This window comes from Tissierellales bacterium (assembly GCA_035301805.1).
In the GTDB taxonomy this organism is placed as follows: domain Bacteria; phylum Bacillota; class Clostridia; order Tissierellales; family DATGTQ01; genus DATGTQ01.
Genome location: DATGTQ010000130.1, coordinates 1 through 57671, shown reverse-complemented (window position 1 = coordinate 57671; position 57671 = coordinate 1). Strand labels below are relative to the sequence as shown.

General features: G+C 30.3%; 53 protein-coding genes and 1 riboswitch (1 of these 54 running past the window's edge). Of the genes, 8 read left to right on the top strand and 45 right to left on the bottom strand.

Features of this window, described 5'->3' with window-relative positions; genetic code table 11:
* The 23 genes from VK071_06355 to whiA all read right to left on the bottom strand — a co-directional run.
* Positions 1 to 223, bottom strand: partial view of a hypothetical protein gene (locus tag VK071_06355; GenBank protein ID HLR34938.1) — the beginning only. 320 nt of this gene lie to the left of the window's left edge; 223 of the gene's 543 nt are visible here — the first part of the coding sequence; the start codon lies at positions 221 to 223; its stop codon lies off the left edge, out of view.
* Positions 224 to 284: 61 nt separating this feature from the next.
* Positions 285 to 527: a hypothetical protein gene (locus tag VK071_06350; protein HLR34937.1), complete on the bottom strand. Its 243-nt coding sequence runs from the start codon at positions 525 to 527 to the stop codon at positions 285 to 287.
* 176 nt (positions 528 to 703) lie between these two features.
* A riboswitch (TPP riboswitch) is annotated at positions 704 to 813 on the bottom strand.
* A 27-nt stretch (positions 814 to 840) separates the two neighbouring features.
* Positions 841 to 1437, bottom strand: coding sequence for a DUF5105 domain-containing protein (locus VK071_06345; protein HLR34936.1), 597 nt, complete (start codon positions 1435 to 1437; stop codon positions 841 to 843).
* Positions 1438 to 2273: 836 nt separating this feature from the next.
* Positions 2274 to 2861, bottom strand: a complete 588-nt coding sequence (locus VK071_06340; protein HLR34935.1) for a CDP-alcohol phosphatidyltransferase family protein — start codon at positions 2859 to 2861, stop codon at positions 2274 to 2276.
* Between the two features lie 65 nt (positions 2862 to 2926).
* Positions 2927 to 3940, bottom strand: coding sequence for a phosphotransferase (locus VK071_06335; protein ID HLR34934.1), 1014 nt, complete (start codon positions 3938 to 3940; stop codon positions 2927 to 2929).
* On the bottom strand, positions 3933 to 4616 hold the full coding sequence (locus tag VK071_06330; GenBank protein HLR34933.1) for a TIGR04282 family arsenosugar biosynthesis glycosyltransferase: 684 nt from the start codon (positions 4614 to 4616) through the stop codon (positions 3933 to 3935). The genes VK071_06335 and VK071_06330 overlap by 8 nt, the downstream gene beginning before the upstream one ends.
* Positions 4617 to 5291: a TIGR04283 family arsenosugar biosynthesis glycosyltransferase gene (locus VK071_06325; GenBank protein HLR34932.1), complete on the bottom strand. Its 675-nt coding sequence runs from the start codon at positions 5289 to 5291 to the stop codon at positions 4617 to 4619.
* Positions 5292 to 5308: 17 nt separating this feature from the next.
* Positions 5309 to 6325: an ABC transporter ATP-binding protein gene (locus tag VK071_06320; protein HLR34931.1), complete on the bottom strand. Its 1017-nt coding sequence runs from the start codon at positions 6323 to 6325 to the stop codon at positions 5309 to 5311.
* A gap of 32 nt (positions 6326 to 6357) precedes the next feature.
* Positions 6358 to 7167, bottom strand: a complete 810-nt coding sequence (locus tag VK071_06315) for an ABC transporter permease subunit (protein ID HLR34930.1) — start codon at positions 7165 to 7167, stop codon at positions 6358 to 6360.
* A 4-nt stretch (positions 7168 to 7171) separates the two neighbouring features.
* A complete protein-coding gene (locus VK071_06310; protein ID HLR34929.1) occupies positions 7172 to 8035 on the bottom strand; it encodes an ABC transporter permease subunit in 864 nt (287 codons plus the stop codon).
* 2 nt (positions 8036 to 8037) lie between these two features.
* Complete coding sequence (locus tag VK071_06305) at positions 8038 to 9288, bottom strand: ABC transporter substrate-binding protein (GenBank protein HLR34928.1); 1251 nt, start codon at positions 9286 to 9288, stop codon at positions 8038 to 8040.
* Complete coding sequence (locus tag VK071_06300; GenBank protein HLR34927.1) at positions 9263 to 9955, bottom strand: TVP38/TMEM64 family protein; 693 nt, start codon at positions 9953 to 9955, stop codon at positions 9263 to 9265. The genes VK071_06305 and VK071_06300 overlap by 26 nt, the downstream gene beginning before the upstream one ends.
* Complete coding sequence (locus VK071_06295; GenBank protein ID HLR34926.1) at positions 9928 to 11079, bottom strand: (Fe-S)-binding protein; 1152 nt, start codon at positions 11077 to 11079, stop codon at positions 9928 to 9930. The genes VK071_06300 and VK071_06295 overlap by 28 nt, the downstream gene beginning before the upstream one ends.
* Before the next feature lie 61 nt (positions 11080 to 11140).
* Positions 11141 to 11863, bottom strand: a complete 723-nt coding sequence (locus tag VK071_06290) for a TVP38/TMEM64 family protein (protein HLR34925.1) — start codon at positions 11861 to 11863, stop codon at positions 11141 to 11143.
* A gap of 30 nt (positions 11864 to 11893) precedes the next feature.
* On the bottom strand, positions 11894 to 12337 hold the full coding sequence (locus VK071_06285) for a rhodanese-like domain-containing protein (protein ID HLR34924.1): 444 nt from the start codon (positions 12335 to 12337) through the stop codon (positions 11894 to 11896).
* A gap of 21 nt (positions 12338 to 12358) precedes the next feature.
* The gene (locus VK071_06280) at positions 12359 to 13324 is read right to left on the bottom strand and encodes a sulfurtransferase (GenBank protein HLR34923.1); all 966 of its coding nucleotides are present in this window, start codon (positions 13322 to 13324) and stop codon (positions 12359 to 12361) included.
* A 432-nt stretch (positions 13325 to 13756) separates the two neighbouring features.
* Complete coding sequence (locus tag VK071_06275) at positions 13757 to 14152, bottom strand: FxsA family protein (GenBank protein ID HLR34922.1); 396 nt, start codon at positions 14150 to 14152, stop codon at positions 13757 to 13759.
* A 79-nt stretch (positions 14153 to 14231) separates the two neighbouring features.
* Positions 14232 to 14645, bottom strand: coding sequence for a thioesterase family protein (locus tag VK071_06270; protein ID HLR34921.1), 414 nt, complete (start codon positions 14643 to 14645; stop codon positions 14232 to 14234).
* A gap of 12 nt (positions 14646 to 14657) precedes the next feature.
* Positions 14658 to 16430: a pyruvate kinase gene (pyk, locus tag VK071_06265; GenBank protein HLR34920.1), complete on the bottom strand. Its 1773-nt coding sequence runs from the start codon at positions 16428 to 16430 to the stop codon at positions 14658 to 14660.
* Positions 16431 to 16433: 3 nt separating this feature from the next.
* Positions 16434 to 17393, bottom strand: coding sequence for a 6-phosphofructokinase (gene pfkA / locus VK071_06260; GenBank protein HLR34919.1), 960 nt, complete (start codon positions 17391 to 17393; stop codon positions 16434 to 16436).
* A 40-nt stretch (positions 17394 to 17433) separates the two neighbouring features.
* Positions 17434 to 17628: a hypothetical protein gene (locus tag VK071_06255; protein HLR34918.1), complete on the bottom strand. Its 195-nt coding sequence runs from the start codon at positions 17626 to 17628 to the stop codon at positions 17434 to 17436.
* A 49-nt stretch (positions 17629 to 17677) separates the two neighbouring features.
* The gene (locus VK071_06250; protein HLR34917.1) at positions 17678 to 21160 is read right to left on the bottom strand and encodes a DNA polymerase III subunit alpha; all 3483 of its coding nucleotides are present in this window, start codon (positions 21158 to 21160) and stop codon (positions 17678 to 17680) included.
* Between the two features lie 35 nt (positions 21161 to 21195).
* Positions 21196 to 22164 (bottom strand): DNA-binding protein WhiA, encoded by a 969-nt coding sequence (whiA, locus tag VK071_06245; GenBank protein HLR34916.1) that lies wholly within the window; start codon positions 22162 to 22164, stop codon positions 21196 to 21198.
* Positions 22165 to 22311: 147 nt separating this feature from the next.
* Between whiA and VK071_06240 the strand changes: the two genes are divergently transcribed.
* Positions 22312 to 23349, top strand: a complete 1038-nt coding sequence (locus VK071_06240; protein HLR34915.1) for a M42 family metallopeptidase — start codon at positions 22312 to 22314, stop codon at positions 23347 to 23349.
* Between the two features lie 75 nt (positions 23350 to 23424).
* On the top strand, positions 23425 to 23913 hold the full coding sequence (locus VK071_06235) for a hypothetical protein (GenBank protein HLR34914.1): 489 nt from the start codon (positions 23425 to 23427) through the stop codon (positions 23911 to 23913).
* 9 nt (positions 23914 to 23922) lie between these two features.
* Here the strand turns inward: VK071_06235 and yvcK are convergent, their stop codons facing one another.
* From yvcK to uvrC, 9 genes are all read right to left on the bottom strand, one after another.
* Positions 23923 to 24945, bottom strand: coding sequence for a uridine diphosphate-N-acetylglucosamine-binding protein YvcK (yvcK, locus tag VK071_06230; protein HLR34913.1), 1023 nt, complete (start codon positions 24943 to 24945; stop codon positions 23923 to 23925).
* A 16-nt stretch (positions 24946 to 24961) separates the two neighbouring features.
* A complete protein-coding gene (gene rapZ / locus VK071_06225) occupies positions 24962 to 25816 on the bottom strand; it encodes an RNase adapter RapZ (GenBank protein HLR34912.1) in 855 nt (284 codons plus the stop codon).
* A 23-nt stretch (positions 25817 to 25839) separates the two neighbouring features.
* Positions 25840 to 26577 (bottom strand): PHP domain-containing protein, encoded by a 738-nt coding sequence (locus VK071_06220; protein HLR34911.1) that lies wholly within the window; start codon positions 26575 to 26577, stop codon positions 25840 to 25842.
* 11 nt (positions 26578 to 26588) lie between these two features.
* Positions 26589 to 27482, bottom strand: coding sequence for a UDP-N-acetylmuramate dehydrogenase (gene murB / locus VK071_06215; protein HLR34910.1), 894 nt, complete (start codon positions 27480 to 27482; stop codon positions 26589 to 26591).
* Between the two features lie 31 nt (positions 27483 to 27513).
* Positions 27514 to 28830: an extracellular solute-binding protein gene (locus VK071_06210; GenBank protein ID HLR34909.1), complete on the bottom strand. Its 1317-nt coding sequence runs from the start codon at positions 28828 to 28830 to the stop codon at positions 27514 to 27516.
* 145 nt (positions 28831 to 28975) lie between these two features.
* Complete coding sequence (gene nifJ, locus VK071_06205; protein HLR34908.1) at positions 28976 to 32509, bottom strand: pyruvate:ferredoxin (flavodoxin) oxidoreductase; 3534 nt, start codon at positions 32507 to 32509, stop codon at positions 28976 to 28978.
* 205 nt (positions 32510 to 32714) lie between these two features.
* Positions 32715 to 33650, bottom strand: a complete 936-nt coding sequence (gene hprK / locus VK071_06200; protein ID HLR34907.1) for an HPr(Ser) kinase/phosphatase — start codon at positions 33648 to 33650, stop codon at positions 32715 to 32717.
* 10 nt (positions 33651 to 33660) lie between these two features.
* Positions 33661 to 33849: a PspC domain-containing protein gene (locus VK071_06195; protein ID HLR34906.1), complete on the bottom strand. Its 189-nt coding sequence runs from the start codon at positions 33847 to 33849 to the stop codon at positions 33661 to 33663.
* Position 33850: 1 nt separating this feature from the next.
* On the bottom strand, positions 33851 to 35716 hold the full coding sequence (uvrC, locus tag VK071_06190) for an excinuclease ABC subunit UvrC (protein ID HLR34905.1): 1866 nt from the start codon (positions 35714 to 35716) through the stop codon (positions 33851 to 33853).
* Positions 35717 to 35922: 206 nt separating this feature from the next.
* Between uvrC and VK071_06185 the strand changes: the two genes are divergently transcribed.
* A complete protein-coding gene (locus VK071_06185) occupies positions 35923 to 36189 on the top strand; it encodes a hypothetical protein (GenBank protein ID HLR34904.1) in 267 nt (88 codons plus the stop codon).
* Positions 36189 to 36800 (top strand): RecX family transcriptional regulator, encoded by a 612-nt coding sequence (locus tag VK071_06180; protein HLR34903.1) that lies wholly within the window; start codon positions 36189 to 36191, stop codon positions 36798 to 36800. The genes VK071_06185 and VK071_06180 overlap by 1 nt, the downstream gene beginning before the upstream one ends.
* Before the next feature lie 63 nt (positions 36801 to 36863).
* On the opposite strand, the gene VK071_06175 is transcribed toward VK071_06180, so the two are convergent.
* The 3 genes from VK071_06175 to eutH all read right to left on the bottom strand — a co-directional run bounded on the left by VK071_06175 (position 36864) and on the right by eutH (position 40959).
* A complete protein-coding gene (locus VK071_06175; GenBank protein HLR34902.1) occupies positions 36864 to 37334 on the bottom strand; it encodes a DNA starvation/stationary phase protection protein in 471 nt (156 codons plus the stop codon).
* Between the two features lie 658 nt (positions 37335 to 37992).
* Positions 37993 to 39771 (bottom strand): aminopeptidase P family protein, encoded by a 1779-nt coding sequence (locus tag VK071_06170; GenBank protein HLR34901.1) that lies wholly within the window; start codon positions 39769 to 39771, stop codon positions 37993 to 37995.
* Between the two features lie 105 nt (positions 39772 to 39876).
* Positions 39877 to 40959: an ethanolamine utilization protein EutH gene (eutH, locus tag VK071_06165; protein ID HLR34900.1), complete on the bottom strand. Its 1083-nt coding sequence runs from the start codon at positions 40957 to 40959 to the stop codon at positions 39877 to 39879.
* A 200-nt stretch (positions 40960 to 41159) separates the two neighbouring features.
* On the opposite strand from eutH, the gene fabG reads away from it, so the two are divergent.
* Positions 41160 to 41933, top strand: a complete 774-nt coding sequence (gene fabG / locus VK071_06160) for a 3-oxoacyl-ACP reductase FabG (protein HLR34899.1) — start codon at positions 41160 to 41162, stop codon at positions 41931 to 41933.
* A gap of 66 nt (positions 41934 to 41999) precedes the next feature.
* Here fabG and VK071_06155 read toward each other — a convergent pair whose 3' ends face one another.
* From VK071_06155 to uvrB, 3 genes are all read right to left on the bottom strand, one after another.
* Positions 42000 to 42443 (bottom strand): OsmC family protein, encoded by a 444-nt coding sequence (locus tag VK071_06155; protein HLR34898.1) that lies wholly within the window; start codon positions 42441 to 42443, stop codon positions 42000 to 42002.
* Positions 42444 to 42516: 73 nt separating this feature from the next.
* The gene (gene uvrA, locus VK071_06150; protein HLR34897.1) at positions 42517 to 45342 is read right to left on the bottom strand and encodes an excinuclease ABC subunit UvrA; all 2826 of its coding nucleotides are present in this window, start codon (positions 45340 to 45342) and stop codon (positions 42517 to 42519) included.
* A 13-nt stretch (positions 45343 to 45355) separates the two neighbouring features.
* A complete protein-coding gene (uvrB, locus tag VK071_06145; protein ID HLR34896.1) occupies positions 45356 to 47323 on the bottom strand; it encodes an excinuclease ABC subunit UvrB in 1968 nt (655 codons plus the stop codon).
* A gap of 163 nt (positions 47324 to 47486) precedes the next feature.
* Here uvrB and VK071_06140 point away from each other — a divergent pair, with 163 nt between their 5' ends.
* The gene (locus VK071_06140) at positions 47487 to 49082 is read left to right on the top strand and encodes a hypothetical protein (GenBank protein HLR34895.1); all 1596 of its coding nucleotides are present in this window, start codon (positions 47487 to 47489) and stop codon (positions 49080 to 49082) included.
* Positions 49083 to 49106: 24 nt separating this feature from the next.
* Here the strand turns inward: VK071_06140 and VK071_06135 are convergent, their stop codons facing one another.
* The 4 genes from VK071_06135 to ftsE form a co-directional block, all read right to left on the bottom strand.
* The gene (locus VK071_06135; protein HLR34894.1) at positions 49107 to 50333 is read right to left on the bottom strand and encodes a S41 family peptidase; all 1227 of its coding nucleotides are present in this window, start codon (positions 50331 to 50333) and stop codon (positions 49107 to 49109) included.
* 156 nt (positions 50334 to 50489) lie between these two features.
* On the bottom strand, positions 50490 to 51716 hold the full coding sequence (locus VK071_06130; protein HLR34893.1) for a peptidoglycan DD-metalloendopeptidase family protein: 1227 nt from the start codon (positions 51714 to 51716) through the stop codon (positions 50490 to 50492).
* Positions 51717 to 51748: 32 nt separating this feature from the next.
* Complete coding sequence (ftsX, locus tag VK071_06125) at positions 51749 to 52639, bottom strand: permease-like cell division protein FtsX (protein ID HLR34892.1); 891 nt, start codon at positions 52637 to 52639, stop codon at positions 51749 to 51751.
* Positions 52620 to 53315, bottom strand: a complete 696-nt coding sequence (gene ftsE / locus VK071_06120) for a cell division ATP-binding protein FtsE (protein HLR34891.1) — start codon at positions 53313 to 53315, stop codon at positions 52620 to 52622. Before ftsE ends, ftsX begins: the two co-directional genes overlap by 20 nt.
* Before the next feature lie 235 nt (positions 53316 to 53550).
* On the opposite strand from ftsE, the gene VK071_06115 reads away from it, so the two are divergent.
* Both VK071_06115 and VK071_06110 read left to right on the top strand, forming a co-directional pair.
* Positions 53551 to 54135 carry a 5-formyltetrahydrofolate cyclo-ligase gene (locus VK071_06115; GenBank protein HLR34890.1) on the top strand — a complete coding sequence of 195 codons (585 nt, stop codon included), beginning with the start codon at positions 53551 to 53553 and terminating at the stop codon, positions 54133 to 54135.
* Positions 54136 to 54168: 33 nt separating this feature from the next.
* A complete protein-coding gene (locus VK071_06110; protein ID HLR34889.1) occupies positions 54169 to 55359 on the top strand; it encodes a coenzyme F420-0:L-glutamate ligase in 1191 nt (396 codons plus the stop codon).
* A gap of 49 nt (positions 55360 to 55408) precedes the next feature.
* Here VK071_06110 and VK071_06105 read toward each other — a convergent pair whose 3' ends face one another.
* The 3 genes from VK071_06105 to VK071_06095 all read right to left on the bottom strand — a co-directional run.
* Complete coding sequence (locus tag VK071_06105) at positions 55409 to 56455, bottom strand: AI-2E family transporter (protein ID HLR34888.1); 1047 nt, start codon at positions 56453 to 56455, stop codon at positions 55409 to 55411.
* Between the two features lie 126 nt (positions 56456 to 56581).
* A complete protein-coding gene (locus VK071_06100; GenBank protein ID HLR34887.1) occupies positions 56582 to 57022 on the bottom strand; it encodes a protease complex subunit PrcB family protein in 441 nt (146 codons plus the stop codon).
* Between the two features lie 170 nt (positions 57023 to 57192).
* On the bottom strand, positions 57193 to 57671 hold a 479-nt coding region (locus VK071_06095; protein ID HLR34886.1), incomplete at its 5' end, for a transketolase C-terminal domain-containing protein.

The following is a 57671-nucleotide window of genomic DNA, read 5'->3' as shown; positions in this document are numbered from 1 at the left end:
CCTTACGAGATTTACTGTTTAAAGGCTCACTATTAGATATACAACTTAATACTTTTCTTGCTTCTTCTTCATTAAATTCTTCATCATAAATGTACTTCATTTCTAATCTGTTTGCTACATCTATTATATAAGCCTCTCCTACTTTACCTCTTTCACTAGTCACTTGCCAGTAGTAATATAGCATTTCAACCATGTCAAATTTCTTCTTTATTGTCTTTATCATAGGTTCTCCTCCTTTTATATCTTCAGTATATAACATTGTTAATTATATCATAAAATCAGAGTTAATCTACAACTTTTATAACTGCTTTAATTATTTCTATTTCATCTTTTTCAATATCTATGGATGTCCATTCTCCAAATAAAATATTATTTTCAATCTTTAGATATTTAAGAAGGTCTTTTTCACTAATATCAATATTTTTATTTACCAAAATCTTTATATTATTTACCCTCCTTAAACTATTTTTCTCTGCTAACCTTAAAAGGGCGGAATAAATATTTTCATATAAAATAGAATTATTCATTTTAATGCCTCCATATGTAATTTAATATAATCGTTCTATTTTATATAGGTATTCATTTAATAATAAAATATTCTTAGCATAGATAAATTTTATTCATTTATAAATCAGCTTAATTTAATCTTTATTTGTACCTAAAAAGCTATGCACCCAACAAAGGTACATAGCTTTTTATCATCACTATATAAATTAATATATCCCTCCATTGGAATTACCCAAATCAGGTTCACAGAGTCAGAAATAACATTTCTATCTCAGCCTATCAATATAAGCACCCCTAAATTTATATTCATTTATAAATAAGTCCTAACTTGTCCTACTGACTTAAAAGGTCTATAGTATTAAATAAATTACCTGATAATGCATTTAATAAATCATCATCCATCACTATTAACCATTCATTTTCTTTTTTCTCCAAATTAATTTTAACATTCTGCGTAACTGTTTCTAAATCCTCTTTATTTAATATATTTTTAAATTTATCCATTATTCGTTTTTCAAGCTCTTCTTCGTTTATTTCCCCTTCTTCATCCATAAACTCCATTAAAGTCATCATAAAGGAATCTCCAAAAACCTCATAAATTACTTTCTCAAGATCTGGAGCTGTTATTTTTGCTTCAACTTCTGCCTTATCACCATCAACTTCTGAATCAGACAATTCATATTCTACTTTACTAAAGATATTATTAGTAATTTCATCTAATAATTCTTCACTTTCTTCATCTAAATCATTGTCTTTATCAATATCTGAACTACCATCTACCAGATACTTCTCTGATTCTTCAAGCTCCCCTTTTTTTACTGTTTCTAAATAAGCCTCTACTGTTTCTTTTGGATCAGGACCACTACATCCAGTAATACTAATTAATAAAATTGCAATTAAAATAATTGATAACGTTTTTTTATTCCTCAACGAGACCCCTCCTCTTTTTTTGACACTTATGGATTGATTATAACATAAATATGTAAAAGCACCTAATCTTAGAATTAAATTAATATCATCTAAAAAAATATTCTATCTCCTCTTTGGTTCCAGTTGTTCTAGTTGTCCCGGTTCTTGTGGTTCTTTTGAGTCCTTTAATTTTTCAATGCTTTCAGCATACATCTCCATGTGTTGGAAGTAACCCCTGAAAGTTTGTTGACGTGATGGATTAATGAAATAATGGGGAAACCCTGGTTCTTCTGGTTTTCCTCTTTTAAAGCTTTTATAGCTTTATTAATTGCTTCCTCTACTTCATTTACTTCTTCTATGGAAAAAATCATCATAAACGCGAGAAAACATGATAAAAATTTATTTATATTCTTTCCATATTTACTATTAACTCTATTTATTTAAGTCATTCTACTTAATAAATTGTTATGATAAATCATCCTAAACACATTGCCTTTAGTATCATCTTCTGATTATATATAATAGATTCTAAAATATTATATATTAGTTGATATATGTAAAAGGTTGAAATCAGAAAGTCGTCCACTAAAATTCATACCTAGTAGAGACCAATTGAAATCCTAATATAAACCAAGTTTACAAAATATGGACTACAAAAATCCCCACTTTTAAATAGATCTCAAAAAAACCAATTACTTATACAGTTGTATTGACATTGTAATACAATTTAATTACATAATTAAATTCATTTTATTTATGAATATGAAAACCTTATAGATATACTTGATAAACTTTTGTCATTTAAAAGTTCAAATATAATTTAATAATACAAGAAAAGTCTTACAAAGCACCTAATATTAATCTTCAAGTATATCCTTTGCCTCTGCTAATCTTTGCATAGCTGTTATAAACACCAATACTGCGTATATTACCGTAAATAGACTTAATTTACCACTAAATAGTATCATTAATGTAAACATAATAAACCCTTCTGTTCTTTCCATAATACCAGCCTGATAATAGAAAGACTTACTACTCTTTTTTTCAGAAAGAGCACCTACAGTTAAAAAAATAGTCATTGAAATAATTATTGAACATGATAAAAATAACAAATGGATTCTTGAATCTGTATATCTTAATCCTAATCCTATTATTACAGAAATTTCTACTATCCTATCAAAAGTTATATCCATAACTGTTCCCCAATCTGTAGTATCTTTTTGTCGTCGAGCAATTTCTCCATCTACTGCATCTAAGAGCCCAGATACCCAAAGAACTACTACAGCCATTACAGCTTTGTCAAAATAGACAAATACTCCTGAGAATATACCAATAATAAAGGCTAATTTAGTAATTTGATTTGCTGTAAAGTTTAATTTGATAAAAAAGTCTGCAACATTTTTAATTAGAGCGCTTATATATTTTCTCCCATAAGTATCTAACATTTATAATCTCCTTTTATATCCACTTTTTATATGTTTCAAGGTCATAAAAATTAGTTGTAGTATCATTAAACCAAATAATCTTTTAAAAGATCATCCATAAAATCTATTTGCAAATATTCTTTTACTTTATTAAAAGTATCCATATTCTTAATTTCTTTGTTTGGATCATGATATTCTATATATGCATATGCACACCAAGACAATGCTCTTAAATATAAATATGGATTATACATATAGACTCTATCCCTAATATTTCTATCTTCTCCTCCCAAGCCATCTATATATTCTTTAAAAAAACTTTCTTCCTCTTCCTTACTTAATAAGTAATCAGCCCTCCATAAAGTAGTAGTAGGCGCTAAAAATTGAGTTAAATCTTGACAAGGATCACTAATAACCGGTTTCTCCCAGTCTATTAGATAATTTCCATTATCGCCTATAATAAAATTATGAGAATTAACCTCTGTATTATTTATTACATGCCATTTATTTTCAATAAAATATTTTTCCTTTGCTTTATTCTTTATAGCCCAATTAAGAAATCTATCAAAATATCTTTTTAATTCTATATTTACAATAGATGAATCCCAAAATTTATCTAATAGTCTTTCTGCTTCTTTAACTCTCTCTGTAAAAATATTTGACTCTACAATAAAGTTATCATTATTTATTTTATTTAAGTCAATAGAGTGTATTTTAGAAAATATTTTTCCTGCCTTTTTAAGGTCTTTATTATACTCTAATGGTCTTCCTTCTAAAAATTCCATTATTAGAATTCCATAATCAAAATAATTCTTAGTATCATCTACGTAATATACTTTTGGCGTAACACCGGATACCTCTAATGATTTTAATGCACAATATTCATATTTTATTTGATTTTTTAATTCTAATTGACTCCCAGTATTAACTCTAAAAACATTTTTATTTAAATTAGATTCTAGAATAAAATTTATATTATACTCTCCTTGAGCTAAAAATGAAACATTATAATCTTCTCCAACATTAATATTTAAAACATTTTTATTCCTATATTTATTAATATATTCATTAATTTTATTTATTAGATTCTCTTTAAGCATAATGAATCCACTCCATATTCTGAATATATTCCAAGGTATTTTGTGGAATAATCATATTTTTATTATTCTTTTCCATTTCTTCAGAAAACTTTAATAAGTCTTCTTTTGTATCAATATCCATATGCTTGATAGCTAAACCTACTGAAAGCCCCTCCCTATTTGCTATATCAACAGTCCTTTCAAGAACAGATTTTTTACCCCATTTTAAATCATTATCAAATATTACAGAGTATAATCTTTTCATACCAATCAAATAATATCCTCCATCAAAACTCGGTCCTAAACAAATATCATTCTCTTCTAATAAATCAAAAGCCTTATATATGTCATCTGGTTGAATATTAGGTATATCGGAGCCTATTAATATTACCGAGTCATATCCTTTGTCTAAAACTTCTTCCATAGCATTTCTCATTTTTTCACCTAAGTCTCCACCTTTTTGGGGAAAGGTTTTAATATAGTTTGGAATCATATCTCCGAAAATGTGAAAAGAATCTTCTGGTGTATAGGTAAGGTATATATCTACATCATCTTTCAAATAATTGAATAGATTAAATAGATCTAATAAAAAAGCCTTATGAATTTCTGCACATTCAATTCCTGTTAATATATCCATTAGTCTAGTTTTTGTCTTGCCGGGTATCGGTATCCTAGTCATAAGAATTAAAGCATTCACTTATCTCACCTCTCTATACATCTGATTTAGTTTTGAAGGTGGTGTTCCTAATATATACAATAATTGTATCTTTTTCATAAGGAAAAAAGTCTTTAGTTGACCACCAGAGTTGAACCTTCTAGCCGATGTGCCAATTTTAGATTCTGTCATTTTAGTCTTTCCTAGTTTATGAAATCTTCTAGAAAAGTCAAAGTCTTCCATAAGCTCTATATCCTTATATCCATTCATATATTCAAATACATCTTTTCTTACAAATATACCTTGATCTCCAAAAAACAAATGAAAATATTTAGCTCTTATATTTGATGTCTTAGCAATGAATTTCATAAATAAGGTATCTAAATCATAGAAATATAACTGAAATCCTCCACCGATATATCCATCATCAATAGTATTTTTTATGCTGTTTAAAGAATCTACAGATGCTTTAGAATCAGAATGGAAAAACCATAATATATTTCCCTTTGCTATTTGGGCACCACAATTCATCTGTCTTGCCCTTCCCTTAGGACTATTTATTACAGTACAATACTTATTTGCAATTTCAACTGTATTATCGGTACTACCACCGTCTACAACTATAATTTCTTTATCTCCTTCTAGCTTGCTCAGCTGATCTAAAGTCTTTTCTATTGTTCCTTCTTCATTTAAAATTGGTATAATTATAGAAATCATATTAATGGCTCCTTATTTTAAAAAAATATCATCTTGTCATAATCTATTAAAATAGAAACTTCATCTCCTGGTTCAAATATTGTATTGGAGTCAGATATTGACTTCAATTCAACATTTCCTATTTTAACTGTATAATATATTCTATCTCCTGCATATCTCTTTACTATTACCTTACCTTTTATATTTGTCCCACTCAGGGGTAATAATTTTATTTCTTCAGGTTTTATCATAGCCTTTACATTCTTTTCATTAGGAACATCAGTTTTAATTTTAAAAATATTACTTATAAAATACCCATCTATTATATTACCTTTAATGTAGTTTTTTTCACCAAGAAAATTTGCTACTTCTGGACAATATGGCTTTTCATATAATTCTAAAGGTGTACCAGATTGTTTTATTTTCCCATCTAACATAACTGCTATTTTATCTGAAGTCATCAAAGCCTCCTCTTTATCATGAGTGACTAATACAGTTGTAATATTAAGCCTTCTTTGTAAGTTTAATATAAAATCTCTCATATCTTCTCTAAGCTTCCTATCCAAATTAGAAAATGGTTCATCAAGAAGAAGTACTTTTGGCTCTATGGCTAATGCTCTAGCTAAAGCAACTCTTTGTTTCTGACCTCCAGACAATTCATGGGGCATTCTTTTTTCATATCCTTCTAATTGGACTAATCTTAACATTTTTTGAACTTGTTTTCTTATTATTTCTTTATCTACCTTTGCCATTTTAAGACCAAAACCAATATTATCTCCCACATTTAAATGAGGAAATAATAGATAATCTTGAAACACTATTACAGCTCCCCTTTTCTCTACTGGAACCTTTAATACGGAACTACCTTCAAGCAATATATCTCCTTCATCTGGATTTAACAAACCAGCAATAATTTTTAAAGTTGTCGTTTTCCCACATCCAGAGGGTCCAAGTAAGGATATTAACTTCCCTTCTGGAACTACAAGATTAATATTATCTAATACCCTCTTTTTGTCAAAGCTTTTAGATATATTTTGCAAATCAATTCTAGACATATAAATACTCCTTTAACTTAAATTCATTTAAACTAGCTAAAAAAGAAGTTTCCACTTTTATAAAAATGTTTAATAGCCTTTTCCATTATACCTAAACATATAAGAGTGGCTAAAATAAATACAATACTATAAACAGCCCCCATCATTCTATCTCCACTTTGAATAAAGGGAAACATAATCATAGAAAATGTTACAATTTTTCCTCCACCAATTAAAAGCGTTAAAAAATATTGACTAAAAGACACTATAAAAACCATACTACCTGCTGAAACTATTCCCGGTGCTATTAAGGGTAGAGTTACATGAATAAAGACTTGTAATGGACTAGCCCCTAATACCTTAGCTTGCATATCTAATGAATCTCCTACTATTTCAAAGACATTTTGTAGTATTCTTACGCTATAGGGAATACAAGGAATTAGATGAATTAGAACAACACCTTGGAAAGTATTTGCAAGACCTACTTTTAAAAAGGAAAGATGTATCCCCATAGCTATTGCAACAGTAGGAACCATTACTGGTGCAAATATTAAAAGTTCTACTACCTTTTTACCTTTAAAATCATATATTCCTAAAGCCTTTCCAGCTGGAATGCTTATTATTAAAGCAATAATAGTTACGACTAAAGACAACCAAATGCTACTTAAAAGTGTTTCTAATGACCTACTAGAAGGATTAAAAAAATGCTTCCATCCTCTTAGTCCAAATTCTTTTGGCATTAAATTTGGCCAAGGCCAATTTTTAGTGAAACTCCAGATAACAATGACTATAAGGGGCAACACTAAAAATATTAGGAAAATATAAGTTATTATTTTAAATATAAATGAATTTTTGTTATCCAAATAATCACCCCTTATATTCAGAAATTAACTCAAAAGTCTTTTGATAGAACCCTACTAAAATAAAAGATAAAAAGGTCAGTATCATATTTATAACCATAGCATAAGGTCTATTAGTTAAATCAGGATTACTATATTCTATAAAAGCTTTAACAGATAATGCTTTTGGAGATGTAGCTCCCAAAAGAAAGGGCACCTCATAAGCTCCAAAAGAAAATGCAAATATTATTATAAAAGCTGACAATACTGATGGCATTATTAATGGAAGAAATACGTGAAAAAACACCTGTCTATTAGTAGCCCCAAGATTCAGGGCTACTTCAGAAAGATTATAACTTAAATTGCCTAAAATTGTATAAGTAACCATAGCCACAAAAGGTACCTCCTTCCACAGGTAAGCTATGATTATTCCAACTCCATTCTTCTCATATAGAAGGGATGGAAATTGAAAGGGCTCCTTTATTAAACCAATAAAATATAAAATTCTAGGAAGTATTCCATTTTGAACCAATATATTATATACAAGTAATACAGCCACAATATGAGGTACTATGATGGGAAACTTATACATAAAGTCTATAGTTTTTCTCTTACTATCAATCCTGAATATAGAATAAGATAAAAGTATTCCTAATACTATAGCAATTACTGAAGAAACTATTGATATATAAAAACTAAAGCCTAAAGAAGATAAAAAATCTTTACTTGTTAACACTTCTTTATAGTACTTCAGTGTAAATCCATTAAGTCCTATAGCTTTGAAATGACCTAAGCTTTGAATAAATCCCATAATTAAACCTGTAACAAATATTCCTAATATAATAATCATAATAGGAGTTATTAAAATATAAGGTTTTATTTTGCCCTTCAACACTAATCACTCTCGCCTGGAATAGTTTCCATCCAAATTTTTTCTATAATAGGTACTAAATCAGCTGGTATTTCTGGTATCCTATGTTCTGCTAATACATCTTGAGGAAGAGTTGCTTTACCTAGATCTACTGATTCTAAAATTTCTTTTTCTTCAGCACTTAATTTATTATTGTCCACAACTGGTAAATCCCCCCAGTTTCCAGGCACATACTTTGATGCTTGAACTTCAACATTTAATATATAATCTATAGCTGCCATAGCTCCAGCTTTATTCTGTGCATTAAAAGGTATCCCTATAAAATGAGTGTTTCCTACAGTTCCTTTGTCAAATACAAAAGTTTTTGTAGAATCTGGATACTCTCCTGTAACTATTTTCCCTGAAGGAGAATTAGGATTGTAAGTCATAGTCATTACTACTTCTCCATCTGCATACATATTATCTAATAATGCAGAGTCAGCTGGATAAGTTTTTCCTTCCTTCCATAAATAAGGTTTTAATTCTTTTAAATAATCCATTGCAGGTTCAATAGCTTCTCTTACTGTTTCTTCGTCTGCTTCCATATCCATAAATTGTTCATAACCGACTATGTCACATATAATATTTCTGACAAATACAGAACCTGTAAAATCAGGTAATGCAGGATAAGTAAATTTGCCAGGGTTTTCTTTAGCCCAATTGAATAATTCTTCATGACCCTTAGGAGGTTCCTCTACTTTCTCACTATCACATACCAACACAAATTGAGCTTTTCCATAAGGAGATTCATAACCTTCCACGGGATAACCAAAGTCATATTTAACTTCAACAGAATCCACATCTAAATATTTTTCAAAGTTTGGAAGCTTGTCTGTAAAAGGACCAAATAATAAGTCGTTTTCTTTTGCAGTAAAAAAGTTTTCCCCATTTATCCAAACCATATCTATATCTCCATCTTTTGCATCTACTTGCTTCTCATTTAATAATTTATTTAGTATCTCATCTATGTCCATACCTACTCTATTAAGGGTTATATCATATTCTTCTTTAAGCTTGTCTGATAAATATCCGTCAACCCAAGAATTATATTGTTGACTACCACCCCAACCATAAAAATTAACAGTAGTCCCTTTTGCAACTTCTAATATTTCATCCCAATCCTTTTCTAATACATCTTCATCATTTATTTCTTTTTTCCCACAACCAACTAAATTTAATGCTAAAATTCCTATTAATAAAAGTATTAAACTATTTTTGAACATCTTTCTCTTCACTTTCAATCCCTCCTATGTCTTTTGTTGAAAATTTCTTTTTTAACCATAGAGATACAACTATAAGCAATAATAATAGACCTATGGAAATATAAAAGCTAGTACTACCTATAGCAGTAGACTTATCTCCTACATTGGTATATACAATCATTCCTGGTAATGCTCCTATTGCAGTAGCTAATAAGAAATCTTTATATTTTATATCTGATAGTCCAGCACTATAACTCACTACTTTAAAAGGAAAAAGGGGCACAAGTCTAAGAAGTAATATTATAATAAATCCATTTTTCTCAGATTGTTCTCTAAACAAAACTAAATCCTTTTTTATAATTTTCTTAACTGCATTTTGTCCTAGATTTCTAGAAATGCAAAAAGCCACAGTACCCCCAATTAAAGAGCCCAATAAGGTTAATAGTGTTCCTTTATACAAACCAAAAATCATTCCCCCAGCCATAACCATTACAGAGTCTGGAAATAAAAGAAGAGGAAGTATAGAAAGTATTCCTAAATAAATTATAGGAGCCCATACCCCAAAAGATTTTACATATTCTTTCATTTCATTAGCCCCATAGCCTTTAAAAATATTAAATTTATTAAGAATAAAAATTATTACCCCTATTATAATAAAAGCAAATACATATTTTAATACTCCTTGTCTTGATTTTTCCATTTTATCCTTGCCCTTCCCTTATACCTATTTATCCATTTACCTATAAAACTTACATCTTTTTGATTGAAGCTTTCATATATTTCCTCATGGAATAATAAATCTAGAACATGAAAGGATTTTTTACCCCCACTTTTCATAGACTGAACACATTCTTCACAATAGGTTATTATATGCTCTTCTTCTAATTCAGTAGCTCTTTTCTTCTTTTGACCTAGAGCTATGGATTCGTTAGCTAAAAAAACCATCCCCCCTGCTCCACAGCAAAGAGTTTCTTCTCCAGAAAACTCATTTTCTTTATACTTAAGCCCTATTCCATCTAAAATATTTCTAATGGCATTGTGAGTCTTTCTTTCATCTCTTGTAGGGCATGGATCATGTATAGAAAAAGTTAGTTCAACATTTTCCCCTTTCCCCTTTACATTTTTAGGAACTCCAACTTCTGATATAACATCCCATAGAGATATTACTTTCACATTCTCGCTAGTATTTTTTATAGTATTAAAACAATTAGGGCAGGCTGTTATTACTCGTTTCACACTATTTTTTTCAAAATCTTCCTTTATTATGTCATAATATTTAATAAACCTTTTTTCGTCTCCCATAAATAAAGTTGGTTTACCACAACATTTTATATAAATTCCCATACCAGGTATATTATCTTTTAAATATTCATAGGTTTTCTCAACTATTTTAGGGCTATAAGCCATTAAGCTACAGCCGGGAAAAAAGATAATATCAGAATCATTATCCATACCTTTTATATCTGTGCTAAATAATTTGGAGAAACTATTTTTTTGATGAAATTTTATCGATGCATAACCTAATTCTTTAGGAGGTTCTCCATTTGATTCCTTAATAATATTATTTCTCAACTGGAAAAATAATTTTTTTAGGTCCACATCTTTAGGACAAACTTTTGTACAATAACCACAAAGTAAACATGAATAAGGCAGTTTGTAATCTACTTTTCCTTCTCCTATCAATTTCCCTAATAATTCTTTTGGAGAATCACAAAACTCATCTAGCATAGGACAGCCTTTCATACATAGTTTACAGCCTATACATTTCTCATACTCTATGTTGATTCTATCTAAGATTCTTTTTTCAATATTAATCTTTTCCATATTTTCACCCTTATCAAGCTAAAAGGATTGTCTCTACTAGAAACAACCCCTTTTTATTAAATTACTGATTCTTTTCAGCAGTTTTCATCTTCGTTTCTTTTTTGGCAGTTCTATCATTGTAAATTTTCTTCATTAAGAATATTAAAGCACTTAATGAAAATAGAATTAGAAGTCCAGTTACAAATTTTTTTACTCCTCCTGTAAGCATTCCCCCAACATAAGAATAGATCAAAGTTGCGGGAAGTTGTCCTAATCCTGTAGCCCAGAAAAATGACCAAAAATTCATAGGGGTAAGACCTGCTGCATAACTTACAATATCAAAAGATATGAAAGGTAATAATCTTGCTATAAGAATTGCATAATCACCATATCTTTCAAAAAACTTTTCTATTTCATCTAGGGCAAATTTACTAGTAAACTTTTCAGCTGCATTCCGGCCATAAATCCTTGAAATATAGAAACACAGTGCCGCACCTGCCATTGCACTAGACCAGGATAATATTGCTCCTTTTACCCAACCAAATAAACTAGCGTTTGCAAAGGTTATTAAAAATGCAGGAAGTGGCGCAGCTATTGACTGGAAGATCATTAGAAAAAAAGATATTACTGGCGCCCATATCCCAAAAGATAGTATATATTCTTTTACAGCTTCCACATCTAAAAGACTAAATAAATGGACAATGTTTTTAATTCCATTTCTAACTGGTGTTACAAATATACATATTAATGCAACTACCACAAGAACACCTATTTTAATCCATACAGATTTGCTTAACTTTCTCAATCTTATCAATCAGCCTTTCTTAAATTTACTTTAATCTTCTAAAAGTTCATCATATGGCCAACCCTCTTGACCTTTTTCTAATATATAAAGACGATCTTCTTTTATACCTTTTTCTACTAAGTATTTATGGGTATTTTCAGCTCCACCACCACCACGAGGGCATATTATTATTATCTTATCTTCTGATTCTTCAAGAGTAGGTAGAACTTCATCTAACTTTGCTTTGCCTTCATCATCATCTGCAGGGAAAGCATAAGTTGCTATAGCTCCTTTAATATGGTGTTTGTCCCAATCTTCTTCAGGTTGAATATCTAATAGAATCATATCCTCATCTTTTTCAATAAATTCTTTTACTTCTTCTGCAGTATGATATTTAAATTCGTCAGCAACTCCATCCGTTTCTTTTTTTCCACAGCCTGTCATTAATAGTGTCAATGTTAACAATGCAATTACTGCTACAGTAAATTTTTTCATTTTATACATCTCTCCTTTTAATTACTCTAATTCAAGCTCTGGGCTCCCGGCCCATGCATGAAAACTTGCATCAAAGTTCTGTACATTATCATATCCTAACATAGTTAAGACTATCTGCATATGAGCTGAACGAATACCCGCTGTACAATATGTAACTATTTCATCATCTTTATTAACTCCATTTTCTTCAAGTATGGCTTTAATTTCTTCTGGATTTTTTATTGTACCGTTTTTCTCTAAAAAGCTATTAAATGGTATATTGATTGCTCCTGGTAAATGTCCACCTCTTACTTCTCCATACTTTGTAGCTCCTTCATACTCATCTTTTTCTCTTACATCTATAATAACTACATCGTCTACTTTATTAACTAATTCTTCAGTTTCTATATTTGTTTTAGAGTCTAACTCTTTTACTTTAAAATTTGTAGACGTTGGTTCTACTGGTTCCTTTGATACCTCATAGCCTTCTGATTTCCAATAGTCCCATCCACCGTCTAAGATTTTTGTATTATCCAATCCTGATCTTCTAAGCATCCATACAATTCTTCCATCTTCTCCCCAACCTTTTTTTGTGTTGGTATAAACTACTATCTCTTTATCCTCGTCTATCCCAACTTCAGAAAACCTTTGGGATAAAGTGTCTGGCTCAAGGACTGTTCCCCAGTTTAGATCTTCTCCTGGAGTTCCATCAATATCAGCAAACTGTTGCCACATAACAGCTATTGCACCTGGTATATGTCCCTTATCATAAGCTTCTTGCCCCCTAGCATCTAATATTAATAAATTTTCCTTCTCCATGTTTTCCTTTAACCACTCAGCATCTACAATATATGTATCGTCTTCAAATTTAATATTTTCTTCTACATTCTTATTGAGATCTTTAACCTCATTTGTTCCTGCATCTTTTGAACATCCAATTAAAGAAAGAGACAATACTAATACTAAAACCATTATTAAACTTAATCTTTTTCTATTACTTTCCTTCATGAACTAGCCTCCTTTTTTATAGTATAGTGTTAAATGTTTACCTAGCATATGAATTATAACACAGAATAAAATATATTTATAATTGGAAATATTAATAGCTTTTTTAAAGTTATTAATATCCCTTATAGGTTGAAAAACATAAAAATAGCTGTCGGGAAAAAGCAAGTTTTAATCCCTCAGGCCTAAAATAAAGAGTGCTTAGGAACTAACTTCTTTTAAGAAGCAAATTCCTAAGCACTCTTTATTTTTATCTATATCTTTTTCTTCTTTATATCTGTATAAACATTTTGCCATATACTTACACTTATTACAATCTTGAAATCTATATAATTTATAAATTCCAAAAATGTCATTTTGTATTCTAATTTTCACTATAACAAAAAGGGAAATAGTTGTAGCTATCCATTTCCCAACATCCTCTTTGAATAAAGGCTAATACCATCTAAAAAATAAAGTTCTATCTCCTCTTTCTATCATACTTGTAAACTTTCTTCTTATATACTCTTTATATAAATCTCTTGCTCCAGGTAATATCATAGTAATTCCTACTATATCTGTTAAAATTCCTGGCAATAAAAGAAGGAACCCGCCTATTAATATACAAAAACCATTTAAAATATCTTCCCCTGGAATATTCCCCTGTGATAGCTCTTCGTTAATTTTACTTACTACAACCTTTCCTTCACTTTTAGCTAAAAAATATCCAGCGATTCCCGTAATTATAATAAGTAATACAGTGGTCCAAAATCCCATAGATTTGGAAGCCTTAATTAAAATATATAGGTCTATAATAGGTGTTAAAATAAATAATGTCACCAATTTTCCCATAATCTTTTCTCCTTTTACTAAGCAATTTTAAATACCTAACTTTTAAAAATATAAAATTAATCATTCCAGCCTTATATTTTTACTCTATCATTCCTTGAAGTTCATTCCAAATATCCTTATGTTTTTTTCTGAAATTTATTGGTTTAAGATTTTTATCCACAAAAACATGTTCAGTAAATCCTTTTGCTAGTAAAGTATTATCTTTCTCCCTATATATCTTGTATCTAAGCTCTATCCTTACACCTTTTAATTTAACAAGTTGCGTATCTATACATATTTCATCATCAAATTTAGCAGGAACTAAATACTCACATCCTGTTTTTATTACAGGTAAAAGTATATTCTCTACTTCTAATTCTTCATAACTTGACTTCAATTTTCTAAAAAATTCATTTCTTCCGACTTCAAACCAAGTAAAATAATTACCATAATAAACTACACCCATTTGATCCGTTTCCTTATATCTTACTTTTACAGTAGTTATATTCCCCATATGATAGCTCCTTTACAAAACTCTAGCTTCACCTTTATAAATTAATCCTGTAATACTATCTACAGTAATTAATTCTCCATCTTTTAATAATTTTGTTCCATCATTGGCCCCTACAACAGTTGGCCTTTCAACATTAAAACCTACTATAGCAGCATGAGAAGTAAGACCACCTTCTTCTGTTATAATTGCTGATGCCCTTTTCATATATTCTACCATATCCTTATTTGTTGATATGCTTACTAATATATCCCCATCTTCAAACTTATCTTCTAATTCTTCTGGAGTATTTCCTATACATACTTTTCCTGTAACAGCCTTATTACCTATCCCAATACCTTTTAACAAAATTTTCCCTACTGTATGAACTTTAAGTAAATTTGTTGAACCTGAAACGGATACAGGGATTCCAGCTGTAATTACTATAAGATCTCCTTCACTAATAAAGTCCTTTTCTAAAGCACTGTGTATTGCCATCTCTATTACTTCATCAGTAGAGGTACTTTTAACTGCCAAAGTCGGATATACTCCCCAAGTTAATGATAATTTTCTCATTACTTTTCTTGAAGTAGTTGCAGCAATTATAGGTGCTTTCGGTCTAAACTTAGACACAGCTTTTGCTGTATTACCAGAAGATGTGGCAGTTAAAATAGCACTTGCCCCCAAATCTTCTGCTGTACTACAAGTTGCCCTACTAATAGCATTGGTAGTAGTATATTCTTTTTCTAAAGCTTTTAAATGGAATATTTCTCTATAATCTAAAGAGGCTTCCGTTCTTAAAGCAATATTTCTCATAGTCTTCACTGCTTCTACAGGATACTTTCCTGCTGCTGTTTCACCAGATAGCATAATAGCGTCACTACCATCCAATATTGCATTGGCTACATCATTTACCTCAGCCCTAGTCGGCCTTGGATTTCTTATCATAGAATCTAACATTTGAGTTGCCGTAATAACTGGTTTACCTGCTTTATTACATTTTCTTATAATAGTTTTTTGTATCATGGGGATTTCTTCAGTAGTTATTTCTACTCCTAAATCCCCCCTTGCTACCATAATTCCATCAGACACATTTATAATATCATCTATATTGTCTACTCCCTCTTGATTTTCTATTTTAGATATTATTTCTATATGATCTGCATTATTCTCTTCTAATATTTTCCTTATTTCTAACACATCTGAAGCTTTTCTAATAAAGGATGCTGCAATAAAATCAATATCATTTTCTATACCAAATACTATATCACCAATATCCTTCTTTGTAACAGCAGGCATATTAGTTTTTACCCCTGGTACATTTACACCCTTATGGTCAGTTAATATTCCGTTATTCTTAACTATACATACTATGTCAGTTTCATCAATAATTTCTATTACTTCCAGTTCTATTAATCCATCATCTATGAGTATGGTATCTTTTTCTTTTACATCCTTTGACAATCCTTTGTACCCAATGTTAACAATTGTTTCATCTCCTAAAACTTCTCTCGTAGTCAATGTAAAACGCTGACCTTTTTCTAATTGAATTTCTCCATCTTTAAATTTTCCTAATCTTATTTCTGGTCCCTTAGTATCTAACAAAATTCCCACAGTATAATCCTTTTTTTCTCTAACCTTTTTTATAGTCTCTATTCTTTTTTTATGCTCGTTATGATCCCCATGAGAAAAGTTTAACCTAGTTAAATTCATACCACAATCCATTAACTTTTCCAAAATATCTTCTTCCTCAGAAGCTGGCCCTATTGTACATACTATTTTAGTTTTTTTCATACTTACACCCCTCATCAATTATATAGATAATACTCTAGCTATTTTATACATATCTTCGTCAAACTCTTTATTAACGGAAAGAGCTTCATCTAAATCCATGTCGATTATTTTATTTTCTTTTAATCCTAAAGCTCTAGCTGATTGCCCATTAATCAATAGTTCCATTGCCTTATTTCCCATAGTACTTGCAGTTACTCTATCAAAAGTTGTAGGTGTTCCTCCTCTTTGAATATGGCCCAAAATTGTAACCCTAGTTTCTGTTCCTGTTTTTTCTTCTATTTCTTCTGCTAATTCAAAAGAATTTCCTACTCCTTCTGCTAGAACGATTATACTATGAAGTTTTCCCCTATTCTTTCCTTTTATAACACGTTTACAAACATTGTCTACATCTATTTCTACCTCCGGAACTATTATACTTTCTGCTCCCCCGGCCATTCCTGCATATAGAGCTATGTCACCACAGTTTCTTCCCATTACCTCTACAATATTTGCCCTACCATGAGAAGCTGAAGTATCTCTAATTTTACTAATTGCATCTACTACAGTCTCAACGGCTGTGAAGAATCCAATAGTATAGTCAGTATATCCCATATCATTATCTATAGTACAAGGAACACATATTGTTGGTATTCCAGCATCACTTAAAGTTTTAGCTCCTTTAAAAGAACCATCCCCCCCTAATACTATTAATCCATCAATTCCAAATACATTTATTATATTTAAAGCCTTATTAAAACCTTCTTCTGTGGAAAACTCCTCACTTCTTGCGGTTCTAAGAACTGTTCCTCCTCTATGAATAATATCTCCAACACTAGAAAGATTCATATCATTAATATTACCATTTAAAAGTCCATTGTACCCTTGTTTAATACCAACAACTCTAACATTATTATAAATACCAGTTCTTACTACAGCTCTAACAGCTGCATTCATTCCAGGTGCATCTCCTCCACTAGTTATTACTCCTATTGTCTTCATCTTTATCCTCCTTACATTATAAAAAATATAGATTTAAATATTATATATATCCTAATTCTATTAACATTGAATAGACATCCTCTGCCTCAAATTCTGGTGTCAGTATTTCATATAATTCTTTATATCCATCTTTTGAAAAGAATTTTATTTCTACTAAAAATCCCTCTTCCGTTAATGTTTTTTCTATTTTCTTAGCCTTTCCTAGTCCTTCCACCACATAGACTGCAGTCCACATATTCTTGCACTCCCCGGATAAATATTGTAAAAATATTATAGCATATATATCAGCAAAGTTTAACAGAGTCTTTACCAACTATTTGTTTTAGTTCATTTAGCAAATTATTATTCTTCACATCCACCCATAAATCCCTTTCTGCCATAAAAGTCTTATTATTTTTTTCCATATACACATATACTGGTGTACTTCCTTTATATTTAATAAAAATACTTTTTAGGGAATTTAAAGTATTGGGCGAACGATCTTTTGGGACCATTACATATAATTTATCCTTATTATACTCTTTTAACGGATAAATCTTATCAGATATTATTTTAGGTTCGTCTTCTTCACTTATACTTAATTTTCCCTCTATTACTACCAAATTATCTTCTTCTATATATTGGGAAAATTTTTCATAAGTCAGTGGAAATACTATAACATCTACTACTCCATATAAATCTTCTAAGTTTAAAAAGGCCATTATATTGTTATTTCTAGTTACCATATTTCTTTTAGCACTAATTATTCCACCAATAACCACTTTTTGCCCATCTCTATATTTCATTGTAGAAAGTTCCTCACCTACATCATCAGATATCCCAAATAAATTTGTAGTCGTTATATTAGATATCTTTTTAAGCTTTTCCTCATAAGGTGCCAAAGGATGTCCACTAATATATATTCCCAATATTTCTTTCTCCATAGTTAAAAGTGTATCCTGGGTAAATTCTTTTAAGTCTGGGAAAGATTCATGAGATACCTCTGTATCTATAGAATCAAATAAAGAGGATTGACCTTTTATATTTCGTTTTCTATCTTGATTAATACTATTAATAGTCTTTTCAAAGACTGCTAATAACTGAGCCCTATTTGCACTTAAACTTTCCATAGCCCCACATTTTATTAAACTTTCTACAGCCCTTTTGTTCATAACAGATGAATCTATTCCATCTACTCGTTCAACAAAATCAGTAAAGCTAATAAAAGGTCCATCTAATTCTCTAGCTTTTACTATAGCTTTTATAAAACTTTCCCCTACATTTTTTACAGCCATCAGTCCAAAGCGAATTTTATCCTTAGAAACAGTAAATTTTTCATAGCTTTCATTTATATCTGGCGGTAGTACCTCTATTCCTAACCTTTTGCATTCTTGAATATATAAAGATACTGAATTAGTATTCCCCATTACACTACTTATTAATGCAGCCATAAATTCTACTGGATAATAATGTTTTAACCAAGCAGTTCTATAAGCAATTACTGCATAAGCTGCTGAATGGGATTTATTAAAAGCATATTTAGCAAAGTCTGCCATTTGATCATAAATTTTATTTGCAGTTTTTTCATCTACACCATTTCTAATAGCTCCAGGAATTATGACTTTTCCATCTTCATCTACTTCTCCATAAATAAAATGCTCTCTTTCTTCTTCCATTGTATCCATTTGTTGCTTACTCATTGCTCTTCTAAGTAAATCAGCTCTTCCTAAAGTAAAGCCACCTATATCCCTAACTATTTGCATTACTTGCTCTTGATAAACAATACAACCATAAGTTACATTTAATATAGGTTTTAATTTTTCATGGGCATATTCAATATTCTCTGGTGCATTTTTATTTTTTATATAGATTGGAATTTGATCCATAGGTCCAGGTCTAAAAAGAGAATTTGCTGCAATAATATTTTCAAAATTATCTGGTTCTAGCTCCTTTAAAAACTGTCTCATTCCACCACTTTCAAACTGAAATATTCCTAGGGTTTCACCTTTTTCAAACATTTTAAAAATTTCCGTGTCATCAAAGGTGATAAAAGAAAAATCTATTTTCTTTCCATGATTTTTTTCTATTAAAGTAATAGCATCTCTAACAACTGTCAAAGTTCTTAGGCCTAGAAAGTCCATTTTTAATAGACCTAATTCTTCTAATTCCGTCATAGTAAATTGGGTAGTTATAGAATCTTTATTTCTAGACAATGGCACGTATTCCGTAATAGGGTCCTTAGATATTACCACTCCTGCTGCATGGGTAGAAGTATGTCTCGGTAGCCCTTCTACAGCTAAAGCCAGATCTATAAGATTTTTAATTTCATCCCTTTCTTGGTATATACCCTTTAAAGTTTTATTTACCTTTAAAGCTTTTTCAATAGTCATTCCTAATTCCATAGGAATTTGCTTAGCTATATAATCTACTTCTCCATAAGGCATATTTATTGCTCTTCCCACGTCTCTAATTGCCCCTCTTGCCGCCATGGTACCAAAGGTTACTATTTGAGCCACTCTATCTTCTCCATATTTTTCTACAACATAATCTATAACTTCCTCCCTTCTTTCATAGCAGAAATCTACATCTATATCTGGCATAGTAACTCTTTCAGGATTTAAAAACCTTTCAAATATTAAACCATATTCTAAAGGATCAATATCTATTATTCCTAAGGCATAAGAAATTAGAGATCCAGCAGCTGACCCTCTACCAGGTCCTACCATTATTCCATTATCTTTAGCAAATTTTATGAAATCCCACACTATTAAAAAATAATCTACATAGCCCATATCTACTATAGTATTAAATTCAAAGGAAAATCTCTTTTCAATTTTTTCTGTTATTTCTCCATATCTTTCCTTTAAACCATCTTTACATAATTTTTCTAAGTATTCTTCATTTGTATATCCTTCAGGAGTTTCATATTTAGGTAAATGTAGCTTTCCAAATTCTAAATCTACATTACATCTTTGTCCTATTTTTACAGTATTTTCTAAAGCTCCATCCACATCCCCAAAAAGGCTTTCCATTTCCTCGTAAGATTTTAAATAAAATTGATCTGTTGGAAACTTCATCCTATCTTCTTCATCGACAGTTTTTCCTGTTTGAACACATAATAATACATCATGTACTAAAGCATCTTCCTGTTTTAAATAATGGACGTCATTAGTAGCTACCAAAGGAATATTCAATGCTTTAGATAAATTAATAAGTTCCTGATTAACTAGCTTTTGCTCCCTTAAGCCATGGTCTTGAAGCTCTAAAAAGTAATTGTCTTCTCCAAATATTTCCTTATATTTAGTTGCTGAAACTTTTGCGCCAGAATAGTCACCATTAAGTAGTTTTTTCTGAACCTCCCCACCTAAACAAGCACTTAAAGCTATTATACCTTCACTATACCTTTCCAGAACATTATAATCCACTCTTGGTTTATAATAGAAACCATTAACATAGCCCTCCGATACTATCTTCATTAAATTTAAATATCCTTTATTATTTTTCGCTAACAATACTAAATGATATTGTTCTTTCTTTTTTGGATTTTTTTCTGTATAGGCACCTTTAGACACATATACTTCTGAACCAAGAATAGGATTTATTCCTTGTTTTTTAGCTTCTTTATAGAAATCTACTACTCCAAACATATTACCATGATCAGTAATAGCTATAGCATCCATTCCTAATTCTTTAGTCTTAGAAACCAAATCCTTAATCCTATTTGCACCATCTAAAAGACTGTATTCAGTATGAACGTGAAGATGGACAAACTTTCCTTTATTCTCCATAATCATGTCCTTTCTAAAATTTTTCTACATATATATTATTCTATCATAGGGGTTTCTTTTTTTCCTAACTTTTCTGCAATCTCATCTATTTTTCGAAATCTATGATTCACTCCGGATTTACCTACAGGTGGATCTAATTTTTCACCTAATTCTTTAAGACTTGCATCCCTATTTTCTAATCTTAAATATGCTACCTCTAGTAAATTTTTCGGTAATTTTTCTAATCCTACAGTTTCTTCTATATATCTAATATTATTGATTTGCCTTATAGAAGCATTTATAGTTTTTCCTAAATTAGCAGTTTCACAGTTTACTAATCTATTTATATTATTTCTTACATCTTTTAAAACTCTAATATTTTCTAACTCTAAGAGAGCTGAATGAGCTCCTATAATATTTAATAAGTCAACTATTTGTTCTCCCTCTTTAAGGTAAACTATATAATCCTCCTTCCTCGTAACAATTTTTGAATTTAGCTCAAAAGCATTAATTAATTTAGATAAATCTTTAGCATGTTCTCTGTTACTAGATACAAACTCTAAATGATAAGTCTTTTCAGGATTACTAATAGAACCACTTCCTAAAAATGCACCTCTAATATAGGCTCTTCTACAGCAGTTATTCTCCACAATATACTTTGGTATTCTGTGATTAATTTCGAAACTCGATTCTTCATTTTTATTTAAGAAACCTATATCCTTAAGGATCTTTTTAGTATTCTTCGTATTTTGCACTACTATTAAATAATTATTATTCTTTTTCAATTGTTTGTTCTTCCTTACCATTACATCTACATTAATATTATATAAATATTTTAATAAAGTAAAAGTTCTCCTAGCTATTGCTGCATTCTCCGTTAAAAACTTCAAACTAATATTTCTTTGTCCTTTTATAGAAATAGAGCCACCCATTCTAACTAAAGCAGCTAATTCTGATTTTGCACAAGATTTACTCTTTATTTCTAGCCTAGATAGTTCATTTTTAGTTGATGAAGAGAAAGACATCTTCCAACCTCCTAAAATCCTTCTTTATATTAATTAAATTCATTATACTATATTTATACCTTTAATTTAAAAGATTTATAGATTTTGTCTAAAATCTATATTAAAATAGAGATATATACTTATTATACTTATGGAGGTAGATTTTTCATGAAAATTAATTTAGATTATTCAATTAAAAACTTAGTAAATTTATTAAACATTCCTAGTCCATCTGGAAACACAGAAAAAGCAATTGACTTTGTCGAAAAGAAATTCAATGACTTAGGAATTAAAACTAAAAGAACTAATAAGGGTGCATTAATTGCTACTATTGAGGGGGAAAACAAGTCAAAAGAAGTTACACTTTCAGGTCATGTAGATACTTTAGGTGGTATGGTTAAAGAAATAAAAGGTAATGGCCGCTTAAAACTATCACAAGTTGGTGGCTACGTTTGGAGCACAATTGAAGGTGAATATTGTATTATTGAAACTAGTAATGGGAAAAATTATACTGGTACAATATTGACTACTAAAGCTTCATCCCATGTCCACGGATCGGAAACTGATAAATTAGAACGAAATCAACAAAACTTAGAAATTAGAATTGATAAAAAAGTTAGGTCTAAGGAAGATGTTGAAAATCTTGGTATATCTGTAGGAGATTATGTATTCTTTGATCCTAGGACCACTGTCACAGAAAGTGGATATATAAAATCCAGACATTTAGACGACAAAGCCGGGGTTGCAGCTTTGTTAGGAATTGCCAAATATCTAATAGATAATAATATTACACCTAAATATACTACTAATTTCTTTATTAGCAATTATGAAGAAGTAGGCCATGGTGCAAGTGCTGCATTGCCAGAAAATACATTTGAATTTATTGCTATAGACATGGCAGCCCCTGGCGAAGGGCAAACCTCTGATGAATATAGCGTAACTATTTGTGCTATGGATTCTTCAGGACCTTATAACTTAGAACTTCGAAAAAAACTTATAAATCTGGCTAAGGAAAACAACCTTAATTATAAAGTAGATATATATCCCTACTATGGTTCTGATGGTAGTGCTGCTTTAAAAGCTGGTTACGATTTTAAAGTAGCACTTATTGGCCCAGGGGTAGATGCATCCCATTCTTTTGAAAGAACTCACCAAGATGCTATAGAAAGTACTATAAAGCTAGGAATACTTTACTTAACAAAATAACTTTTACCAAAACCTCTAATATTTTCATGGTTTATTTATTTATTATAGTATAAAACTAGTTTTAGAGGTGATAAAATGAGCTTAAATGAAAAATTTATAATAGATCTTCAAGGCAATAATTATGTAACTTATGAAGGGTTATTAGATTTAGCCCATCAAAACAATTTAAGTTCCATATACGTAGAGCTTCTACAAATCCCTAAAGATGAAAATAATATGACGGCTATTTGCAAAGCTACTGCTACCACTGACAGAGGAACTTTCTCAGATATTGGAGACGCTAGTCCCAAATCTGTAAATACTACTGTAATGCCTCATTTAATACGTATAGCATCTACTAGAGCTAAGGCTAGAGTTTTAAGAGATATAACTAATATTGGAATGACTGCTTTAGAAGAAATAATTGAACAGCCAGTAGAAGAACCTGCTACTAAAAGACAAATTGAAACTATTAAAAAGCTATCTAGAAACCAGGAATTTAATACATCTTATGATAATTTAACAAAAAAAGCTGCCAGTAATATAATAGCTCAACTAATTGATAAGCAAAATAGAGGTCATTAGCAAAGAAAACTAATTATAAGTTTTCTTTGCTTTCTTTTCTTCTACTAATTCCATAATTATTTTACTTATTTTAATATTATCATGACGAATATAATTTTTCTTTACATCTATTAAATCATATTTTAATAGATTAATATTTTTAGATTTAAGTATTTTTTCTTCTTCCTTAGTAATTAATACTGGTTCTGCCCCATCTTCACTATATTTCTCTAAAATTTCCCTTGGTATAGTTTCCTCATTAATTATAATATAATCCAATAAATCTTCCCTACTATGTTTTAAAATTGCTTCTACATGATCTAAAACAGTGTAATTATCCGTTTCTCCTGGCTGAGTCATTACATTAGGAATATATATTTTAATTCCTTTTGAATGATAAATTTTATCTACTATATTATTGACTAATAAATTAGGAATAACACTAGTATATAAACTACCAGGTCCTAGTACTATTACATCTGCTTCTTCAATGGACTCTACTGTTTCTTCCAATGGATAACTCATCTTTGGCTCCATATATACATAATCAATCCTACTTTTTATTTCTTTTCCAACTATAGGTATATTAGATTCCCCTTCTACCTCTTGTCCATTTTCAAAAACTGCGTATAATTTGACATCTTCTAAGGTCATAGGTAATACTTTCCCTGTTACTGCTAAAACATTACAAGTTTCTTTAACAGCTAGTTCAAAACTTCCATATATCTCATTCATCGCAGCAATAAATAAGTTTCCTATATTTTGACCCTCAAATTTTCCCTCACTAAATCTATATTGAAGCAATTTTTCCATAGAAGGCTCAGTATTAGCTAATGCTAGTATGCAACTTCTAATATCTCCCGGAGGTAGCATGCCCAAATCTTCTCTTAAAACTCCTGAGCCTCCCCCATCATCTGCCACTGTTACTATAGCAGTAATATTTGAAGTAAATTCCTTTAGTCCCCTCAATAAAATTGAAACTCCTGTACCTCCACCTATAACTACAACCTTAGGTCCTTTAGCTAAGGTATTTCTTTTACTTGAATTTTTCATATTCTTTCCCCTTTTTCTACTTGTTACAATCCCTATGACTTACAATAACCCTATTATCATCCTTTAACAGTTTCTCATAAAGTACATTTGCAATAGTCACAGATCTATGCTTACCCCCTGTACAACCAATACCTATGACTAATTGGCTTTTCCCCTCCTTTATATAATGTGGAATTAAATAACTTATCATATCATATAGTTTATCAATAAAAACCTGTGCTTCCTCCCATTTTAGTACATAATTTCTTACACCTTCATCCATACCAGTTAATTCTTTAAGTTCTTCTATATAATAAGGATTAGGCAAAAATCTTACATCAAATACTAAATCAATATCTAAAGGTACCCCATATTTAAAACCAAAAGAAACTACCGAAATAGTTAGCTTCTTTAATTCTTTTCCTTCTAAAAAAATTCCATTTATCTCTTCTTTTAACATAGCAATAGTTAAATTAGAAGTATCTATGACGTAATCAGCTTTTTGTTTAACCTCCTCTAATATTTGTCTTTCTTCTATAATTCCATCATTTATTCTACCATAAATAGCTAAAGGGTGAGGCCTTCTATGTTCTTTATATCTTTTTATTAATACACTATCCGATGCATCTAAGAAAAGAATTCTATATTTTATTCCTTTATCCTCTAGTGTTTTTAAACTTTCAAATAAATCATTAAAAAATTTCCCACCCCTAATATCTGCAACTACTGCTACTTTTTCAATGTTTCTTTTTGATTCATAACATAGTTCAGCAAAATCAGGTAATAAAGTTGGTGGAAGATTGTCCATACAATAATAACTCATATCCTCCATAGCATTTAAAGTTTGACTCTTCCCCGCTCCTGACATACCAGTTACAATTACAAACTCTATATCCATTTACTTCACCTCCAAAATCATTTTTCTACATTAATAATTCTACTTATGGGAACATTGGCTCCTATCGCTATTTTTATACCTTTTTCAACCTTTCCTACATCCTTAGGATCATGAGCATCGCTATTTATATAAAATTTCACATCCTCTTCTAAGGCTATTTTTAAATTCTCTGAGGATAATTCACCATGATGTGAATTTATTTCTAATGCAGTATTTGCTTTAGCCGCTGCTTTGGAAAGTTCCTTTATATCTACCCTTATTTTTGCATTTGGATGGGTAATAATATCAACGGGATATTTATCCATGGCTTTTATAAAAGCTATAGTATTCATCTTTTTAATCCTATCTTCCAATTTTTTGTTCCATTTTGAAATGAAGTTATAAAAATACACTTTATAGAAATCGCCAAAAGTTTTTGGTAATGCTCCAAAATGATAGCCTAATAATAAAATGTCTAAAATCTCTATTATTTCATCATCTACATCTATACTACCATCATAACTTATAAGATTAGCCTCTACGCCTAGGAGAATTTTCACACCTTCATCTTTATACTTTTGATTCAAAAAATCAATTTCTTTTCTCATTTCATATAACTTTTCCCTTTTTACACCATAAGTTAAATGTCCAGGTCCATGGTCACATATAGCTATTTCCTTCAGTCCTTTTTTTATTCCTTCCTCTACATTTTCCTCAATAGTACCTATGCCATGACTATATATAGTATGGGTATGATAATCCCCGTGTATTTTCATATTTTATTATTTTATCCTTTCTGTTTTTCTCCTATAACCTTCAATTCTGGTTCTAAAATTACATTGTATTTATCTTTTACTGTTTTTTGTATAACCTTAATTAAGTTTTCCACATTATCAGAACTTGCATTTTCAGCATTAATTATAAAGCCCGAATGTTTTTCTGAAACTTGGGCCCCTCCATGTCTTAGACCTTTTAATCCTGAATCTTGTATAAGTTTCCCTGCATAATAGCCTTCTGGTCGCTTAAAAGTACTTCCTGCACTAGGATATTCTAAAGGCTGTTTTGTTTTTCTTCTTCTCGTAAGATCATTCATTTTTTCCTTGATTTCATCATAATTTCCTTCTTCTAATTCCATTTCTACTTCTAAGACTATAAGTTCTTGGTCCTGTACCCTACTACCTCTATATCTAAAATTCATTTCTTCTCCAGAATACTCTACTATTTTACCTTCTTTATCTAATACCTTTACTTTAGATACTACATCCTTCATTTCTCCACCATAAGCTCCAGCGTTCATTGCAATTGCTCCTCCTACAGTGCCTGGAATTCCACTAGCAAATTCCAATCCCTTTAGAGAATGTTTCAATGCTCTTTTACTTAATTTCGATAACAAAGCTCCAGATTGAACTCTAATTTTATTTCCTCTAATATTAATATGACTCAAATTTTCCTCTATTATTATAACAGTTCCTCTTATTCCACCATCTCTAACTAAAATATTACTTCCATTTCCCATAACATAATAATTAACTTTTTCTTTTTCACAACTTTTAACAGCTTCGATTAATTCGTCTTCAGTCTCTGGCACAATAACCTTATCTGCTGGCCCACCAATTTTAAAAGATGTATAATTCTTCATTAGTTCATTATACAATATTTTCAATAAAACCACTCCTAGCATTTATTTTCTATCCTATAATAAATATTATACCCTATTTTGTCAACTGTTCTATCCGTTTTTCCCCATCTTCTATAGCTTTATTGGAGTCCTTTTCACCTATAATTGCTTTTTTAATTTCTTCTTGAAGTATTCTATCTATATCTATCCAATTATCTCTTAATGGTAAATAAAAAGTATAGGATAAGCTTTCTTCTATTTTTTTCATTTTAGGGCTATTTACATACATATCATTTATATCTTTCTTCACGGTAAAAAGACCAATATCTTCTAATGATCTTTGATTAGTATCTTCTGTTAAACTTTTTAAAAATTTGACACACATTTCTTTCTTTTTTTCATCTTCCTGCTCCATTATACCATAGGATAATATTCCATCACTTACTACAATAGGCATATTTATACTTCCTATGGGATAATTAGCTACATCAAAATTAAAACCTTCCCCCTTCTCCTCTAAGTCTTCCAAAACCTTTACCGCCCAACTTCCCGTTGGATATACAGCTACCTTTTTATCTTTATAAAACATTTCCCAACATTCTTCCTCATTCATTATGCCGAAAAAACCTGGTGTAACCTCATATTTTTCCTTTAAATCAATTACTTTTTCCAATCCATTTATAACTTCCTCTCCATAAAAATTATAATCATCAGTCTTTTCATTAAATATCTCTGCTCCATCAGACATAATAATACCCCATAAATTATAATAACCTGGCGTTATAAAAGAATTAAAACCAAAATAATCAACTATTCCTTCTTCTTCATCTGTATATGTAAGTTTTTCCAGTGTCTCTACAAATTCTTCATAGGACCAATTACCATCATTAGGTGGAGGAACTCCTTTTTTATTAAATAAATCCAAATTTAAATACATTGAATATGTAGTTAAAGCCACTGGATAGGCTATTATCTGTCCTTTATAATCAACACCATTCAAAGCTTGGATTTTAATAGACTTTAATTCTTCATCTTCAATGTATTCATCTAAAGGTTCCAACATATTTATATAATTAAAACCATTTCCTACGGGTATTATATCCGGTTTATCCCCTTTACTAAACTCTTTCTCTATATCTTCTAAAGTATTCCAATCCATAGGAGTAAACTTAATATATACACCTGGATTCCTTTTTTCAAAACTCTCTATTTTTTCTTCTATCCAGCTATATCTACTACCTGTCTCTACATTTAATCTAGGATAATCCCAAATATTTATAATACCTTTATACGGTTCTTCCTCTACTTCTACAACAGGAAATAAATCGTTAAAAAAAATATTATATGTCCAAAAAATTATAAATCCTAATAATACTGCTGCTAATATATAATTAATTTTACCATACTTCATAAAAGTCACTCCTCAATATAAAAATATATAGGAGACTATACTTTCCTATATATTATAAAATATTCAATGATTAAGACCTTTATGTAATATTTCTCTTAAACAGTTAAAAGGTAGAGGAATGTTTCACCTCTACCTTTTATTTATTTTATTCTGCTTCTGCCATTTTCTTATATTTTTCATATTTTTCTTTTGCATCTTTTTCAGCTTTTGCAAATAATTCTTCAGCTTGTTCTGGGAAAGTTCTCATTAATGATGAATATCTTACTTCAGATTCTATAAAATCTCTAAAAGATTCTTTTGGTTCCTTAGAATCTAAGATAAATGGATTCTTTCCTTCTGCCTTTAAGCCTGGATTGTATCTATATAGGTGCCAGTATCCTGCATCTACAGCTTTCTTTTCTTGTTTTTGACTTACACCCATTCCACCTTTAATTCCATGACTTATACATGGTGCATAAGCTATTATTAAAGCTGGCCCTGGATAATTTTCTGCTTCAGTCATTGCTTTTATTAATTGATTTTTGTTTGCACCCATAGCTACTTGTGCTACATATACATAGCCATAAGTTGCTGCAATCATTCCTAAATCTTTCTTTCTAATTTCTTTTCCAGATGCTGCAAATTTTGCTACCGCTGCAGTTGGAGTTGCCTTTGATGATTGACCACCTGTATTTGAATAAATTTCAGTATCCATAACTAAAACATTTACATCTTCTCCTGAAGCTAGTACATGGTCTAATCCACCAAATCCTATGTCATAAGCCCAACCGTCTCCACCAAAGATCCAAATAGATTTCTTAATTAGGTAATCTTTAACATCTGCTATTTCTTCTAGTATCTTATCAGCTTCATAATTATTTGTTTTTATATCTAATAGTGGTAGAATCTTAAGTGTTGCTACTTTCGATGCTTTAGCATCATCTTTACCTTCTAACCATTCATTGAAGGCTCCATTTATTTCATCATTTACGTTAAGTTCAATAAAGTCTTTCATTAATTTTTCAATTTTGTTTTTTATTTGAGATACAGCCATTGCCATTCCATAACCATATTCTGCATTATCTTCGAATAAAGAGTTAGCCCATGCTGGCCCTTCTCCATTTTGATTCTTACAGTATGGCATTGATGGTGCTGATGCTCCCCAAATTGATGAACATCCCGTTGCATTAGCAATAATCATTCTATCTCCGAATAATTGAGTAACTAATTTAGCATATGGTGTTTCACCACAACCAGCACAAGCTCCTGAGAACTCTAGTAATGGTTGAACAAATTGACTACCTTTAACATTATATCTTGTTACTAAATCATCTTTTACAGAAACTGTCATTGCATGTTCCCAGTTCTTGGATTGTTCTTCAACTTGACTTTCTAATGGTTCCATAATTAATGCCTTTTCTTTTGCTGGACATACATCTGCACAGTTTCCACATCCTGTACAATCTAATGCACTAACTTGTATACGATATTCAAGACCTTCTAATCCTTTTCCAATAGCCTTCTTAGTTTCAAAACTTGCTGGTGCATTTTTTACCTCTTCTTCATCTAATAAGAATGGTCTAATTGCAGCATGTGGACATACAAAAGCACATTGGTTACATTGGATACAATTATCTAATTGCCACTCTGGAATATTCACTGCTATACCACGTTTTTCATAAGCAGCAGTTCCATGAGGAAACACTCCATCTTCCATTCCAACAAAAGTACTTACAGGTAGTTTATCACCTTCTTGTCTATTTATTGGAATTAGAACATCTTTTATAAATTCCGGTGCCTCTTCAGTAACGGCTGTTTCTGTAGCTACTTCTACATCTTTCCAAGATTCCGGTACATCTATTCTAACTAAGGATTCTATTCCTTTATCTACTGCTTTATAGTTCATTTGAACTACTTCTTCACCTTTTCTACCATAGGATTCAACAATAGAATCTTTTAAATGTTTAACAGCTTCGTCAATAGGTATTACATTTGCCAACTTAAAGAAGGCAGATTGCATAATCATATTTGTCCTTCCACCTAATCCTACTTCTTGTGCAATCTTAGTTGCATCTATAATATGGAAGTCAATATTCTTTTCAGCTATATATTTCTTCATAGAATCTGGAAGATGTTCGTCTAGTTCTTCTTCTGACCAATTAGTATTTAATAAGAAGGTTCCTCCTTCTTTTAATCCATCTAATAAATTATATTGATATACATAAGATTGTTTTGAACAAGATATAAAATCAGCTTCATCGATTAAATAAGTTGATTTAATTGGTTCATCTCCAAATCTTAAATGAGATATTGTAATTCCACCAGATTTTTTACTATCATAGGAGAAATATCCTTGGGCATACATATCAGTGTCGTCCCCAATTATTTTTATGGCACTCTTATTTGCTCCAACAGTTCCATCAGACCCGAATCCCCAGAATTTACATCTAATATTGCCCTCTGGTTCAGCCTTTATTGTTTCTTTAACTTCTAATGATGTATTTGTTACATCATCAACTATTGCTAAAGAAAATCCATCTTTTGGATCTTCTGATTTTAAATTTTCAAATACTGCATTTATATGAGTGGGCGTAGTATCTTTAGAACCTAAACCATATCTACCACCTACAATTAATGGAGTATTTTCTTTCCCATAAAATAAATTACGAATATCTAAGTATAATGGTTCACCAATTGCTCCTGGCTCTTTAGTTCTATCAAGAACAGCAATTTTCTTAACTGTTTCAGGTAGTACATTGAAGAAATGTTCCTCAGAGAATGGTCTATATAAATGAACTTCTACTACTCCAACTTTTTCTCCCTTGTTTATTAAGTAATCAACAGTTTCTTCTATAGCCTCTGTTATTGAACCCATAGCAACAATAACGTTTTCTGCTTCGGGGTGACCATAATAGTTAAATGGCTTATATTCTCTACCAGTTATTTTTGAAATTTCATCCATATATTCTACAACTATATCTACAATATCTTCATAATATGGATTAGCAGCTTCTTTAGCTTGGAAGAAAATATCTGGATTTTGTGCAGTACCTTTAGTATATGGTCTTGAAGGATTTAATGACCTATTTCTAAATTCATTTAAGGCATCATAATCTACTAAATCCTTAAATACATCATAATCCATAACTTCTATTTTTTGAATTTCATGACTAGTTCTAAAACCATCAAAGAAATGTACAAAAGGAACTCTTCCTTTTAAAGCACTTAAATGGGCTACTCCTCCTAAATCCATGACTTCTTGTACACTACCCGATGCTAAAAGCGCAAAACCTGTTTGCCTAGTAGCCATAACATCAGAATGATCACCAAATATAGATAATGCATGACCAGCTACCGCTCTTGCACTTACATGAAATACTGCTGGTAGCAATTCACCTGCCATTTTATACATATTTGGTATCATTAAAAGCAATCCTTGTGATGCAGTAAATGTAGAAGTCAAAGCTCCAGCAGATAATGAACCGTGAACTGCTCCAGATGCACCTGCTTCTGATTGCAATTCTGTAACTAATACCTCTTGATCAAAAATATTCTTTTTTCCATGGGCAGCCCATTCATCCATTAATTCCGCCATTGTTGATGAAGGAGTAATTGGATATATTGCAGCTACATCAGTAAAAGCGTAAGCTACATGAGCTGCTGCAGTATTACCATCCATGGTTTTCATAACTTTTGTCATCTATAGACCCCCTTTAAAAAATGAAAATACATTGTATTATAATTGTCAACCTATTACCTATTACTTGACAAATTTTGTTATGTCCTATTACAGTTTTAGTATATTAAACATTAGTAATAAAGTCAACCGTCAAAATCATTTATTTTTCTACAAAATTAGTCCTTCAAAATGGGTCTAATTCTATAATCCTAACTTCCATTAATTCTTAATACCCTCTTTTATTCTTTTCCTCTATATAGGACTTTATCCTATTATCCAATTCTATTGCTGCGTTATAACCTAGATTTTTTTGTCTTGTATTTCTAGCAGCCACTTCCACTATCATAGCTATATTTCTTCCTGGCCTTACAGGGGCTACTAATTTTGACACCTTTAATCCTAATATTTCTGCATAGCATTCATCTAGCCCTAATCTATCATATTCTTTCTTTTCATCCCAAAACTCTAGTTCGATAACTAAATCAATGAATTCCCAGGCCTTTACAGCTCCTACTCCATATAATCTTTCAATATCAATTATCCCTATACCTCTTATCTCCATAAAATGCCTAACTAATTCTGGAGATATTCCCTGTAGTTTATCATCTACTCTTTTTATTTCTACAGCATCATCTGCAACTAGCCTATGACCTCTTTTTATTAGCTCCAGGGCTGTCTCACTTTTACCTACGCCACTATCACCGGTTAGAAGTATGCCCATACCATAAACTTCTACTAAAACCCCATGTATTGTTATTTCTGGGGCTAAGGCTATGTCTAAATAATTTATAATTTTATTTATTAATTTTGTTGTAGAAAGGTTGGATCTTAATATAGTTATATCATTTTGTATTCCATATTTTATTACCTCTGGAAACACATCTAATCCCCTTGCAAAAATTATAGCTGGCAAAGGATAACTTAGCATTTCTTCTATTCTCTTGGAACGTTCCTCTTGAGATAAACTATGAATAAAATACCATTCTACATTTCCTATTATTTGAAGCCTTTTATACGCAAAATACTCAAAATAACCAATAATTTGTAATCCTGGCCTATTAACTTCACTTTTAGTTATTTTTATATCACCTATATTTGATGATTCATGAATAATTTCTAAATTTAATTCTTTTATTATATCTTCTAGTAAAATAGATTCCATTTCACAACCCCTATCTTTCTGGAATAATTATGCATGCTAAAAAATATCCTAATAAACCTCCAAATCCTTTAGTCAAGATTAACAGTATGACCCATAATAATCTAATAAATGTAGGATCTACTTCAAAATATTCTCCTATACCACCACATACACCACAGACCATTCTATCATGAGTTGAACGGTAAAGCCTTTTTGCCATTTCACTCCCCCTTATTCTCCCTAAAATAATTATACACATTTTCAGCAATCTTTCTATTAATAGATTCTACCTGTGTCAATTCTTCTACATTTGCTTTTTTTATATTGTCAATAGAACCAAAATGTCTAAGTAGGGATTTCTTCCTTTTTTCCCCTACTCCTTGAATATTATCTAAAACTGACTTAAACATTTTTTTACTTCTTAGACTTCTATGATAACTAATGGCAAATCTATGAGCTTCGTCTTGTATCCTGGTTATTAGCATAAAAGTCTCTTTGTTTTTATATATATCTATTTCTTTATTGTTAAATATTATACCCCTAGTATTATGATGGTCATCTTTTACAATACCACATACTGGTACATTTATATCTAACTCTTCTAAAACTTTTTCTGCTACGTTGACCTGCCCCTTACCTCCATCCATCATCACCAAATTTGGAAAAGTAGAAAATCCTCCCGTATCTATACTCTTCTTCTTAATTAACTCTTTTTCCCTTAAACCTCTAACAAATCTCCTTCTTACAACTTCCTCCATACTACCATAATCATCAGGACCAATTATTGTCCTTATTTTAAACCTTCTATAATCACTTTTTCTAGGTACCCCATTTTCAAATACTACCATAGAACCTACTGGCTCCACTCCTTGTATATTTGAAATATCAAAAGCTTCTATTCTATAAGGTGGCTCTTCTAATTGAAGAATATTCTGTAATTCTTTCAATGTATCTTCACTTTTCTTTTGTTTAATCTTTATTCTATCCCCATAATGTTTCAATGTGTCTGAAGCATTTTCCTTTACCATTTCCATTAACTCGCTTTTTTCTCCCCTTTTAGGCACGTGAATAGTAACTTTAGAACCTCTTTTTTCCCTAAGCCAATCTGCAACTACTTCCATATCTTTAAACTCTTTTTCAACAAATATTTCTTTGGGAACATAAGCCGTACCAAGATAAAATTGTTTAATAAAAGAACTTAATATTTCCTCTCTATCTTCTAATGCTACATCCGGTAGTATAAAATGCTCTCTTCCAACAATTTTACCTCCCCGTATAAAAAATATTTGCATACAAACATCTTCTATACCCTTAGCCATTCCTATTACGTCCCGGTCTATTAAACTTGTAGACACAATTTTTTGTTTTTCCAATATTAAATTCAAGGAATTAATTTGGTCCCTGTATTTAACAGCTTTTTCAAAGTCTAAATTTTCAGCTGCCTTTTTCATTTTCTTTTCTATTACTTCAACTAAATGCTCTTCCTTGCCATTTAAGAACATTATTATTTCTTCTATCATTAAATTATACTCTTCCTCTTTTACATAACCTTGGCAAGGTGCCAAGCATCGTCCGATGTAATAATTTAGACAAGGTCTATCATTCGCGGGAATTTTACTTAAATTAAGTTTACATGTTCTAATAGGATAAAGATTTCTAATTATCTCCAAAGTGTCATTTACTGCATAGCCATTAGGATAAGGTCCAAAATATTTTGCTCCGTCTTTTAATACATTTCTAGTTTTAATTACCCTAGGAAACTTTTCATTAGTAATTTTAATATATGGATATTGCTTATCATCTCTTAATAGAATATTATACTTTGGCTTGTGTTTTTTTATTAAATTTGCTTCTAAAATCAAAGCTTCTATCTCATTATCAACTATTATATGTTCAAACTCTTCTATATTTTTTACTAAGGCATTTACTTTTGGTGTTTTACTTCTTGAAGATTGGAAATATTGTCTAACTCTATTTTTAAGTTTCTTTGCTTTCCCAACATAAATAATTTCCTTTTTTTCATCTTTCATTATATAAACTCCCGGCTTGTTAGGAAGCTTATTTAATTCCTCATCTATATTAAACACATTATCACCTATTAATTTCCTTTCTATTTTCCTTATATACTTTCTATAATATTATATACCAATTAGTTAATAAACTAAAATTAACTATTCTCTTAAATTATGTTAAGATATAGTAAAGAGACAAATATTCCAAAATATACATCCTTAAGACCTATTTTTAAATAAACTATTCTATATTAAAAAGTAGGCATAAAGGAGGTGTTAAAATGTTTGGCTCTCTATTTGGTACTAAAAAACTTAAAACTTTAGACATTGAACCATCAAACTTAGATGATAATACTGTGTATCTTTGTAAAGTCCATGATTACAGAGGCAAACCAATATCCAGCCAAGAACTTGTAGAAATAACAGGTAAAGAATTAAAAATACTAAGCAATATTCATGGTATAAAAAAAGGAATGATAAAGTATAGTAATGAACTACTTTATAATGTAGTAGAAGAAGTTGTTATAGAAGAAAAGGGAGATAGTTAATGAAGATAACAAAAATAGAACCTCAAAAAAATCAAAATCGAGTAAATGTATATCTAGATAATAAATTTGCTTTCGGAACTTTCAAAGAAATTGTCTGCAAATATAATTTAGAAAAAGGAATGGATATTGATGAGACATTCCTTGAAGATATATTAAAAACTGAAGAACAACAAAAGGCAAATAATTATTCATTAAATTTATTAAAATATCGCTGGAGAACAGAGAAAGAAATTCGAGATAAATTAACAAAAAAAGAATATGATGAACACATAGTTGAAGAAACTATTTTTTATTTAAAAAAATATGACTTTTTAAATGATAAAAGATTTGCAGAAACATATGCTAGGGAAAAAGTAGAAAATAAAAAACTTGGTAATTATAGAATTAAACATGAATTATATAATAAAGGAGTTTCCCAGGAAATAATCGATGAAGTACTAGAAAATTATAGTGATAATCAGTATGAACGTGCCTTAGAAATAGGAAAGAAAAAAATAAAATCCTATAAAAATGATGATAAACAAGCTATTTACCGTAAACTTGGAGGTTATTTACAGAGAAGAGGTTATTCTTATGACTGTGTATCTAGAGTTTTAAGAGAACTTATTTAATAAAAAGCTCCTTTTCGTTAATCGAAAAGGAGCTTTTTATTAAATATTTATAATTTTATACTTTTAACTTAAATATGCACGTAACATCCAAGATGTTTTTTCTAGATTCTCTAATGATTCAACCATTAAATCAATTGAAGACTCATCATCATATTTACCTGCTATTTCAATTCCTTCTCTTAATTCACCAATTAAAACCGAAAAATCCTCTAGTAAATTTTTTACTATATCCTTACTCTGAATTCCCACGCTTCTTTCTTCCTCTAGTACTGCTAATTCAAGATATTCTTTCATAGATGCTGCTGGTCTAATACCTAAAACAAGAACTCTTTCAGCTACTTCATCTATTTCATCTGCCATTTCAGTATAAAGTTCTTCTAAAACCTCATGTAGTGTAAAAAATCCTTCACCTTCTACATTCCAATGATAGTTATGGAGCTTTGTGTATAGAACATTTAAATTGGCTAAATATTTATTTAATGCCTCTGCAATCTCCTCTCTACCTTTTTTACCTAATCCTATATTAATATCCATCTAAACAGCCTCCCTTTTTAATATAATTATATTTTAATTTGTACTAAATACAAATTTATAATCATTACAATTGATTCTATTATATATATACCACTATTAATATACCTTAAACATTTATAAGCATAAATATTCCCCAACCTTTTCAATATAGGGTTTTAATATTAATCTATTTATTGTTAGAAATTTTACAGTATTCATTATATGAAGAAAAAATTAAACAACTAGATATAATTAATGAGATCTCTTTAATTAAAACAAAAGACTTTACCATTCACTACAAAGACTACCCACTATCCATTAATAATTGTGCATTTGAAAAGAATAAGAAATACGCAATCATAGTAAATAGTGGATAAGGAAAAAGCAGTTTATTGAAAGTAATTTTAGGAGAGATTGAAAACTATATACTAAGTCAGAAGAGAATTGTTGTAATAATAACCCATCATCTGACACCAGAAACCACACAGACTCGATAAAATTATTATTTTATATTAGATTTAGATAGAAATGTATTTAGGATACACCAATACCCAAATAGATTCCCCGGTATCCCTATAGAAAACTTCATGTAGAGAACAATCTGCAGGAGAATATTAAAACTCCCTTCTGGTTTTTTATGTATCTTAAATCTTTCCAAAAAGGAGTTTCTTTTATACTTTTATATTCCTCTAGTTTCTTTTTTCAACCATTCCTTTTCTTCTTCATTTAAGTATGGTGATAAGTTACTATATACTTGTTTATGATAGTTATTGAGCCATTTTATTTCTTCTTCACTCAATAATCCTGCATCTATTCCTTCTAAGTCTAAAGGGCAATTAGTCAATGTTTCAAACTTCATAAATTGACCTGATTCATTTTCATAGTCTTTAACTGCTACTACTACATTTTCTAACCTAATACCATACCTTCCCTCTTTATATACACCTGGTTCTATAGATGTAACCATTCCTTCTTCTATTACTACTTTTGTAGGGCTTTGGCTAAAGTTATTAGGCCCTTCATGAACATTTAAAAAGAATCCTATGCCATGACCAGTTCCACATTTATAATCTATACCTACTTCCCATAAGGGCAATCTTGCTAAAACATCTAAATTAGCCCCTGTGGCTCCATGTAAAAACCTAGCTTTTGAAAGATTAATAAGTCCCTTCAATGTAAGAGTAAAATCTCTTTTTTCTTCATCAGTTATTGGTCCAAGTATAATAGTCCTAGTAGTATCTGTTGTTCCATCATAATATTGTCCACCAGAATCTACTAAAAACATTCCTTCTGGCTTTAAGGAGTAATCTGTTTCGTCAGTCGCCGAATAATGCATCATAGGTGCGTGTTCCCTGTATGCAGCTATAGTGCCGAAACTAGGTTCCACAAATAAATCTTGTTCTCTTCTAAAGGATTCTAGCTTTTCATCTGCAGATATTTCGGTTATTTCTTTATGTCCTACATTTTTATCTAACCAATATAAAAATTTAACCAATGCTACACCATCTTTTATATAACATTTTTTTAAGTTTTCTATTTCTACATTATTTTTTCTAGCTTTTAATTTTGTAGTAAAATTCATACCTTCTACAATTTCACATTCCTTAGGGATTCCATTATATATCCATCTATTAGTTTTATCTGGGTCAATAAATATTTTTGAATCTTTATTAATATTCTCAATATTATTTCTTACATCACCATATTCCTTTACTTCAATGCCATTTTCATTTAAATACTCTTCAACTTCTTTATCTACCTTAGATTTATCTACAAATAACCAACTTTTAGCCATAGAAACTAAAGCATAGGATGTTACAACAGGATTATTTTCAACATCCCTTCCTCTAATATTGTAAAGCCAAGCTATATCATCTAAACTACCTAATAAGAAATAATCTACCTTAGATTCTTTCATTTCTTTTCTTACATCTTCTAGCTTTTCTTTTGGAGCTTTTCCTGCATATTTTACATCGTGGATAAATATTTTGTCTTTTGATTCCTTAGGCCTATCTGTCCAAATTTCTCCTATAAAATCATAGTTTTCTTCAAGTTTTATATTCTTTGTACTAAATTTTTTTTCCATTTTCTCTATTAAAGATTGGGAAACAACTTTTCCATCAAATCCAACAGTAGAATCTTCATCTAAATTATCCCTTAACCATTCAATTACTGTTGGAACTTTTGGCATTCTCATTTTAAATAATTTAATTTCACTACCCTTAAGTTCATTTTCTGCTTGAATAAAATATCTGCCATCTGTCCAAAGTCCTGCTCCTTCCATTGTAACCACTACAGTACCCGCAGAACCTGTAAATCCTGATATCCACATTCTAGTCTTCCAATAATCACTTAAATACTCACTTAAATGAGGGTCTGAACTTGGTATAATATATGCATCTATACCTTTTTCCGCCATAAGCTTTCTTAAACTTGCCAACTTATCATTTACCTTCATACAATCACTCTCCTATAAATTAAACTCATCTTCATAATAACACTTATTCTTAATATTTCTATTAATTTAAAAATACTTCTTAACATAAATTATACATTTCATACATCATTCTAACTCGGTTTTTAGTAAATTTTTAGTTAGTAAATAAGAAAGCAATATTGCAGTTATACCACCTACTAACTTACTTACAATGAAAGGTGAGACCATTTCCTTAGAAATACTAGATATAAACCCTAATTGCCCTCCAAAAGCATAAGCTCCACTTACTAAAAAAGCAGCATTTAAATTTTTCCCTCTCTCATCCATGTCTTTATATATAAGAAACATTGGTATGCTATTCACAAGACTAGTTATAAGTCCTAAGACCGCAACTTCATTTATGCCTAATTTATTACCTATTTGAGATAAATGCTTATTAAATAACTTATGTAATACATGAAACAAAGGATAAGCACCAGATAATATTATAGCTATTTGACCTATAACTACTAATCCTTCTTCTATAGATATCATATTAGAAAATAGCTTTATATCCAACACAAAATCTAGTATTCCAATTATTAAACCCATGGTGCTTATTATTATTAATATCTTACCTATCCAAGTAAATACTTTCACAACTTTTTCTTGAGCTTTTATCAGGTAAACTACTAATATGGCAGATAAAATTAATACTGGGATTAAGTTTATTATTAACTCTTTCCCTGGAATCTCCATTATAACTCCTCCAACAAATGCCCCTATTGGTATTGTTATAAAACCTGCCATTATACCTTTAGCATACTGGGGAAAATCATCCTTTAAAATATTTATCGCAATAGGTGTTGTAAAAGATATAGTCGCTCCTATAGAAGATGATAATATTAACCCTGAAAAGTGCCCAATAGCTTCATTATTCATAACTTTCATAGCTGAAGTATATCCTCCCATATCTGGTGCCAATATACTAGCAATAAATACAGAAGGATCTACTCCTGTCGCCTTAGACATAGATGAAAGAATAGGAATTAACCTTTCTGCTATAACAGGAGATAAACAATATATTCCAAGCATAGTTAAAACCAAACTTCCCATAGCCTCTATTCCCTCTTGAAACTTTTCTCCTATTCCAAATTTATTATCTAATAAATTATCTACTGCTCCTAGTACAGAGAATAATACCATTATGTATATTATAATCTGACTCATAATACCCCCCAATTTATATAAGTATATTAATATATTATAATTATATATCATATTACTTATTGTGCCAAAATTCTAGGCCTTTTTACTTATATAAAAGTTTGTTAAATCTTTGTTGTTATTTTTTTGTTATATTTTTAGTTGCATGGGTATAACTTAAGTAAACCGCAAACATAGAATATCTTTTGGAGGTGTTTAGGTTTATGAAAAGAATGGAAGATAAGGTTGTTATTGTTACGGGTGGTGCTATAGGCATTGGTAGAGGCATTTCAAAAGTTTTTGCAAAAGAGGGAGCGAAAGTTTTAATAGTTGTAAGAACTGAAGATACTGCTAAAAAAGTAGTAGAAGAAATTAAAGCCGACGGCGGTGAAGCTTCCTACTTTATTGGTGATGTAAGCAAAGAGGAAGATATGAATAAGATGGCTGAAACTTGTATTCAAAGATATGAAAAAATTGATATCCTTTGTCACAATGCAGGTATATTCCCAGAAATAAGATTAGAAAATATGACTGTAGAGGATTGGGACAAAGTTAATGATATTAATTTAAAAGGAACCTTCCTTGCAGTAAAATCATGCCTACCAAATATGATTAATAATAAATATGGGAAAATAGTTATTACTTCCTCTATAACTGGAAATAAAACTGGTGCACCTGGCCTAACTCATTATGCTGCATCTAAAGGTGGAGTAAATGGTTTTATTAGATCTGCAGCTGTAGAACTTGCTAAATACAATATTAATGTCAACGGTGTAGAACCTGGAAACATACTCACTGAGGGAATGGAAGAGGTTCTAGGTGATGAATATATTAAAGCTCAAGAAGCCACTATTCCTTCCGGTAAGCTTGGTGAACCTGAAGATATTGCTTATACTACATTATTTTTAGCATCTGACGAGGCAAAATATATTACAGGTCAAGGAATAACTGTAGACGGTGGTCAAACATTACCAGAATCACTTGATGCTGTTAATTAAATAATAAATGAATAAAACTGAAAACTCCCTTTTGGCAATGGCTAAAAGGGAGTTTCTATATTTATATTAATCTTCTATTACTAATTCTGTTGAACAATTAGCTGGTTTTTGTAAACTATCTGCAACTGGGCAAGTTCTGTCTATAAATTCAACAAATTCTTCTATTTTTTCTTTAGGAGAATCTGACTTAATATAAAATTTAGTCCTAATATTTTGTAGACCAATTTTAGCATCTTTATTTTTCCCTAAGAATCCATCTGGGTCCAAATCTCCCTCTACTTCTATTTTAATCTCTTCAACTTTTACACCTTTTGCCTTTGCAAAACATTGAGCAACTATACATTTACATGCACCTAAAGCACATAATGTTGCTTCAATTGGGTTCATACCTTTATCTGTTCCACCTAAATCTGTTGGCTCATCTAATATAAATTTGTGACCTCTTGTACTACATTCAACTTGCATACCTTCTATAGATTTTGCTGTTCCTTTTAATACCTCAACCGCCATTATGATTCCCCCCATTTGTTAATTTTATTACAATAATATTATATTCCATAACAAAAGGAGTGTCAATTTCTTATCAGTTTTTATCAATTAATGTTTTCTTCAAAAACTGGCCTGTATAAGATTTATTTACTTTGCACACTTCCTCAGGTGTACCTTGAGTTACAATTTTTCCACCTTCATCTCCACCTTCTGGTCCTAAATCAATTATATAATCCGCCGTTTTTATAACATCTAAATTATGTTCAATAACTAGTACTGTATTACCTGAATCTACAAGCCGATTTAGTACTTCTATTAATTTACTTATATCAGCTACATGTAACCCTGTAGTAGGTTCATCTAAAATATAAACAGTCTTTCCCGTACTTCTTTTACTTAACTCCGTAGCTAATTTTACTCTTTGAGCTTCTCCACCAGAAAGTTGAGTTGAAGGCTGCCCTAATTTAATATAACCTAATCCTACATCATATAATGTTTGAAGTTTTCTTTTTATTTTGGGTATGTTTTCAAAAAAACCTAAAGCTTCTTCTACTGTCATATCTAATATATTAAAAATATTTTTACCCTTATATTTAACTTGTAAAGTTTCTCTATTATATCTTTTACCTTTACACACCTCACAAGGTACATATACATCTGGAAGAAAATGCATTTCTATTTTTATAATACCATCTCCATTACATGCTTCACATCTTCCACCTTTTACGTTGAAACTAAACCTTCCCTTTTTATATCCTCTCATTTTTGCCTCTGGTGTCATAGCAAATACATCTCTAATATCATCAAAAACTCCTGTGTAAGTTGCTGGATTAGACCTAGGTGTCCTTCCAATTGGTGATTGGTCTATTACTATTACTTTATCTATATTTTCTATTCCTTTTATTCTCTTATGTCTACCAGGTCTAGCCTTTGCACGATTCAATTGTTGGGCAAGACTTTTATACAATATTTCATTTACTAATGTACTCTTACCTGAACCAGATACTCCAGTTACACATGTAAATACTCCTAGAGGTAATTCTACATTTATATCCTTTAAGTTATTTTCCCTTGCTCCTAAAACTTTTAGTCTCTTTCCATTTCCTTTTCTTCTTTCCTTAGGTATTGAAATTTTCTTTCTTCCTGATAGATAGCTACCAGTTATAGAATCTTTAGATTCCATTATTTCATCTATAGTCCCATTAGCCACTATATGGCCTCCATGGCGACCTGCTCCTGGTCCAATATCTACTATATAATCTGCCATCCTCATAGTATCTTCGTCATGTTCTACTACTATAAGAGTATTCCCTAAATCTGTTAAATTCCTAAGGGTTTTCAATAATTTATTATTATCCCTTTGATGAAGTCCAATACTAGGTTCATCTAATACATATACTACTCCCACAAGACTAGAACCTATTTGAGTTGCCAATCTTATTCTTTGAGATTCTCCTCCTGATAAGGTACCAGCACTTCTGGATAAGGTTAGATAACCTAACCCTACATCTTCTAAAAATGTAAGTCTTTCTTTTATTTCCTTTAATACTTGTTCACCTATTAATTTTTCTCTATCTGTTAACTTTAGATTACCAAAAAATTTTATTGAACTAGTTATAGATAAATCAGTAACTTGAGAAATATTTAAACCATTTATTTTTACAGCTAATATTTCATCTTTCAATCTAGACCCTTTACATTTTGGGCAAGGATTTTCTATCATATAGTCATCTATTCTATCTCGCATACGATTTGAATTAGTACTTCTATATCTTCTTTCCAAATTAGGAATTACACCTTCAAATCTTCCTTTATAAGTCTTCCATCCATCATATCTACTATTAAATTTAATAGTTATGACTTTTTCTGTTCCATATAATATATCATTTAATAATTTCTTTGGAGCATCCTTTAAAGGAGTATCCAAGTCGAAGTTATACTCCTTAGCTAAAGTTTTAAAAATTTCATAATAATAGGTCCCATCGTTAGTATTACTAAAAGGAGCAATTCCTCCTTGATTTATACTTAAAGAAGGATTAGGTATTACTAAATTTTCATCAATTTCTTTGTAATGTCCTATTCCATCACAAGTGATACACATTCCAAAGGGACTATTGAATGAAAACATTCGTGGTGATAACTCTTCAATTACAACACCACAATCCGGACAAGCTAGCTTTTGACTAAATATTATTCTTTCACCATCTACTACATGGGCCACTGCTAAACCATCAGATAATTTTAATGCAGTTTCAAAAGAATCCGTTAATCGTGCTTCAATTCCTTCCTTAACAATTATTCTATCTACTACAACTTCAATAGTATGCTTTTTATTTTTTTCTAATTTTATATCCTCAATTATTTCATGCATTTCACCATCTACTATTACTCTAATAAATCCTTCTTTTTTTATAGAATCTAATATCTTTTGGTGTTCACCTTTTTTACCTCTAACTACAGGGGCTAAAATTTGTATTCTAGTCCTTTCTTCCAGTTTCATTACCTTATCCACCATTTGATCTACTGTCTGACTAGAAATTTCTTTCCCACATTTATAACAGTAAGGAGTTCCTATTCTAGCATATAACAAACGTAAATAATCATATATTTCAGTCACAGTTCCAACAGTAGATCTAGGATTTTTACTAGTTGTTTTTTGATCAATGGAAATAGAAGGTGATAAACCTTCTATATAATCTACATTTGGTTTTTCCATTTGTCCTAAAAATTGTCTTGCATAAGAAGAAAGACTTTCCACATAACGTCTTTGTCCTTCTGCATATATTGTGTCAAAGGCAAGAGAAGATTTACCAGAACCACTTAAACCTGTAAAAACTATCATCTTATCCCTTGGTATAGTTAAATCCACATTTTTTAAATTATGTTCTTTGGCTCCTTTAATTACTATTTCATCTTTCATCGTTTTCACCTCTTTACTGAATCATCTTTTTCAATTCTAGCATTTTATCTCTTAATTCAGCTGCCTTTTCAAAATTTAACATTTCTGATTCTTTTAACATTTCTTCTTTTAAATTATTAATCATAATATTTAATTCTTCTTCTGACCATATTTCTTTCTTATATTCAGCTTCTTCCTCTACTACTTTAGTCGCCTCTATAATATCCCTAACATCTTTTTGTATAGTCCTTGGAGTTATATTATGCTTTTTATTAAATTCATTTTGTATTCTACGTCTTCTATTTGTTTCATATATAGCATTTTTCATAGATTTAGTAATTTGGTCACCATACATAATGACTTTACCGGAAGAATTCCTAGCTGTCCTACCAATTGTCTGTATAAGTGAAGTTTCAGAACGTAAAAATCCTTCTTTATCTGCATCTAATATAACTACTAAAGAGACCTCTGGCAAATCCAAGCCTTCCCTTAATAGATTTATACCTACTAATACATCATATTTTCCTAATCTTAAATCTCTTATTATTTCCATTCTTTCAATAGTTTCTACATCCGAATGAAGATAAGTGACTTTTATTCCTATTTCCTCGAAATAATTTGTTAAATCTTCTGCCATACGCTTTGTCAATGTAGTTACTAATACTCTTTCATTCTTTTCCTCCCTAAGCTTTATTTCCTTTACTAAGTCGTCAATTTGCCCCTTAGTCGGTCTAACATCTATTTCTGGATCTAAGAGCCCTGTAGGCCTAATTATTTGCTCTACTACTTGTTCTGAATGTTCCCGTTCATAAGGACCTGGTGTTGCACTTACATAGGTTATTTGATTTATATGATCTTCAAATTCATCAAAACATAAAGGCCTATTATCTAAGGCAGATGGTAGTCTAAACCCATAATCTACAAGGGTAGTCTTTCTAGATCTATCACCTCTGTACATACCCCTTATTTGAGGTAAAGTTACATGAGATTCATCTATTATAATCAAAAAATCATCTGGAAAATAATCAATAAGTGTATAAGGTTTACTTCCTTTAGACCTACCACTTATATGTCTTGAATAATTTTCTATTCCTTGACAGTAGCCCATTTCCCTTAACATTTCTATATCGTATCTAGTCCTTTGCTCTAATCTTTGGGCTTCTAACAGTTTTTCTTGTCCTCTTAATTCTTTTAATCTTTCCTTTAACTCTTCTTCTATGCTTAAAATAGCCCTTTCAACTTTATCTTGAGACGTAGCAAAGTGAGATGCAGGAAATATAGAAATATGATTTCTAAGTCCTACTATTTCTCCAGTTAAATAATTAATCTCTACTATTCTATCTATTTCATCACCAAAAAACTCTATTCTAACAGTTTGTTCACTAGAAGATGCTGGAAATATTTCTAGCACATCTCCTCTTACTCTAAAAGTTCCTCTTGTAAAATTAATATCGTTTCTTTCATATTGAATATCTACAAGTTTTTTAATAATATCATCTCTATCCTTAATCATTCCTGGTCTCAAAGAGACAACTAAATTTTCATAATCAATAGGGTCTCCTAAACCATAAATACAGGATACACTTGATACTACTATTACATCACGTCTCTCAAATATAGATGCGGTAGCTGAATGCCTTAATTTATCTATTTCATCATTTATAGAAGCATCCTTATCAATATAAGTATCTGTTTGTGGTACATAGGCTTCTGGTTGATAATAGTCATAATAACTAACAAAATATTCTACAGCATTATTAGGAAAAAATTCTTTAAATTCACTAGCTAATTGATAAGCCAAAGTCTTGTTATGAGCAATAACCAATGTAGGCTTTTGCACTTTCTCAATAATATTAGCCATAGTGAAAGTTTTTCCTGAACCAGTTACACCTAATAAGGTTTGATGTTTTAAACCATTATTTATTCCTTCAGAAAGCTTTTCTATAGCTTCCGGTTGATCACCTGTAGGTTTAAATTTTGATACAACTTTAAACTTTTCCAAGAATTTCACCTCTTCGTTTGAACGCACGTTCGTTCTATCCATATTATAATACAAGGAAATATAAAGTCAAAGTATTTATTAAAAAACTTTGTACAAAATATAAATAAACCATATTGCACTTATTTTAATAATATTATAAACTATTAAGGAAGGAGGAGCTAAAATGAAAAAATTGTTTTTAACATTAGTAACCATAGTAATGCTAACTGTTTTAGCTGGGTGCCATGAACAAGAAAAATCTCCCACTGTAAATGCTGGAAGAATAAAGAATAGGGAAAAAAATATAGGTTATAAAATAGAAAAAATAGTATTATCTAAAGGTTATCAATCCACAGAACCTAGTGTTGAAATTGTAAAAAAAGATAACCAATATAAATTATTAGCTAGTTTAGGACTAATTGAGTGTTCTGGAGTAACTATTGATAAAATAACTAAATCCGGAGACGAAATAAATATTTATATTAATAAAGAAAACCAAGGTGAAGAAACCCAATTAGCCATACCTCAGGTAATTATTGAAGTAGAAGACTTAAACCTTAAACAATTGGAAAACCTTAAATTCAATATAATAAATCAAAACTATAAGCCGATTAACTTAAAATTTAGTAAAAATGAAATACTCAATAATATATATTCCCAATTTAAGATAGCCTCAAACACAATACCGGAAGTTGACCTTACCCGTCTTAATGACAAATTAATTTGGAATATAAATTTCAATGGTATTTTTGACAAGGAAAGCTCTAATAATCCACTTATTAATTTAAGTGTTAAAGTAGACGCAGACACTGGTGAAATATTATCATCCTATGAAGAAGTAATCTCTAAATACATAGACAATGGAGTAATTTTAGACTATGTACCCAATAAATACCTTCTATATAAAAGAGGTAAGAATGATGACGATGACAACTATAATACATTATGGATATACAGTTTTGAAACAGGTAAAAAGAAAAAATTATATTCTTCCAAGGATCCAATATATAATGCAAATTTTAGCTCAGATTATTCAAATGTTGCATTTATCAAATATAACAAACACAATGAAGAAATTACAAATCTACTACTAGTTTCAATAGAAGATAAAAAAACTGTAAATATAACTCCTGATAGTCAGATGCAACATACATGGCTAATAAAATGGCAAGATAATAATTTATACTTTATTAATAATGATACTAATTATAAATCTACAATCTATAAATATAGTATGGAAGACAAAAGTTTAGAATCAGTTATGCAGTTAAATAAAAATATTTTTGATTTTGATATAAAAGATGATACTTTCTTACTAACGGAATTTAATAAAGATGAAATTAACAAGAATATATATATTGCAAAGGATAATAAAATTGTTAAAGAAATAGATGATGGTTTTAAAGCTACCTTCTTTGGTGACAACAAAATATTATATTTAAAAAACCTAGAAAACAAGGAAGAAAATATCTTTAATATATACGATTTAAATGGAAATACTAAAAGTGTTAATTCAGAATCAAATATCCAAGGTTATATTCCTATAGATGATGAAAGGTTAATTTTTGTTTTAAAAAATGAATCTAACACTAATTATAGCTTATATAAATATAATATTAATACCCAAGTATCAGAACCTTTTATTAATATTAGTGGGGATAAGCTATTTTATGATGAAGAACAAAATACTGGGTATATTACTTTAAACCCAGCCATTGATGATTCAGACAAAAGTATCATTTATTCTATAAATTTGAATCAATTAGAAATAAATAATTAAAAGGAACCAAATTGGTTCCTTTCTTTATTTCTCTACTTTTTCTTTTATTATTTCTAAAGCTTTTTGTAATTGAACATCTTCTTCTAAATTTTCTAATCCTATTTCTTCTATATCTTCAGGTAATTCTACAACAACATCTGGTTCAATTCCCACTTCATGAATACTTGTTCCCTTTGGTGTAAAATATTCTGAAACTGTTAATTTGAATCCTGAGCCATCAGGAAGTTCCTTTATTCTTTGCACTATACCCTTTCCAAAAGTTTTAGTTCCAACTAAAACAGCTCTTTCATTATCCCTCATAGCTCCAGCCAATATTTCAGAAGCACTAGCACTTCCTTCATTTACTAATAGAACAAGGGGTATATCTATTTTTTTCTTATCTGATTTTAAGTATTCCTTTTCTCCATCTCGGGTTTCTGTATATACAACTACTCCTTCATCTAAAAATTCATCGGCTATATCTACGCAAACATCTAAAAGGCCACCTGGATTATTTCTTAAATCCATTACAATACCTTTTATATCTTTCTTCTTTAATTCCTCTAGTTCAACTTTAAAATCATCATAGGTTAAATCATCAAAAGACGTAACTTTAATATATCCAATATTATCATCTGCTATTTCTGACTTTACAGTTTTAAGTCTTATCTCTTCCCTAGTTATAGATATATCCATTTCTTTGGTTTTTCCATCCTTATTTTTTCTCATTATAGTCATATCAACGTTAGTACCTGGTTCACCCTTCATCAACTTTACTGCAGCATCCATCTTATCTGCCGTAAATTCTTCCCCATTGACTTTAATTATCTTATCACCAGTTTTAATTCCAGCCTTTTCCCCTGGAGTATCTTCTATAGGGGATACAACTGTTATTAAATTATCATCTCCTGGTGTTACAATAACACCTACTCCACCGTAGACGCCCTTTGTATGCTCCATAAAGTCCTGAAATTCATCTTTAGACATATATTGAGAATAAGGGTCTTCAAGAGATTGAAACAACCCTTTTAGCTGTCCGTCCAACATGGTTGCCTCATCTACTTCCTTCAAATAGTACTTTTCGATAAAATCTTCTAATGCACTAACCTTAGAATATTTCTCGGCAGCTGCCGTCAACTCTTCATACTCACCTTTTGGAACTATTACTTTATTTTTCAATGGAACAGAAAAAACATTAGTAAAAGTAAAAGTGAGTATGTTAGTAACAATTAGTAAAACCACTAGAAAGGTTGTTTTTCTTTTATTTGACATCCTCTTCACCTCGACAATTAAGCATCATGTAATCTATTTTATTAGATCTTCTTAAACATTATACCATTAGACCTGATTGTTTACAAAAAAATATACAAAAAAGATAGGAGAATTTTCATTCCCCTATTTTTATTAAAAATAATTCTAATTTATATTTTACCTTAGGTAACGCATTGGGTTTACGTGTCCACCATTTACTCTAACTTCAAAGTGTAAATGGGGTCCTGTTGAACGACCACTATTTCCTGATCTTGTTATCATTTGACCACGACTTACTTTAGACCCTACACCTACTAAGAGGGCAGAGTTATGGGCATATAAAGTTGAAATACCACCACCATGGTCTACAACTAAATAATTTCCATAGCCACCATTGTAACCTGTTTTTGCAATAATAACAGTACCACTATCTGCTGCATGTACTGGAGTGCCTACAGGTATCCCTATATCAATCCCCGAGTGGAAACTACCCCATCTTGGTCCATAAGGTGAAGTTATAGGCCCACTAGATGGCCAAGCTAGAGCTCCACCACCACTTGGTGGTGTAGGCGCAGGAGTATTATTATTAGGTTTATTGCTTGCTACATTGTTATTTCCTCTATTGTTCCCTCCAGTTGTCCTATTGCTTGTACCTCTAGAGGGTGAAGGAGTAGCGGCAGCCATTTGTTTACTTGATATTTCTGCGGATATTTGTTCAGATTCTTTTTCTAGTTCTGCATATTCCTTTTCAATAGTTTCAATATCTTTTTCTAATTCTTTCATAGCGGCCTCTTTTGTGCTTGTAGCAGCTACTAATTCTTCTTTCTTTTCCTTAGCCTTCTCTTTAGCAACTTCTACAGAAGATTTTTGAGATTTGAGTTCTGCTTCCTTTTTGTCAACAATATCTTTTTGTTCTTTTATGTATTCTAATAGGTCCACATCATAATTTACTACTGCTTGGACCATATCCTTCCTAGCTAGAAAATCTCCAATACTAACTGAGGATAAAAGAACTTCTAAATATCCAACATTACCTTTCTTATACATAACTCTTAATCTAGAATTAAACTCTTCTTGTTTTTCATTCATACGTTTTTCTGCGGCTTCTATCTCTTTTTTAGTTTCTTTAATTTCTTTGTTTAAACCTTCTAATTCTTTTTCTACCTTTTCTAGTTCATCAGTTGCTTTAGTTACTTTTTCATCTAGACCTTTTATTTCATCTGTTAAACTAGACGATTGTTTCTTCATTTTATTCATTTCACTTTTCTTATTTTCAATATTTTTTTCTACATTGCTTTTCTTATCTTTTAAATTTCCTACATTATCTGCTACACATATATTACCCATTGTAAAAATTAAGACTAAAGCCATTGCAGTTAACGAATAAAAAATCTTGCGCTTCATTATATTGGTATACACCTCCTTACATATTATATTTAAACATTTAAGAAACGTTTAAGCGATACTAAACTACCAAGAACGCCTATGCCTACCCCTATAGCTGTAAATATTATGATAATATCATTTGTCAAAGCATAGGGTGGAATTAAATATATAGTAAAAAATAGATACAGCTTTTCACTTATTCTTGTAAAGAAATATTTATAACCATAATTAACAACAAATATTGATAAAACTGATCCTAACAATCCAAGTAATAATCCTTCTACTATAAATGGTCCCCTAATATAACCATTAGTAGCTCCCACATATTTCATTATATTTATTTCTTCTTTCCTTGCTGTTACAGTTATTTTTATTGTATTAGATATAATAAATACAGATATAAATAATAACACACCTACTACTATTATACCACCTGTTCTTATATAATTGGTGGACGTTATAAGTTTAGATATTATATCTTTGTAATATTTAACCTCATCCACACCTTCTAAGTCCTCTACGCTTTTTACCACACCATCTGCATTTTCAACATCTTCTAGTTTTACTATAAAAGACTCTGGCAATGGATTTTCTTCTATTCCTTCTAATAAATCTTCTCCTAAATCTTTTTCGAGAATTGCCATAGCATCATCTTTTGTTTGGTAATCTATTGAAACTACTCCTTCACAATTCTTAATTTCCTCTTCAATACTCTCTCGTTGGGCTTCGTCTATATCCAAATCTAAAAAGATTTGTATCTCATCAAATTTATGCTTTACTTCAAGGGCTACATTATTGATACTTAATATAAGTATTAATATCATACCTAATACCAATAATACTGCTGTAATAGAACCAACAGAAGCTAAACCCATTCCTCTATTTCTCCAAAGTCCTTGAAAACCTTGTTTCATCATATTCTTAAATATTCGGAATCTCATGCTTGTACTCACCCTCTTCTTCATCTCTTACTATTCTTCCAGACCTTACTGCTATAACTCTCTTTTGCATATCATCAACTATATTTTTTGCATGAGTGGCCATCAATACAGTAGTGCCTCTTCTATTTATTTCTGCTATGATCTCCATAATACCCCAAGAGGTCTTAGGATCCAAGTTTCCTGTAGGTTCGTCTGCTATTAAAATAGAAGGTTTGTTAACTATTGCTCTGGCAATTCCCACTCTTTGGTGCTCTCCTCCCGATAATTGACTTGGATAACAATGAGCCTTATCATTTAATCCTACCATCCTTAATACACTGGGAACTCTTTTCTTTATTTCCTCAGGGTGAGTCCCTAATATTTCCATAGCAAATGCTATATTTTCATAAACTGTTTTATTTTCCAATAACCTAAAATCTTGAAATACTACTCCTGCTTCCCTTCTTATATATGGTATTTTTCTATTCTTAACTTTAGTTATATCCTTACCATTTAAAATAACACTTCCTGAAGTAGGATTTTCTTCTTTAAGAAGAAGCTTAATTATAGTGGATTTTCCTGCTCCACTTGCTCCTACTAAAAAAACAAACTCTCCTTTATCAATGGAAAGATTCACATTTGATAAAGCTCGAACTCCATTATCATATATCTTAGTGACATTTATCAATTTAATCAATATTTTTCACCTCTATTAGGTATCAATATAAACCCCTTCATTATATCTTTGTAAATTCCTTTAATACTTTTTTACTATTTATAAAATCACTTATATTATGTATTCTACCTTCTACATTAAAACCCCTTTGATTTACTATAAATCCTTTCAACATTTTTCTAAATCTTGTTTATTACTTTGAAATTATATTATAATATAGATTGTAAGAAAAATAAACATGTTGAGGTGATTCATTTTGAATTCTAATAAAAAAACAATTCGTGAAACCATGTTAAACAAAAGAGGTCAACTATCAAATGATGAAATAATAGTAAAAAGTAATTCTATTGCTAAACATCTTTATAATACAACTTATTATAATAACTCAAATTTCATTATGACATATATTAATTTCCGCAAAGAAGTTATTACAAAAGGTATTATACAAAATTCTTTAAAAAAAGGCAAGGATATAGGTGTACCTATTACCGTACCAAAAAGTAGAAAACTAATAGTATCACAGTTAAAAGACTTCGAAAAAGAACTAAAATTAGGCTTCTACAATATATTAACACCTAAAAAAGAATATATTAGAGAAGTGGAACCTAGTTCTATAGACCTAGTCCTAGTCCCTGGGGCTGGTTTTGATAAACGGGGATATAGAATAGGTTACGGTGGGGGTTACTATGATACATTTTTTACTACTTTAAATAAAGATGCTATCAAAATTGGCCTAGCTTTTCAAATGCAAATTATGGATAAGGTTCCAAATGAAGATCATGATATACCTGTAAATTTTATTATTACTGAAAATGGATTAATTAAGTGCTATAATGTATAAGGGTAATATATTTTAGATTTAGGAGGAGTTTGTATGACTAGAACCGTAGGTACTACTGCTCGTGGAATTAGAGCACCTATTATTAAAAAGGGCGATGATATAATAAATATTGTAGTAGACTGTATAATAAATTCATCTGAAAGTGAAGGTTATGAAATTAATAATAAAGACGTTATAGGAGTTACAGAGTCTTTAATCGCAAGGGCCCAAGGAAATTATGTTAATATGGAAGAAATCACAAAGGATATAAATAATAAATATAAAGGAGATATTGGTGTAGTATTTCCTATTCTAAGTAGAAATAGATTTTCTTTAATATTAAAAGCTATAGCTGCAACAGAGAAAAAAATCTATTTAATGTTAAACTATCCTAGTGATGAGGTGGGAAATCCTTTAATGGATATTGATAAAATGGATAGCTTTAATATAAACCCTTATACTGATAATTTAACTGAAAAAGAATACAGAGAACTTTTTGGTGAAAAAGTTATTCATCCATTTACAGGTATAGACTATGTAAAAGTGTATAAAGATTTAGCCGTTAATGACAATATAGAAATACATTTAACTAATAATCCAACAACAGTTTTAAAATATACAAAAAATGTTTTACTAGCTAATGTTCACGACCGAAAAAGGCTAATGAAAATCTTAAAAAATGCTGGTGCTGAAACTATTTACGGCTTAGATGGCATATTAAATAGCCCTGTTAGTGATGGTAGTGGATACAACCCAGAGTATGGATTGTATGGCTCTAATTTAGCCACTGAAACTCATTTAAAACTTTTCCCTAGAGACTGTCAACACTATGTGGACGAAATTCAAAAAGAAATGAAGAGACGGACAGGTAAAAATATCGAAGTAATGGTTTTTGGTGATGGAGCTTTTAAAGATCCTATAGGCGAGATTTGGGAGTTAGCTGACCCAGTAGTATCTCCAGGGTATACTAAAGGTTTAAGGGGAACTCCTAACGAGGTAAAAATCAAATATTTAGCAGATACTGAATTACAAGATTTAAAAGGTGAAGAAATAGAAAATGCCATAAAAGAAAAAATAATTAATAAAAAGGATGATTTAATATCTAAAAAAGAATCTATAGGTACTACCCCTAGACAAATAACTGACTTACTAGGAAGTCTATGTGATTTAACTAGCGGTAGTGGTGATAAAGGTACACCAATAGTCTATATACAAGGCTACTTTGATAATTATGCTACAGAATAGAAAATTAATAGCGAATAGACAGTTTAGTTGACTATCTATTCGCTATTTCTTATTCTTTAGGTATATCTTTGATTTTCAATTCTCTATCTACATACTTAGCCAATAAAGACTTAACTACTGCAGCTATAGGAACAGCAAAAAGCATTCCCCATACTCCAAAAAATCCTCCACCTATTAAAATAGCAGTTATAATCCAAAAGGGCTTCAAGCCAACTTGTATTCCCAATATTTTAGGGCCAAGATATAAACCATCAAATTGTTGTAATAAGAATATAAATATTATAACCCATAAAGCTTTAAAAGGACTATCAAATAATGTTAGTATAGCTGCTGGTATCATCCCTATAAATGGACCAAAATAGGGTATCATATTAGTAATTCCAACTATAAGGCTTATAAGTAATGCATAATTAATCCTCATAATCAACATTCCAATAAAACATAAAAATCCTATAATTAGAGAATCAAGTAATTTCCCTACGAAAAATTTTGAAAAAGAAGTTTTTACATCTTTCTGAACCTCTACTAGAACTTTGGCTTTGTTCATTGGAAATACTGCAAAAGTTAAATTTCTAATATTTTTTGCAAAAACTTCCTTATCCTTTAATATATATATAGATATAATAGAACCAAGAACAAAGTTTGCGAAACCAGAAGTTAAATTAATTATTTGAGTTAATGTTTTATTTAGAAGAGGGCTTATACTTTCACCAACTTTAACTATTAACTTATCTAACATTGACTGTAAACTTGATAGAACCCCTAACCTATCCAGTTCTTGAATCTTACTAGGTTTAGTTGATAGCCAGCGTTCAGTATCTCTTATATAACCTGGAATTTCTTTGCCTAAATTTTTAATACTGTCTATTACTGTAGGAGTAATTATTGTAAAAAATAATATTATTACACCATAGAAGATAACATATACAATAAGTATATTTAGCCACCTTTTTAACTTATATTTCTCTTCCAACTTCAACAAAAGTGTATTCAAGAAAAATGCAATTACAAAAGCCCAAATAAAAGGCTTACTTATCTTTTTTATTACTTCATTAAAATTGCTATTGTCTACCATTTTAAATAATAGGAATGCAATTATTAATATGAAAAAAAGTTTAAAGTAATTAGTTTGTTTTTTTATTTTCTATCACCTCTTTGGTATATTTTTATTTAATATTATCATATTTACTCTAATTATACTAGCTAAAATGTTTGTCCATAGTTAATCCCTATATTCAACTTCCAATGTTATTTCTTCAGGTAATTCTTTTAAGTTTGTCTTTACAATGATAAATGGATAAGTAATAACTTGCTGTACAATTTCATTAGGTTTTGGATCTTTAAACTTTGCAAAAACCTTTAATTCTTCTTTTCCCTTTTTATTTTTTGCATTTTCTATTCTATCTATCTCTACAGAATAACCTGCAGTGTTCTTTTCCCCTCTAGTGACTACTACAAATATTCCCTCATCTATTTTACACCCTAAAGCTCTTTCTTCTGATAAATATTTAGGCAGAACTTCACTTATCTCCTCAGGAATTTCATGAGTCGCTAAAGTATCATATTTCACGTTTTGATCACCCTTACCTAAATATTTGGGTATAAATAATATACCCGATACAATAACCAATATAATAACTCCAATTAATATTTTTCTTCTCATCCTACCCCCTCCAGATATAAATTTTCTCATATTATATTTATTCCTATAGGTTATAGAATATGTTTAATATCTTAAACTAGTCTAAAATGCATATTACTATTCTCAAAAACTCCAGTTACAAAATTTATAAGATATAATAACCCTTGCCAATTGGCAAGGGTTATTATATCTTATAAATTATAAATTTTTTTTGCCTTTTCAACTATATTTTCAACTGTTAATCCATACTTTTCAAGTAATTCATCCCCAACTCCTGATTCTCCAAAAGTGTCTTCCACTCCAATTCTCAACACCGAAACTGGATGATTTTCCACTACTACCTCTGATACAGCACTACCTAAACCACCAATAATGTTATGTTCTTCTGCAGTCACTATTCCTTTAGTCTCTTTTGCTGCTTTAATAATAATATCTTTGTCTATAGGTTTAATAGTAGCCATATTAATTACTCTTGCAGATATACCTTCTTTTTCTAATTCCTTTCTAGCATCTAGTGCTTTTTTAACCATTACTCCAGTAGCTATAATAGTTATATCATTACCAGATTCTAATTCTACTCCTTTTCCAATTTCGAATTTATAATCTTCATCGAATATTACAGGCACTCCGCTTCTCCCTAATCTTATATATACTGGACCATTATGCTCTG

Bases quoted from the DNA above. Each gene is read 5' to 3' on its own strand.
- VK071_06295 (HLR34926.1), bottom strand. From the start codon at position 11,079: ATGGAAAAGATTAATATTGAAAAAAGAATCTTAGATAGAATCAACATA.
- hprK (HLR34907.1), bottom strand. From the start codon at position 33,650: ATGGAATCTATTTTACTAGAAGATATAATAAAAGAATTAAATTTAGAA.
- VK071_06220 (HLR34911.1), bottom strand. From the start codon at position 26,577: ATGAAAATACACGGGGATTATCATACCCATACTATATATAGTCATGGC.
- VK071_06130 (HLR34893.1), bottom strand. From the start codon at position 51,716: ATGAAGCGCAAGATTTTTTATTCGTTAACTGCAATGGCTTTAGTCTTA.
- VK071_06180 (HLR34903.1), top strand. From the start codon at position 36,189: ATGAAGATAACAAAAATAGAACCTCAAAAAAATCAAAATCGAGTAAAT.
- pyk (HLR34920.1), bottom strand. From the start codon at position 16,430: ATGAGGGGTGTAAGTATGAAAAAAACTAAAATAGTATGTACAATAGGG.
- VK071_06185 (HLR34904.1), top strand. From the start codon at position 35,923: ATGTTTGGCTCTCTATTTGGTACTAAAAAACTTAAAACTTTAGACATT.
- fabG (HLR34899.1), top strand. From the start codon at position 41,160: ATGAAAAGAATGGAAGATAAGGTTGTTATTGTTACGGGTGGTGCTATA.
- VK071_06140 (HLR34895.1), top strand. From the start codon at position 47,487: ATGAAAAAATTGTTTTTAACATTAGTAACCATAGTAATGCTAACTGTT.
- VK071_06175 (HLR34902.1), bottom strand. From the start codon at position 37,334: ATGGATATTAATATAGGATTAGGTAAAAAAGGTAGAGAGGAGATTGCA.
- VK071_06300 (HLR34927.1), bottom strand. From the start codon at position 9,955: ATGGAAAAATCAAGACAAGGAGTATTAAAATATGTATTTGCTTTTATT.
- nifJ (HLR34908.1), bottom strand. From the start codon at position 32,509: ATGACAAAAGTTATGAAAACCATGGATGGTAATACTGCAGCAGCTCAT.
- VK071_06250 (HLR34917.1), bottom strand. From the start codon at position 21,160: ATGGAGAATAAAGGAAAGTTTGTCCATCTTCACGTTCATACTGAATAC.
- VK071_06195 (HLR34906.1), bottom strand. From the start codon at position 33,849: ATGGCAAAAAGGCTTTACCGTTCAACTCATGATAGAATGGTCTGTGGT.
- ftsX (HLR34892.1), bottom strand. From the start codon at position 52,639: ATGAGATTCCGAATATTTAAGAATATGATGAAACAAGGTTTTCAAGGA.
- VK071_06285 (HLR34924.1), bottom strand. From the start codon at position 12,337: ATGAAAAAATTTACTGTAGCAGTAATTGCATTGTTAACATTGACACTA.
- VK071_06325 (HLR34932.1), bottom strand. From the start codon at position 5,291: ATGATTTCTATAATTATACCAATTTTAAATGAAGAAGGAACAATAGAA.
- VK071_06270 (HLR34921.1), bottom strand. From the start codon at position 14,645: ATGGGGAATATAACTACTGTAAAAGTAAGATATAAGGAAACGGATCAA.
- VK071_06210 (HLR34909.1), bottom strand. From the start codon at position 28,830: ATGAAGTATGGTAAAATTAATTATATATTAGCAGCAGTATTATTAGGA.
- VK071_06135 (HLR34894.1), bottom strand. From the start codon at position 50,333: ATGTCAAATAAAAGAAAAACAACCTTTCTAGTGGTTTTACTAATTGTT.
- VK071_06235 (HLR34914.1), top strand. From the start codon at position 23,425: ATGAGCTTAAATGAAAAATTTATAATAGATCTTCAAGGCAATAATTAT.
- VK071_06320 (HLR34931.1), bottom strand. From the start codon at position 6,325: ATGTCTAGAATTGATTTGCAAAATATATCTAAAAGCTTTGACAAAAAG.
- VK071_06100 (HLR34887.1), bottom strand. From the start codon at position 57,022: ATGAGAAGAAAAATATTAATTGGAGTTATTATATTGGTTATTGTATCG.
- VK071_06335 (HLR34934.1), bottom strand. From the start codon at position 3,940: ATGCTTAAAGAGAATCTAATAAATAAAATTAATGAATATATTAATAAA.
- uvrA (HLR34897.1), bottom strand. From the start codon at position 45,342: ATGAAAGATGAAATAGTAATTAAAGGAGCCAAAGAACATAATTTAAAA.
- murB (HLR34910.1), bottom strand. From the start codon at position 27,482: ATGCTAGGAGTGGTTTTATTGAAAATATTGTATAATGAACTAATGAAG.
- VK071_06170 (HLR34901.1), bottom strand. From the start codon at position 39,771: ATGAAGGTAAATGATAAGTTGGCAAGTTTAAGAAAGCTTATGGCGGAA.
- eutH (HLR34900.1), bottom strand. From the start codon at position 40,959: ATGAGTCAGATTATAATATACATAATGGTATTATTCTCTGTACTAGGA.
- VK071_06240 (HLR34915.1), top strand. From the start codon at position 22,312: ATGAAAATTAATTTAGATTATTCAATTAAAAACTTAGTAAATTTATTA.
- VK071_06255 (HLR34918.1), bottom strand. From the start codon at position 17,628: ATGTGGACTGCAGTCTATGTGGTGGAAGGACTAGGAAAGGCTAAGAAA.
- VK071_06155 (HLR34898.1), bottom strand. From the start codon at position 42,443: ATGGCGGTTGAGGTATTAAAAGGAACAGCAAAATCTATAGAAGGTATG.
- VK071_06280 (HLR34923.1), bottom strand. From the start codon at position 13,324: ATGAAGGAAAGTAATAGAAAAAGATTAAGTTTAATAATGGTTTTAGTA.
- pfkA (HLR34919.1), bottom strand. From the start codon at position 17,393: ATGAAGACAATAGGAGTAATAACTAGTGGAGGAGATGCACCTGGAATG.
- VK071_06340 (HLR34935.1), bottom strand. From the start codon at position 2,861: ATGTTAGATACTTATGGGAGAAAATATATAAGCGCTCTAATTAAAAAT.
- VK071_06350 (HLR34937.1), bottom strand. From the start codon at position 527: ATGAATAATTCTATTTTATATGAAAATATTTATTCCGCCCTTTTAAGG.
- VK071_06275 (HLR34922.1), bottom strand. From the start codon at position 14,152: ATGGGAAAATTGGTGACATTATTTATTTTAACACCTATTATAGACCTA.
- VK071_06110 (HLR34889.1), top strand. From the start codon at position 54,169: ATGACTAGAACCGTAGGTACTACTGCTCGTGGAATTAGAGCACCTATT.
- whiA (HLR34916.1), bottom strand. From the start codon at position 22,164: ATGTCTTTCTCTTCATCAACTAAAAATGAACTATCTAGGCTAGAAATA.
- yvcK (HLR34913.1), bottom strand. From the start codon at position 24,945: ATGAAAAATTCAAGTAAAAGAAATACCTTAGCTAAAGGACCTAAGGTT.